General features: G+C 69.7%; 35 protein-coding genes, 2 tRNA genes and 1 pseudogene. 14 read left to right on the top strand and 24 right to left on the bottom strand.

Translation table 11 applies throughout. The features are described from left to right. Positions 1 to 151: 151 nt before the first annotated feature. The 6 genes from AC1DV7_RS12865 to AC1DV7_RS12840 all read right to left on the bottom strand — a co-directional run bounded on the left by AC1DV7_RS12865 (position 152) and on the right by AC1DV7_RS12840 (position 13,192). Positions 152 to 355 (bottom strand): cold-shock protein, encoded by a 204-nt coding sequence (locus AC1DV7_RS12865; protein WP_056915917.1) that lies wholly within the window; start codon positions 353 to 355, stop codon positions 152 to 154. A 340-nt stretch (positions 356 to 695) separates the two neighbouring features. Then, positions 696 to 7,505: an OmpL47-type beta-barrel domain-containing protein gene (locus tag AC1DV7_RS12860; protein ID WP_477597526.1), complete on the bottom strand. Its 6,810-nt coding sequence runs from the start codon at positions 7,503 to 7,505 to the stop codon at positions 696 to 698. Between the two features lie 364 nt (positions 7,506 to 7,869). Beyond that, positions 7,870 to 8,787, bottom strand: coding sequence for a dihydropteroate synthase (folP, locus tag AC1DV7_RS12855; protein WP_477597525.1), 918 nt, complete (start codon positions 8,785 to 8,787; stop codon positions 7,870 to 7,872). A 73-nt stretch (positions 8,788 to 8,860) separates the two neighbouring features. After that, positions 8,861 to 10,231: an NAD(P)/FAD-dependent oxidoreductase gene (locus AC1DV7_RS12850; RefSeq protein WP_477597524.1), complete on the bottom strand. Its 1,371-nt coding sequence runs from the start codon at positions 10,229 to 10,231 to the stop codon at positions 8,861 to 8,863. A gap of 4 nt (positions 10,232 to 10,235) precedes the next feature. Further along, on the bottom strand, positions 10,236 to 11,609 hold the full coding sequence (locus AC1DV7_RS12845; RefSeq protein ID WP_477597523.1) for an aminotransferase class III-fold pyridoxal phosphate-dependent enzyme: 1,374 nt from the start codon (positions 11,607 to 11,609) through the stop codon (positions 10,236 to 10,238). Positions 11,610 to 11,701: 92 nt separating this feature from the next. Continuing rightward, positions 11,702 to 13,192: a CoA-acylating methylmalonate-semialdehyde dehydrogenase gene (locus AC1DV7_RS12840; RefSeq protein WP_477597522.1), complete on the bottom strand. Its 1,491-nt coding sequence runs from the start codon at positions 13,190 to 13,192 to the stop codon at positions 11,702 to 11,704. 60 nt (positions 13,193 to 13,252) lie between these two features. Between AC1DV7_RS12840 and AC1DV7_RS12835 the strand changes: the two genes are divergently transcribed. Continuing rightward, a complete protein-coding gene (locus AC1DV7_RS12835; RefSeq protein ID WP_477597521.1) occupies positions 13,253 to 14,605 on the top strand; it encodes an aminotransferase-like domain-containing protein in 1,353 nt (450 codons plus the stop codon). A gap of 415 nt (positions 14,606 to 15,020) precedes the next feature. Here the strand turns inward: AC1DV7_RS12835 and AC1DV7_RS12830 are convergent. Continuing rightward, positions 15,021 to 15,116, bottom strand: a tRNA-Ser gene (locus tag AC1DV7_RS12830). 719 nt (positions 15,117 to 15,835) lie between these two features. Between AC1DV7_RS12830 and AC1DV7_RS12825 the strand changes: the two genes are divergently transcribed. Then, entirely contained in the window at positions 15,836 to 16,975 is a 1,140-nt protein-coding gene (locus AC1DV7_RS12825; protein WP_477597520.1) for a GTPase family protein, read from the top strand. Positions 16,976 to 16,993: 18 nt separating this feature from the next. On the opposite strand, the gene AC1DV7_RS12820 is transcribed toward AC1DV7_RS12825, so the two are convergent. From AC1DV7_RS12820 to AC1DV7_RS12800, 5 genes are all read right to left on the bottom strand, one after another. Then, on the bottom strand, positions 16,994 to 17,671 hold the full coding sequence (locus tag AC1DV7_RS12820) for a hypothetical protein (RefSeq protein WP_477597519.1): 678 nt from the start codon (positions 17,669 to 17,671) through the stop codon (positions 16,994 to 16,996). A 162-nt stretch (positions 17,672 to 17,833) separates the two neighbouring features. Further along, the gene (locus AC1DV7_RS12815; RefSeq protein WP_477597518.1) at positions 17,834 to 20,878 is read right to left on the bottom strand and encodes a type I restriction endonuclease subunit R; all 3,045 of its coding nucleotides are present in this window, start codon (positions 20,876 to 20,878) and stop codon (positions 17,834 to 17,836) included. After that, complete coding sequence (locus tag AC1DV7_RS12810) at positions 20,875 to 22,053, bottom strand: restriction endonuclease subunit S (RefSeq protein ID WP_477597517.1); 1,179 nt, start codon at positions 22,051 to 22,053, stop codon at positions 20,875 to 20,877. Before AC1DV7_RS12810 ends, AC1DV7_RS12815 begins: the two co-directional genes overlap by 4 nt. Beyond that, entirely contained in the window at positions 22,046 to 23,560 is a 1,515-nt protein-coding gene (locus AC1DV7_RS12805; RefSeq protein WP_477597516.1) for a type I restriction-modification system subunit M, read from the bottom strand. The genes AC1DV7_RS12810 and AC1DV7_RS12805 overlap by 8 nt, the downstream gene beginning before the upstream one ends. Before the next feature lie 133 nt (positions 23,561 to 23,693). Further along, on the bottom strand, positions 23,694 to 24,164 hold the full coding sequence (locus AC1DV7_RS12800; RefSeq protein WP_477597515.1) for a helix-turn-helix domain-containing protein: 471 nt from the start codon (positions 24,162 to 24,164) through the stop codon (positions 23,694 to 23,696). Positions 24,165 to 24,503: 339 nt separating this feature from the next. On the opposite strand from AC1DV7_RS12800, the pseudogene AC1DV7_RS12795 reads away from it, so the two are divergent. Further along, positions 24,504 to 24,911: pseudogene (locus AC1DV7_RS12795) on the top strand (DNA N-6-adenine-methyltransferase); the annotation flags it as partial. 326 nt (positions 24,912 to 25,237) lie between these two features. Here the strand turns inward: AC1DV7_RS12795 and AC1DV7_RS12790 are convergent. After that, positions 25,238 to 25,320 (bottom strand) — tRNA-Ser (locus AC1DV7_RS12790). Between the two features lie 122 nt (positions 25,321 to 25,442). On the opposite strand from AC1DV7_RS12790, the gene AC1DV7_RS12785 reads away from it, so the two are divergent. From AC1DV7_RS12785 to AC1DV7_RS12775, 3 genes are all read left to right on the top strand, one after another. Then, entirely contained in the window at positions 25,443 to 25,634 is a 192-nt protein-coding gene (locus AC1DV7_RS12785) for a helix-turn-helix transcriptional regulator (protein WP_477597514.1), read from the top strand. After that, complete coding sequence (locus AC1DV7_RS12780; RefSeq protein ID WP_477597513.1) at positions 25,634 to 27,049, top strand: tyrosine-type recombinase/integrase; 1,416 nt, start codon at positions 25,634 to 25,636, stop codon at positions 27,047 to 27,049. Before AC1DV7_RS12785 ends, AC1DV7_RS12780 begins: the two co-directional genes overlap by 1 nt. A 1,362-nt stretch (positions 27,050 to 28,411) precedes the next feature. Next, positions 28,412 to 28,762 (top strand): matrixin family metalloprotease, encoded by a 351-nt coding sequence (locus tag AC1DV7_RS12775; RefSeq protein ID WP_477597512.1) that lies wholly within the window; start codon positions 28,412 to 28,414, stop codon positions 28,760 to 28,762. Positions 28,763 to 28,814: 52 nt separating this feature from the next. Here the strand turns inward: AC1DV7_RS12775 and AC1DV7_RS12770 are convergent, their stop codons facing one another. Beyond that, positions 28,815 to 29,933: an AAA family ATPase gene (locus tag AC1DV7_RS12770; protein WP_477597511.1), complete on the bottom strand. Its 1,119-nt coding sequence runs from the start codon at positions 29,931 to 29,933 to the stop codon at positions 28,815 to 28,817. A 41-nt stretch (positions 29,934 to 29,974) separates the two neighbouring features. After that, positions 29,975 to 30,289: a helix-turn-helix domain-containing protein gene (locus AC1DV7_RS12765; protein WP_477597510.1), complete on the bottom strand. Its 315-nt coding sequence runs from the start codon at positions 30,287 to 30,289 to the stop codon at positions 29,975 to 29,977. A 753-nt stretch (positions 30,290 to 31,042) separates the two neighbouring features. Here AC1DV7_RS12765 and AC1DV7_RS12760 point away from each other — a divergent pair. The 6 genes from AC1DV7_RS12760 (at position 31,043) to AC1DV7_RS12735 (ending at position 38,721) form a co-directional block, all read left to right on the top strand. Continuing rightward, positions 31,043 to 32,170 carry a restriction endonuclease gene (locus AC1DV7_RS12760; RefSeq protein ID WP_477597509.1) on the top strand — a complete coding sequence of 376 codons (1,128 nt, stop codon included), beginning with the start codon at positions 31,043 to 31,045 and terminating at the stop codon, positions 32,168 to 32,170. Positions 32,171 to 32,552: 382 nt separating this feature from the next. Then, a complete protein-coding gene (locus AC1DV7_RS12755; protein ID WP_477597508.1) occupies positions 32,553 to 32,897 on the top strand; it encodes a hypothetical protein in 345 nt (114 codons plus the stop codon). Between the two features lie 564 nt (positions 32,898 to 33,461). Beyond that, positions 33,462 to 35,045 carry a S8 family serine peptidase gene (locus AC1DV7_RS12750; RefSeq protein ID WP_477597507.1) on the top strand — a complete coding sequence of 528 codons (1,584 nt, stop codon included), beginning with the start codon at positions 33,462 to 33,464 and terminating at the stop codon, positions 35,043 to 35,045. Then, positions 35,045 to 35,641, top strand: a complete 597-nt coding sequence (locus AC1DV7_RS12745; protein ID WP_477597527.1) for an RNA polymerase sigma factor — start codon at positions 35,045 to 35,047, stop codon at positions 35,639 to 35,641. The genes AC1DV7_RS12750 and AC1DV7_RS12745 overlap by 1 nt, the downstream gene beginning before the upstream one ends. Further along, complete coding sequence (locus tag AC1DV7_RS12740; protein ID WP_477597506.1) at positions 35,638 to 36,153, top strand: hypothetical protein; 516 nt, start codon at positions 35,638 to 35,640, stop codon at positions 36,151 to 36,153. The genes AC1DV7_RS12745 and AC1DV7_RS12740 overlap by 4 nt, the downstream gene beginning before the upstream one ends. Before the next feature lie 225 nt (positions 36,154 to 36,378). Next, positions 36,379 to 38,721, top strand: a complete 2,343-nt coding sequence (locus tag AC1DV7_RS12735; RefSeq protein ID WP_477597505.1) for a CHAT domain-containing protein — start codon at positions 36,379 to 36,381, stop codon at positions 38,719 to 38,721. Here AC1DV7_RS12735 and cysE read toward each other — a convergent pair. Both cysE and cysK read right to left on the bottom strand, forming a co-directional pair. Continuing rightward, complete coding sequence (gene cysE / locus AC1DV7_RS12730) at positions 38,682 to 39,281, bottom strand: serine O-acetyltransferase (RefSeq protein WP_477597504.1); 600 nt, start codon at positions 39,279 to 39,281, stop codon at positions 38,682 to 38,684. The genes AC1DV7_RS12735 and cysE overlap by 40 nt on opposite strands. Positions 39,282 to 39,345: 64 nt before the next feature. Then, the gene (gene cysK, locus AC1DV7_RS12725; RefSeq protein WP_477597503.1) at positions 39,346 to 40,272 is read right to left on the bottom strand and encodes a cysteine synthase A; all 927 of its coding nucleotides are present in this window, start codon (positions 40,270 to 40,272) and stop codon (positions 39,346 to 39,348) included. 235 nt (positions 40,273 to 40,507) lie between these two features. Here cysK and AC1DV7_RS12720 point away from each other — a divergent pair, with 235 nt between their 5' ends. Then, positions 40,508 to 42,883 carry a (Fe-S)-binding protein gene (locus AC1DV7_RS12720; RefSeq protein WP_477597502.1) on the top strand — a complete coding sequence of 792 codons (2,376 nt, stop codon included), beginning with the start codon at positions 40,508 to 40,510 and terminating at the stop codon, positions 42,881 to 42,883. Positions 42,884 to 43,006: 123 nt separating this feature from the next. Here the strand turns inward: AC1DV7_RS12720 and AC1DV7_RS12715 are convergent, their stop codons facing one another. The 6 genes from AC1DV7_RS12715 to AC1DV7_RS12690 form a co-directional block, all read right to left on the bottom strand. Then, entirely contained in the window at positions 43,007 to 43,807 is an 801-nt protein-coding gene (locus AC1DV7_RS12715) for a lysophospholipid acyltransferase family protein (RefSeq protein WP_477597501.1), read from the bottom strand. A 15-nt stretch (positions 43,808 to 43,822) separates the two neighbouring features. Continuing rightward, complete coding sequence (locus AC1DV7_RS12710) at positions 43,823 to 46,246, bottom strand: helix-turn-helix transcriptional regulator (RefSeq protein ID WP_477597500.1); 2,424 nt, start codon at positions 46,244 to 46,246, stop codon at positions 43,823 to 43,825. Positions 46,247 to 46,560: 314 nt separating this feature from the next. Beyond that, the gene (locus tag AC1DV7_RS12705; protein ID WP_477597499.1) at positions 46,561 to 47,493 is read right to left on the bottom strand and encodes an ABC transporter substrate-binding protein; all 933 of its coding nucleotides are present in this window, start codon (positions 47,491 to 47,493) and stop codon (positions 46,561 to 46,563) included. A gap of 32 nt (positions 47,494 to 47,525) precedes the next feature. Next, positions 47,526 to 48,281 carry an ABC transporter permease gene (locus AC1DV7_RS12700; RefSeq protein ID WP_477597498.1) on the bottom strand — a complete coding sequence of 252 codons (756 nt, stop codon included), beginning with the start codon at positions 48,279 to 48,281 and terminating at the stop codon, positions 47,526 to 47,528. Next, positions 48,278 to 48,925 (bottom strand): ABC transporter permease, encoded by a 648-nt coding sequence (locus AC1DV7_RS12695; RefSeq protein WP_477597497.1) that lies wholly within the window; start codon positions 48,923 to 48,925, stop codon positions 48,278 to 48,280. Before AC1DV7_RS12695 ends, AC1DV7_RS12700 begins: the two co-directional genes overlap by 4 nt. Next, on the bottom strand, positions 48,922 to 50,040 hold the full coding sequence (locus AC1DV7_RS12690; RefSeq protein WP_477597496.1) for an ABC transporter ATP-binding protein: 1,119 nt from the start codon (positions 50,038 to 50,040) through the stop codon (positions 48,922 to 48,924). The genes AC1DV7_RS12695 and AC1DV7_RS12690 overlap by 4 nt, the downstream gene beginning before the upstream one ends. A 71-nt stretch (positions 50,041 to 50,111) precedes the next feature. Between AC1DV7_RS12690 and AC1DV7_RS12685 the strand changes: the two genes are divergently transcribed. Further along, entirely contained in the window at positions 50,112 to 51,569 is a 1,458-nt protein-coding gene (locus AC1DV7_RS12685) for an aromatic amino acid ammonia-lyase (RefSeq protein WP_477597495.1), read from the top strand. A gap of 52 nt (positions 51,570 to 51,621) precedes the next feature. On the opposite strand, the gene AC1DV7_RS12680 is transcribed toward AC1DV7_RS12685, so the two are convergent. Next, the gene (locus AC1DV7_RS12680) at positions 51,622 to 52,248 is read right to left on the bottom strand and encodes an alpha/beta hydrolase family protein (protein WP_477597494.1); all 627 of its coding nucleotides are present in this window, start codon (positions 52,246 to 52,248) and stop codon (positions 51,622 to 51,624) included. Positions 52,249 to 52,369 lie beyond the last annotated feature (121 nt).

Raw genomic sequence — 52,369 nt, 5'->3', positions numbered from 1 at the left:
GGCTCACCCGGCGCGCGGGCCGGCTCACCCGGCGCGCGGGCCGGCTCACCCGGCGCGCGGGCCCGATCACCCGGCATACCGGACAAACGCGTTGGCCCCCACCATGCGGTGGGGGCCAACGAGTGAAGACTGTGGTTGGGCAGTCCTCGGATCAGATGGGGCGAACGGCGTCAGCCTGGGGGCCCTTGGGACCCTGGGTGACCTCGAACTCCACGCGCTGCGCCTCGTCCAGCGAGCGGTAGCCCGAGGAGTCGATCGCCGAGTAGTGGACGAACACGTCCGGGCCGCCGCCGTCCTGGGCGATGAAGCCGAAGCCCTTCTCAGCGTTGAACCACTTAACGGTTCCCTGTGCCATGGGGTAACTCTTTCCTTTGTAGCCATTGGTGTTACGCACTTTGCGAAACACCCGGCTGCCGTTCACAACCCCACCGACGAGCCAGGCCCGCCCTCAGATGAGAAAGGCCCGCTCTGATGGTGCTAGGGCGGGCACTTCGTCGACCTTGCGAGGAACTGCTTGTTGCAACCGTGCAGAACGCTAGCACGCAGTTCGGCAATCGTGCGGGTCGAGATCCTCAATTTTCCGGTATGGCGCCGGGCCCCGAAACGCACCGCGTTTCGGCACTGGTGGGCTCAGGGCCGGGGCGGTCCCCCTGCGACCGCCCCGAGCCCTCCAGCCCCCGATCACCGGTCAGGAGTCAGCTCAGCTTGATGAGCGTMGTGTAGACGTCACCGCTGTCGAGCTGCACCCCCACCCGGTAGTAGTGGCCTGCGCCCGACTTGGGCGTCTGCCAGGTGTAGACGTACTGGCCGCCGTCGCCCTTGTAGGAGCCGCCGACCGTGCCGGCCTCGCCCGTCGCCAGTCCGGTGCCTGCTGCCGTCGTGCCCAGGTCCACCGGCGCCAGCCACAGCGGGGCGTACGAGGCCTGTCGCACCGCGCCGCTCGCGTCCTTGAGCAGGAACTTCATCGGCACGGTGCTGCCGGCCTTGAAGGTGCTCGCCGACCCGAGGTCGTGCGCGGTGTTGGTGACCGGCTGCAGGAAGCCCGACCAGCCGTAGCCGACGTGCAGGGTGATGACCTGGGTCGCCGTGTTGCCGGCCTTGTCGGTCGCCGTGAAGGTGTAGACGCGGTCGCCGACACCGTTCGGGTTGGTCGTCGCCGAGCCCGTCCGTGAGGTGAGCACGCAGCTCACCACGCCGGACAGGGCGTCGCTGGCCCGGGAGCCGCACGTCGGCTCCACGACGGCCTGACCCACCGTGAACGTGGTCGCGCCCTGGTAGGCGGCGAACACCGGCTTGGTCTGGTCGATGTTGATCGACCCGACGGTCGCGCTCGCGGAGTTGTTCGCCTTGTCCTTCACGGTCCCGACGACGGACTGGTTCGCCCCGTCCCCGGTCAGGGTCTTGTCAGGCCCGCAGGTACCGGCGACCGCGGTCTGCGCGTCGGCACAGACGAAGTGGACGGCGACGGGTCCGGCGTACCAGCCGTTCGCGTTGGCGGCCGTGGTGGCAGCCCCGCTGATGCTGGGGGCGACGTCATCGACCTTGACCGTCAAGGTGTGCCCGTCGGCCGTGGCCTCGACGTTGCCGGCCTTGTCGGTGCTCCACCAGGTGACGGTGTGGATGCCGCCGCCCACGGTGAACGGGTCGGTGTAGGTCCTCGCCGTTCCGCTGTCGACGGTGTACCGGGTCGTCCCGACCCCGGAGCCGTCGTCGGTCGCGGTCAGCGTCACCGTGACGGGGGCGTCGTACCAGCCCGTGGTGTACGGGGAGGCGGGGACGGAGCCCTGCGTCACCGGGTCGGTGCGGTCGATCTTGAGCCCCGAGACGGTGGTGGTGGTCGAGTTGCCGGCCAGGTCGCTCACCGAGGCACTGGCCGACAAGTCGTCGCCCTCGCCCGTGACCGTGCTGTCCGCCGGGCAGGAGCCCTGGATGCCGGACAGGGCGTCGGAGCAGGTCCAGTGGACGACGACGTCACCGCGGTACCAGCCCCCTCCGCTCGGCGCGGTGGTGGCCTCACCCGTGAGCACCGGCTTGGTCTTGTCGACCTTGATGCCCGAGACCGTGGTGGAGCGCGTGTTCCCGGCCTTGTCGGCCACCGAGCCCGTCACGGACTGGCCAGCACCCTCGGAGAGGGTCGAGGAACCCTGGCACGAGGCCACGCCAGAGCGGTCGTCGCCACAGATGAAGGACACGGTGACGTCGGCGTCGTACCAGCCACTCGCGTGGGGAGACCGGTCGGTCGAACCAGCGATCGTCGGCTTGGTCTTGTCGAGGTTGACCGTGGCGGTGTCGCTGCCCTCGTTGCCTGCGTTGTCCACGGCAGTCCCGACGACCGTGATGCCGGTCCCCTCGGCACTGACCACCCGGTCGGCGGTGCAGCTGGCGACCAAGGAGGTCTCGTCGTCGCAGAGGAAGCTGACCGTGGCGTCCGAGTTGTTCCACAGGTCACCGTTGGGCTCCGGCGTGATGGTGTGCCGGATGCTCGGGGCGGTCTGGTCGACCCGCACCGTCGCGGTGCCGTGGACACCCTCGTTGCCGGCTCCGTCGACGCTCCAGAACGCGAGCTCGTAGGTGCCGTCGTGTCCGAGTGCGATGGACGTGCCCGACTGCGGCTCGCCCCCGGCGATCGTGTAGTAGGTGGCGGCCACGCCGGAGAGGTTGTCGGACGCGTGGACCGACAAGGTGACGCCAGCGCGCTGCCACTCGGACGGCGCCGTCACCGAGGTGACCGGCTTGGTCCGGTCGATCTTGAGCCCGGCCACGGTGGCGGAGGTGTCGTTGCCTGCCCTGTCGGAGACCGTCGCGTGGGCCGACTCGTTCGCGCTCTCGCCCGTGACCGTGCTGTCAGCCGGGCAGGACCCGGCGATGCCGGAGAGCGTGTCGGAGCAGGTCCAGTGGACCACCACGTTGCTGCGGTACCAGCCCGCAGCGTTCGGGCCCGTCGTCGCCGCACCGGTCAGCGAAGGGTTGGTGAGGTCGATGTCGATGTCACCGACGGTCACCGATGCGGCGTTGCCGACGGCGTCGGTCGCATGGCCGGTCACCGACTGGTTCTCGCCCTGGCCGGTCACGGTCGTCGGGGTGCTGCACGAGCCGACGCCGGATCCGCTGTCGGTGCACTCGAACGAGACGGTCACGGGGCTGTTGTTCCAGCCGTTCGTGTTCGCGGTCGGCGTCCGGGAGCCCGTGATGCCCGGCGCGGTCGTGTCGACCCGCACGGTGATGGTGTTGGCGTCCTGGTCCTGGTCCTCGACGTTGCCTGCCACGTCGACGCTCCACGACGTGATCGTGTGGACGCCCTCGAGGGACAGGGGGAACGGGTCCGTGTAGGCCTGCGGTGCGCCGCCGTCGACGCGGTACCAGGTCTCGGCCACGGTCGAGAGGCCGTCGGTCGCGGCGAGCGTCACCGTCGGGCCCGAGGCGTACCAGCCGTTGGCGCTGTCCGCCTCGCGGACCGACGAGCTCGTCGTCGGCGCCGTGCGGTCGATCCTGAGGCCGGTCACGCTGGCGGTGGTGTCGTTGCCGGCCAGGTCGAGCACGGTCGCGGTCGCGGACAGGTCGGTGCCCTCGTCCGTCACGGTGCTCGTGGTCGGGCACGCGCCGTCGATGCCCGAGAGGGCGTCGGAGCAGGTCCACGCGACGTCGACGTCCCCGCGGTACCAGCCGGCGGCGTTCGGCCCGGCGGTCACGTGTCCGGACAGCTGCGGCGCGGTGGTGTCGATGTCGATGCCGTCGACCGTCGCACTGTCCGAGTTGTCAGCCGCGTCGACGGCGGTGCGGGTCACGGACTGGTGTGCGCCCTGGGCCAACGTCACGGGGGCAGGGCAACTCGCGACGCCGGACAGCAGTGCCTGGTCGGCGCAGGTGAACTTCACGGTGACCGGGGCGCGGTACCAGTGCTTGGCGTTCGGCGCACGGTCGGGGGCGCCACTGATCGTGGGCGCGGTCTTGTCGATGCTGACGGTGGCGGGGTCGGAGGTCGAGTTGCCGGCGTGGTCGACCGCCGTGCCCGGCACGGGCATCTGCTTGCCCTCGGCTGTGACGTCGACGGGCGCGGTGCAGGACGCCAGCCCCGAGCCACCCGTGTCGTCGCACGTGAAGGTGACGCGCACGGTCGTGTTGTTCCAGCCGTTGCCGTTCGCTGCCGGCGACTGGTCGTGCCCGATGGTCGGGGCGGTCCGGTCGATGCGCACCGTGGCGCTGTTGGCCGTCTCGCGGTTGCCCGCGCGGTCGACGCTCCAGACCTCGAGGTCGTACTCACCCTCGTCGGTGAACGTCACGCCCTCGCCCTCGAGCGCGGTGCCGCCGTTGACGGTGTAGTAGGTCGCCGCGACGCCAGACAGGTTGTCCGTCGCCTCGAAGGTCATCGTGACGGCCTGGTTGGTCCATGCCGACGGGGCCGAGACGTCCGTGGTCGGGGCGTGCCGGTCGATCTTGAGGCCGGCCACGGTGGCCGACTGGCCGTTGTCGGCGCGGTCGCTCACCGAGGCGGTCGCAGACAGGCTCGACCCCTCGCCGTCGACGGTGCTCGTCGCGGGGCAGGCGCCGGGCTCGATGCCGGACAGCGCGTCGGAGCAGGTCCAGTCGACGGCGACGTCCGCGCGGTACCAGCCCGCGGTGTTCGGGATCGTGGTCGCGGCACCGGAGATCATCGGCTTGGTGCGGTCGACCTTGATGCCGGCGAGCGTCTGGGAGCGCGTGTTGCCCGCGAGGTCGGAGACCTGCACGGGGCCGGCGACGAGGCTGGCGCCCTCACCGGTGACGACCGAGTCGGCCGGGGTCGTCGCCGGGTCGACACCAGACGTGTCGTCTGCGGCGGTCCAGTGGACCGTGACGTCGCCGTTGTACCAGAGGTTCGCGTTCGGCGGCGTGGTGGCGACGCCCGTGAGGGTGGGCTTCGTCTTGTCGACGTTGATCGGGCCCACCGTGGCGCTCTCGGTGTTGCCACCGTGGTCGGTCGCGGTGCCCGTGACGGACTGGCCCGCGCCGTCGTGCGACAGGACGGAGTCCTCCGGGCAGCTGGCGATCCCACTCTCCGCATCCGCGCAGCTGAAGGCGACGGTGACGTCGGTGTTGTTCCATCGCGCGGTGTTCGGCGCCGGCGACGCCGACCCGGTGATCGTCGGCTTGATGCCGTCAATCTTCACGGTGAGCGAGTGACCCGGTGCGGCGGCGTCCTCGACGTTGCCCGCCCCGTCCTTGCTCCAGAAGGTGATGGTGTGGGTCCCCGGGGTCGCGTAGTCGAACGCGCCGTCGTACTCGGTGGCAGAGCCGCCGTCCACGGCATACCAGGTCTTGGCCACACCCGAGAGGTTGTCGGTGCCGGTCAGGGTGACCCGCACCGTGTCGGCGTACCAGCCGGTGGCGAGCGGGGCGGAGACCGAGCCCGTCGTGACGGGCGGGGTGCTGTCGATGTGCAGGCCGGAGACCGCGGCGGTCTTGGTGTTGCCCGCCTTGTCGGACACCGAGGCCGTGGCACCGAGGTTGTTGCCCTCACCCGAGACCGTGGTGTCGGAGGGGCACGCCCCGTCGAGGCCCGAGAGCGCGTCCGAGCAGGTCCAGTGGATGGTGACGCTGTTGTCGTACCAGCCGGCCGCGTTGGGACCCGTGGTCGGCGCCCCGGACAGGACCGGCGCGGTCTTGTCCACGTCGAGGTGGTCGAGGGTGGCGCTGGCCGAGTTGCCGGCCACGTCGACCGCGCTGCCGGTGACCGACTGGTTGGCCCCCTGGCCGAGGGTGCGGCTGGCCGAGCAGGTCTGCACGCCGGAGAGCGCCGCCTGGTCGGAGCAGGTGAAGCTGACGGTCACGTCGTCGGAGTACCAGTGGTTGCCGTTGGGCGACCGGTCTGCGGCCGCGACGACCGTCGGTGGGGTCCGGTCGATGCTCACGGACGCCGTGTCGGTGGCGGTGTTGCCCGCGTTGTCCCTCGCGGTGCCGGTCCTGGTCTGCGCGGCGCCCTCGGCCGTCACGCCGACCGGCGGCGTGCACGAGGCGACGCCGGAGCCCGCGTCAGTGCAGGTGAAGGTCACGACCACGGTGTCGGCGTTGGTCCACGAGCCGTCCGTGTAGCCGCTGGGCGTGAAGGAGTGCCCGATCGACGGAGCCGTGCGGTCGATCTTCACGTGGGCGGTGCGGGTGGCCTCGACGTTGTCGGCCTTGTCGGTGCTGCTGAAGGTGATCGTGTGGTCGCCCTCGGTGGCGAGGGTGAAGGTCGTGCCCGTCTGCGGGGCCCCGCCGTCCACGGAGAACGTCGTCGAGGCGACCTGCGACAGCGTGTCGGCGGGGGTCAGGGTGACGGCGACCAGTCCAGCGTTCGTCCAGTCGTTGGAGATGCCGCTGATGCCGGTCACCGGCGCGGTGCGGTCGATCTTGACCGGCGCGCTCACGGCCGTCCTGGTGTTGCCGGCCTTGTCGGAGGCCGAGGCGCTCACGGTCAGGGCGCTGCCCTCACCGCTCAGGACGGCGTCGCCGGGAACGGTCGCGGGGTCCAGCCCCGAACGGGCATCCGCTGCGGTCCAGTGCACCGTGACGTCGTCGCGGTACCAGCCATTGGCGTTGGGAGCGCTGGTGGCGGCGCCCGACAGGGTGGGTGCCACGGTGTCGACGTTGATGGTGCCGACGGTCGCGGACGAGCTGTTGCCGGCGACATCGCTCACCGTGCCGGTCACCGAGCCGTTCGTCTCGTCCTTGGAGGGGTCGCTCGCGCTGCCGACGACGGTGCCGGCCGGGCACCCGGGCGCCGCCAGGCCTGACGCGTCGGTGGCCGGGAGGTCCTGGCACGTGAAGCCGACGGTCACCGGCGAGCTGTTCCACCCGAAGGCGTTGGGCGCCGGGGTGCGGGAGCCGACGATGGAGGGCGCGGCCTTGTCGAGCCGGAGCGTGCCGTTGCCGGTGCCGAGGTTCCCCACCCGGTCGCTGAAGGCCGGAGCCGTGAGCGCGTACACGCCACTGGTCGCGTAGGTCGTCGAGGTGGTCGGCGGCGTCGGGAAGCCAGAGCCGGCGGTGCCGACTGCCACCTGCGGGTCCGTCGCCGTCCAGGTGACCGTCGTGTCCTTGTTGGTCCACGCGCCGGTCAGGGCCGGAGAGAACACCGGCGTGAGCTGCGGGCCCGTGTTGTCGACCGCGAACGTCACGGACGTGGTGGTCTCGCCCGCGTTCGCGGTGCAGTTGCCCTGGCCGTTGAGGTTGCGCCACGCCACGAAGGTGTACGTCACGAGCTTGTCGCCGGCAGGGACGAGGCTCGGGAAGGCTCCGGACGTGAAGGACCACGCCGTCTTACCGGTGGGCCCCGTCATCCGAGCCACCAGCGTGCCTGCGTTCATGACGTCGACGCACTGGGTGGTGTTGTCGGACGTCACCGCGATGGTGAGGCTCGCCCCCTGCTTGGCGTAGAGCAGCCCGCCCACGGTGGCGGTGCCCGCGCCTCCGGAGACGGAGGCGTTGGTGACCTGCGCGGCCGACGCGACCGGCGCGATGCCGGCAACGACGAGCGCCGACACCGCCATGACGGCCCCTACACGACCACGGCGGCCAGCCGCACGACAAAGCACAGAGAATTGACCGAGCATCATCCACACCCCTGAGAAAGCAGAACAGTGCTGCCAGTGAAGAACCCGCAGGTCAGGGACGGTATGGGTGAAGAGGTCCGGCAACCGAACGATTGGGCCAAATGCACGGATGCCTGACCCACAGCCTGACCGTTCGGCTGATGCACAAAACGGACACGTGACGGCAGTGGTGGGCCTCGACTGCGTTCACGCGGCGTGGATACCGCTGGTCGTCACCTCAGGCTGGGGGAACCGCGAGCCGGGTCGGCTTGCGTGCGGTCTCGTCCACCCTCGTCCCGATGCAGGGCGCAGGCCGCGCTTGCTACAGCCCGCGGACGGCTCGCACGGGGCTGCGGTCACCCCGGATCACGGCGACCATGTCGACGACGCGGCGGGTGGCCCGGACGTCGTGGGCGCGGAACACCGTGGCCCCGAGCCAGGCGGCGACCGCGGTTGCCGCGAGGGTTCCCTCGAGACGGTCGTCAGCCTCCAGCCCGAGGGACTCACCGACGAAGTCCTTGCGGGACAGGGCCTGCAGGATGGGGAAGCCCAGCTGGGCCACCTCCCCGGTGTGCCGCAGCACCTCGAGCGAGTGGGCCGTGGTCTTGCCGAAGTCCAGTGTGGGGTCCACGAGGATCCGGTCGTCGGGTATGCCGGCCGCCTGGGCCTGCGCGGCACCGGCGGCAAGGGTTCGCAGCACGTCTCGGACGACGTCGAGCGGGTCGGGGCCGTACGTCACCTTCACCGGGTCGGTGCGGGGCGGTAGCCCCCCGGTGTGCGAGCAGACCACGCCGGCGCCGATCCGGGCAGCCACGCCGACGAGCTCGGGGTCGTGCCCCGCCCAGGTGTCGTTGACGAGGTCGAGCCCGAAGCGGCCGGCCTCGGCCGCGACCTCCGAGCGCCAGGTGTCCAGCGAGAGGACGAGGTCGGGATGGGTGGAGCGGGCGTGCTCGAGGAACGGCAGGACGCGGTCCATCTCCTGATCGGCGCCGACCTGCTCGCCCTCCTGGCCCGCGCGGACCCCACCCACGTCGACGATGTCGGCGCCTGCCATCACCGCGTGGTCGAGTGCCCGCTTGGCCGAGTCCACGTCGGCGTGCCGGTTGCCGGCGAAGAACGAGTCGCTGGTGCGGTTGATGATCCCCATGACTGCGGGAGCGGCGGCGTCGAAGGTGCGTCCCCGGAGCCGCAGGGCGGGCGTGCGGGGCAGGTCGAGGGGTTGCGGCTCGGGCAGGCTCACGCCGTCATCCTCGCACCCGCGCCCGAGAGGGCCGAGCAGGGCGGCCGGAGTCAGTACTGCCGCGGGGACGTGGCTAGGAGTCGAAGCCGAGGCCTGCCCGGTCGAGCGCCCGCAGCCACAGGTTGCGGTGACCGGCCCGCTCGTCGGCCCGGGCCAGCGACCACCGGGTCAGCTGGATCCCGGTGTAGGCCAACGGTTCCGGTGGGAAGGGCAGGGGCTTCTCGCGCACCATGCGCAGCCTGGTCCGCTCGGTGTCGCGTCCGTCCAGCAGGTCGAGCACCACCTGGGCGCCGAAGCGCGTGGCACCGACCCCCAGTCCCGTGTAGCCGACGGCGTAGGCGACCCGTCCCCGGTGTGCGGTGCCGTAGAAGGCGCAGAACCGCGTGCAGGTGTCGATCGCACCGCCCCAGCGGTGGCTGAACCGCAGTCCCTCGAGCTGGGGGAACGTCTCGAAGAAGTGACCAGCCAGACGGTCGAAGGTCTCGGGCCGCTGCTCGAGGCCGGGCTCGAGCCGGCGACCGTAGTGGTAGATCGCGTCGTAGCCGCCCCACAGGATCCGGTTGTCGGCGGACAGCCGGTAGTAGTGGAACTGGTTGGCCATGTCGCCGACCCCAGCCCGGCTGGCCCAGCCCAGGGAGTCGAGCTGCGCCGGGGTCAGCGGTTCGGTCATCAGCGCGTAGTCATAGACGGGCACCGTGTGCAGCCTGGTGCGACGCAGAAGGGACGGAAAAGCGTTGGTGCCCAAAGCGACTCTGTTGGCGGCGACGACAGGGCCGTCAGCGGTGGCGACGTCGACGCCGGACGCTGTCGTCGAGAGGCCCGTGACCCGGACGCCCTCGGCGATCCGGACGCCGAGCGACTCTGCGGCGCGGGCCAGACCCCACGCCAGCCGCGCCGGGTCGAGCATCGCGGTCTCGTCGGGCTGGTACCGCCCGGCCAGGTAGGTCGGCGAGCTCAGGTGGGCACGCACGGCCTCGCGGTCCAGCAGCTCACCCTCCGACTCCCCGACCAGCCACGCGACCTCGTGGGGCTGCGTCGCCACGGTGAGCTCCCCGGACCGGCGGAAGTCGCACTCGATCCCGTAGCGCCGGACGGTGTCCTCGATGGCATCGAGGTTCTCGCGACCGAGGCGGTGCAGCGCGGCATACTCCTGCGGCCACCGGGCCACCCCGTTGGGCTCTCCGTGCGTGAGGCTGGCGGAGCAGAACCCGCCGTTGCGGCCGGAGGCCGCCCACCCCACGGAGCCGGCCTCGAGGACGAGCACGTCGCGGGCTGGGTCGGCCTCCTTGGCGAGCAGAGCCGTCCACAGCCCGGAGTAGCCGGCCCCCACCACGACCAGGTCGGCGGCACGCACGGCGCCGAGTCCCGGTCGGGGCGCCGGGCGGTCGGACTGGTCCAGCCAGAAGACCGCCGGCGCGGCGTCGGCGAGCGCGGGATGACCCACGAGGTCAGGCGTCGGTGCCGGTGTAGAAGCCGTCCGCGACGGTCAGCGCCTCGTCGAGGATCGCGAGGCCCTCGCGCACCTCGTCGGCGGTCGTGGTGCACGGCGGCACGACGTGGGTGCGGTTGAAGTGGATGAACGGCCAGAGACCGCGCTCCTTGCAGGCCGCCCCGAAGTGGTTCATGGGCGTGGCATCGACACCGGCCGCGTTGAACGGCACCAGCGGCTCGCGCGTCGACCGGTCGCGGACCAGCTCGAGTGCCCAGAACACCCCGAGCCCACGGACCTCGCCGACGCTGGGGTGGCGCTGCGCCAGGTCGCGCAGGCCGGGACCGATGACGTCGGCACCCAGCGAGCGGGCGTGCTCGACGATGCCCTCCTCCTTGAAGATGCCGATGGACGCGACGGCCGAGGCACACGCCAGCGGGTGGCCGGAGTAGGTCAGGCCGCCGGGGAACGGCCGCTGGTCGAACGTCTGCGCGATCCGCTCGGAGATGATGACGCCGCCCAGCGGGACGTACCCGCTGTTGACGCCCTTGGCGAAGGTGATGAGGTCGGGCGCGACGCCCCAGTGGTCGACGGCGAACCACTCGCCGCAGCGCGCGAAGCCGGCCATGACCTCGTCGGCGATCATGACGATCCCGAACTCGTCGCACAGGTCGCGGACGCCCTGGAGGTAGCCGGGTGGCGGGACGAGGATGCCGTTCGTGCCGACCACGGTCTCGAGGATGATCGCCGCGACGGTGTGGGGCCCCTCGACCATGAGCAGGTCGCGCAGGTGCTGCAGGGCGCGGACGCCCTCCTCCTGCTCGTCCTGCGCGTGGAAGGCCGAGCGGTAGGGGTACGGACCCCAGTAGCGCACGATGCCCGGCATGCCCGGCTCGGACGGCCACCGACGCGGGTCGCCGGTCAGGGCGATGGCTCCCGCCGTCGCACCGTGGTAGCTGCGGTAGGCGGCCATGACCTTGTGGCGCCCGGTGTGGAGACGGGCCATCCGCAGCGCGTTCTCGGTGGCCTCGGCGCCGCCGTTGGTGAAGAAGACGCGGTTGAGGTCACCGGGGGCGAGCTCGCTGATGAGCCGGGCCGCCTCGGAGCGGGCGTCGTTGGCGAAGGCCGGGCTGATCGTCGTCAGGCGGCCGGCCTGCTCCTGGATCGCCGCCACGAGCTTGGGGTGCTGGTAGCCGATGTTGACGTTGACCAGCTGGCTGGAGAAGTCGAGGTACTGCTTGCCCGCGTAGTCGGTGAAGTACGACCCGCTGGCGTCCGCGATCGGCAGGGGGTCGATGAGCCCCTGGGCCGACCAGGAGTGGAACACGTGGGCGCGGTCGTCGCGACGCACCTGCTCCTCGGTCGCGAGCGTGGTGGCGAGCGTGTCGGTCATCGAGACTCCTTGGTATGCCGTGGTGTCAGGGCGGGGCGCCGGGGCGGGTCAGGGCGGGCGCCGGGGCGGGTCAGGGCGGCCGCCGGGGCGGGTCAGCGCGTGCGCGGGAAGCCGAGGTCGACGCTGGACGTCGCGGGGTCGGGCCAGCGCTGGGTGACGACCTTGCCACGGGTGTAGAAGCTGATGCCCTCGGGCCCGTACATGTGGGTGTCGCCGAACAGCGAGTCCTTCCAGCCACCGAAGGAGTAGTAGGCGACGGGGACGGGGATCGGCACGTTGATGCCGACCATGCCGACCTCGACGTCGTACTGGAACTGACGGGCCACCCCGCCGTCGCGGGTGAAGATCGCCGTGCCGTTGGCGTACTGGTTGGCGTTGATGAGCGCGATGCCCTCGTCGTAGGTGTCGACCCGGACGACCGACAGCACGGGACCGAAGATCTCGTCGGTGTAGACGGTCATCTCGGGGGTGACGTGGTCGAGCAGCGTGGTGCCGAGGAAGAAGCCCTCCTGCGGGTGGTCGCCGGTGCGTCCGTCGACGACGACCGCCGCCCCCGCCGACTCGCCCGCGTCGACGTAGCCGGCGACCTTGTCACGGTGCTCTGCAGTGATGAGCGGGCCCATGTCGGTGTCGGGGTCGGCGCCGTCCCCGACGGTGAGCTTGGGCAGCCGGGCGGCGATGGCGTCGACCAGCGGCTGGGCGACGTCGCCGACGGCGACGGCCACGGACAGGGCCATGCAGCGCTCGCCCGCGGCGCCGTAGGCGGCCGAGACCACCGCGTCGGCGGCCATGTCGATGTCGGCGTCCGGCAGGACCAGGGCGTGGTTCTTGGCGCCGCCGAGTGCCTGGACCCGCTTGCCGTTGGCCGTGCCGCGCTCGTAGATGTAGCGGGCGATGGGGGTGGAGCCCACGAAGCTCACCGCGGCGATGTCCGGGTGGTCGAGGATGGCGTCGACGGCGACCTTGTCGCCGTGCACGACGGTGAAGACGCCGTCGGGCAGGCCCGCGTCCTTCCACATCTGGGCGAGGAACAGCGCCGCGGACGGGTCCTTCTCGGACGGCTTGAGGATGAAGGCGTTGCCGCAGGCGATGGCGTTGGCGCACATCCACAGCGGCACCATCGCGGGGAAGTTGAACGGCGTGATGCCGGCGACGACGCCGAGCGGCTGGCGGATGTTGTAGACGTCGACGCCCGTGGAGGCCTGCTCGCTGAACCCGCCCTTGAGCAGGTTGGGCACCCCGGTCGCGAACTCGACGTTCTCGAGCCCGCGGGCGATCTCGCCGGCTGCGTCGGAGAGCACCTTGCCGTGCTCGGCCGTGATGATCGCGGCGAGCTGGGGCGTGCGGGTGTGCAGGAGCTCGCGGAAGGCGAACAGGACGGCGGCCCGCTGGGACAGCGACGAGTGCCGCCACTCGTTCGCGGCCGACCGCGCGCTCCGGACCGCCGCATCCAGCTCCTCGGCAGAGGCCAGGTCGACCTCGGCGGTGACCTTGCCGGTGGCCGGGTTGTGCACGGGCGCCGAGCGCCCGGAGGTCCCCTCGCGGGTGCGGCCGTCGATCCAGTGGGAGATGCGCGTCGTCATGACACTACGGTACGACTCATGCACTAGTCACACAATATGACTATTGCTATGGTACAAATCGTGAAAACGTTGCTGTCCGCCCTGGAGGAGCGGCTCGACCAGCCCAGCGCCAAGGGTCTCGCCCACGCGGTGTCCGCCGCCGTCCGCGACGGCGTGCTCCAGCCGGGCGACCGGCTCCCGCCGATCCGGACGGTGGCGACCGAGCTGACCTTGTCCCCGACGACGGTCAGCTCGGCCTGGGCCCTGCTGGCCAGGGCGGGCACCGTCGCGACCGACGGACGGCGTGGCACCACCGTGCTGGACCCGCGCCCGGCGGTGGCAGGCCGCTACCAGCAGGCCCTCGAGCACCAGGCCGGGTTCGCCCTCGACCTGTCGACCGGGGTGCCCGACCCCGCCCTGCTGCCCAGCCTGACCGACGCGCTGGCCTCGCTCACCTCGACGCCCACGACCGGCAGCTACCTCGACGACCCCGTCGTGCCCGAGCTCGCCGAGGCGCTCAGGGCCGACTGGCCGTATGCCGTGGACGACGTCCTCGTCGTCGACGGCGCCATGGACGCCCTCGACCTCGTCGTGCGGACGAGCCTTCGCTTCGGGGACCGCGTCGTCGTCGAGGACCCCTGCTTCCCCCCTCTGGTCGACCTCCTCGAGTCGGTCGGGGTCCAGCTGGTCGCCGTCCCGGTCGACGACGAGGGCCTGTCGCTGGACGGGCTCGCCGACGCGCTGCGCGAGCCCATCGCGGCGGTCTTCGTCCAGCCGCGCGCCCAGAACCCCACCGGGGTCACCATGACCTCCCAGCGCGCCGAGGACATCGCGCGCCTCCTCAGTGACACCGAAACCCTTGTGGTGGAAGACGATTCGGCTGCGTGCTTGTCACCGGCGCCCCTCGCGAGCCAGGGCCGCTGGCGGCCGGAGCACACGGCATACGTGCGGTCGTTCTCCAAGTCCCACGGACCCGACCTGCGCCTCGCCGCGCTGTCGGGGCCTGCCGAGCTCGTGCGGGCCGTGGCCGCCCGCCGGCAGCTGGGACAGGGCTGGTCGAGCCGGCTGCTGCAGCAGGTGCTGCTCGGGCTGCTGACCGACGAGGGCGCCAGGTCCGCCGTCGCCCGGGCAGCGCAGACGTATGCGGTGCGCCGCGCCACCGTGGTCGACGAGCTGGCGGCGCGGGGCATCGCAGTCGGCGGCACCGAGGGCATCAACATCTGGGTGCCCGTCCACGACGAGACGGCTGCCGTGGTCCGGCTGGCGAGCCAGGGCATCGGGGTGGCACCGGGTGCGCCGTTCCGGGTGGGGACGGCCGACGGGCACGGACACATCCGGGTGACGGTCGGGCTGGCCACCGACGGGCTCGACGACCTGGCCGAGGCCATCGCCGTCGCCGCCCGGACGACGGGCTGGAGCACGCGCGCCCGCTGAGCCCGGCCCAGCGGCTGCCTGGCGGACCCACCACGCTGCCGCTCCCACACCACGTTGCCACCGGCACGCCCGCGGCAACGACCGGTCCGCGCGGCAACGACGACCGATCCGGACGGCACGAAGGCCGGGCTGCAGGGTTGCCCGGCCTCCGGCCCGCCGCCCTAAGGCGGACGCTATTGGTTGCTCCCTCGCTGCCGAGAGTACTGGTGCCTGATCCCAGCAGGATCGGTCAATTTCCGTACCGGTGCAATTGGTTCCGTCCGTTCACCCCTGACCGAACCGGACGCGCCGGGCATTTCGCCCGACTCGCGGAGACCCACCCCTCGAATCGTCGGCGTGTCGTTGGCGGGCTCGTTCCTCGGCCCTTCCGACCTTCGAGAATCGGTCGTCTCCCGATTCCCGCGTGCGTCATGTGCGGAGGGCGTGGGATTCGAACCCACGATGACGTTGCCGCCATAGCGGTTTTCAAGACCGCGAGGTAGACCACCTCTGACCTGCTCAGCCGGCCTACCCAGCAGATCTTGCCCGCTCAATGCCCGCTACGTGGTGAGACAACGTGCGACAGTCGGACCATTCGACAACTCAGCACCGAGTGAGCGACGGCACGACAACCGGCGCAAGTTTTGCGGACGCATGCCCGCGCGCAGCCTCCAAACAAAAGGCTCCGGTGATTCGGGACGGGTCAGCGCCTCTTGCCCAACGAGGGCAGCCCGCCGGGCACCCGGCGCGGGCGGGGCAAGTCTGTGAGGTTCGGTGCGGTGCCCTGCATGGTGGACCGCTTTCGATCCGGCCGAACCTTCTTGAACTTCTTCGTCAATGCCTTGAGCTCGTCCATCTCCGCTGTACTTGGGCGCTCCTTGTGCATCAACTCGACCCAGCGCCCGTATGCCTGCTCCCGATCCGCTCGGGACTCGCCAGACGGGTGCGGACCCCCTTGGGGCCTCGGGGGCACGACCCTCTTCCGACGAGCCTTCCGCGCATTCGTGGAGAGATTCTTCACTACGCGGGCGGCCTTGCGTCCTGGCATCGGAAAGCCCCTCGTCATCCTCGACACTGTGGTTCCCCAGCATACGTTCTCGAGCGCGACCTCCGAGTGGAGTGCTTTCCGTTGTTTCGCGGGCTCCTGACTCGATTTGTGACGGGCTTTCGCGACATCGCGGAAAAGGCACATAACGATCGGGAACCGTGCCAAGATGCACGCCAAACGAGGACATCGCAGGGGAGACATTGATGGACAACTTCGGAGAGGCGTTTCGCGACGTCTTGGAGCAGCACCAGGCAGAAGTTGGTCGCTTCAACCTTGCCATCTTCGGCAAGACGGGTGTGGGGAAGTCGACGCTCATCAACGCAGTCTTCGGTAAGGAGGTCGCTAAGACCGGTATCGGCAGACCGGTTACCAAGGCCAACCACCTCCACGTTCACCAGAGCGGCACGCTGGGAATCTTCGACACGGTGGGTCTGGAGGTAGGCAAGGACTCCCAGAGCATCCTTTCCGATGTTCGCGAGTACGTGGAGACGACCCGCAAGAAGCAGCTTTCTGAGCAGATCCACGTCGCCTGGTACTGCGTTCGCTTCGGCGACCGTCGCTTCGAAGACGTCGAAGCCGAGTTCATCCGTGAGATTCGCTCGCTCGGGATTCCCGTTGTTCTTGTGATGACGCAGGCTCCGATGATCGACGGGGCACCCCACCCCGACATTGCAACATTTGTCGACGAGATCAGCGCCCACAAGCTGCCAGTGGCCGACGGGCGCGTTTTCCCCACTATGGCCAAGGCCGACTCGTTCTACGGGATGGCGCAACACGGGGTCTTGGAGGTTCTGGATGCCACCTTTCGTGTTGCGCCTGAGGGCGTTGCTGCTGCGCTACTTGCGGCTCAGCGCCTCGACCTGAAGAGAAAGGATGGCGCAGCCCTTACCGCCATCCGGACAGCGACGGTCGCTGCCACCGCGGCCGGTGCCAGCCCCATACCAGTGAGCGACGCCGCACTCCTGGTACCCATACAACTCGGAATGATGGCCGCCATAGCCATGGCCTACGGCGTTGACGTCGACAAAGCAACGACAGCCGCAATGGCCGCCACGACAGCTGCCAGCAGTGGTGGACGCATCCTCGCCGGGAGCCTGCTGAAGCTCGTTCCCGTCGTCGGCACCGTCGTGGGTGGAGCGATCAACGCTGCGGTCGCCGGGACCGTCACTTTTGCGATGGGAGCCGCTTGGGCTGCTGTCTGCCATCAGATGGCCGAAGGGAAGCTCCGAACCGTGAACGGGCTCCTTGACACAGACGCCATCAGGGACCTGTTCACGAGTGAGTTCAAGTCTCGATTCACCGCCCGCCACAAGAATGAGGGGTCAAGCGAACTGCTCGACTGAGGGCATGTCGGGCCCCAGTCACGCTGGACAAAGGTGCTTCGCCGCCAACAGGGTCATGTCTCTAAGCAAAGCACGGTCGTCGCCGACCATCGAGCGTGCTGACTGCGTCGCCGCATCGGACACTGAGGTCCCCATACGGATGATCGAGCAGGTGGTTTGACCGTCTTGAAGGATGAAGTCATCATCCATCGAGGCAAGCAGCGCGCTGTCCGGGTGGGCCCTCCGAACCGCCTTCACATACGCAGCGTTCGCCCTGTTCTGCTTGGCGTCGCTCGCAGCCTGCTGCATCTCCTGCAGAGTGTGTGTGGTCGGACTCGCAGTGGGAGGCGTCGTCGACGACGGTGACCTCGTCGCGGAAGCGACCTCAGCCAGCGCCCGCGAGGCAGCGTCGAACTCGGCTGCCTGCTGGCGCCCGCGGTCCACTGCCACGGCTGTTATGGCTCCTGTTCCAACCAGGCCGAGTACTCCGATGATGAGGGCCGCCACCGCCAAGGAAACGCCCCGCTGACCAGCACGAGCCGCGCTGCGCATTGCAAGACCCCCCAGAACCGCCCCAATCAGCGAGCCGAGCCCGCCCAGCCACAGCAAGGAAAGGATGAACGCTACGACCGCGGTCACACTGAAAGACGCACCGAGTGATCCTGGCTGCACTTCGGTTGAAGCTTCCACCTCAGGTACTGCTGAACCGCGTGACACGTCGTTGCTCCTCCGATTCCAAGCCGCTTCCGCCTTCGGCAGAGTGGCATGTCCGCCAAAGCGCGATGGGCGAATAGTCGCGAATAAGACGTTCGGCCCTCGATGGGGCAAGCCGTTCGGACTACGCACGCACCCCTGCACAGCGGGCGGAGTCGCGCGACCTCAGTAGTGCTGCTCGATGTAGGCGTAGGCGCGGTCGAACAGGTCACCGTCGTGCTCGAGACCGTTCTGCTTGAGCGTTTTGCGCAGTGCGATGCGCACGTCCCTGATGGACGCCGGCTTGGACACCCATCCGGGGTGGCAGACCTGCCTGGCGATGGCGTCGACCTGTTCGACTATGCGCCCGATGAGGACGGGGGTGTCCTGTGGGGCGTACTCGACGAAGATTTGGGTCAGGGCGCCAACGTGCGGATCTGTCAGGGGCGGTAGGGCGTCCAACCCGGGGCGTCCACGCTCGTCCTCGACCCTCTCAGCCAGAGCCAGGTCGCGGGCCGCGACAAGCAGCTCACGCAACCAGTCCAGGGCTACCTGGGCTTGGCCGATGGCACGCTCGCGCAGGTTGTCAAGACGTTCGGCCAGGGACTTCCACACGTCGTGGTCGCCGGTCTTGCCGTCGATGCGGGCTTGGAGGCGCTTGGTGATGGAGTCGAGCACCTGCTGGGCGGTCTTGTCCTCGACATCGCGCTTGATGAGAGCGAACTCTGGGTCGTCCAACAACTTCGCGATGGTGCCGGCGTCAGCGACGACCGCCTCCTTCGTCGAGCCGGTAACGGTGACCGGCCCGATGTGGGAGTGCACCATCGCCAAGGTCTTGGCCCCGAGCCGGTGCCAGAGCAGGTCCAGCTCGGCCACCGGCGGCTTGATGTTCTCGTAGACCTTGGCCAGGAACTCGTAGTCGTTGCGGTGCACTCCGAGGCGGTCATGTGGCCAAGCGGTCTCCCAGATGCCCTCGAGCAGACCGAAGCGAACGGCGAACCGGTCACGGGCAGCTGCGTTGGGGAGGCGCTCGTTCGCAGCCTGAAGGACCTCGTAGCCGGGCTTGGTCCGGTCGATGCCGTTGAACAGGTCCAGCACCGGCGGCAGCTCAGCCTCGAACGTGTCGATGAGCCCGTCGAGCTCGATGTGTCGGCGCTGCGCCTCCGGGTCGGCTGGGACCATCGCCCTTGCGTACCCGTCGCCGAGACCGACGTAGTCCACGACGAGCCCGTGCGTCTTGGCCTGCCCGGTCTGCGGGTTGTTCCACGTGCGATTCGTGCGGGTGATGGTCTGGAACAGGGTGTGCAACTTCAGCGGCTTGTCCAGGTACATGACGCCTTCAATGGGGGCGTCGAAGCCGGTGCCGAGCTTGCTCGTCACCACGAGGAACTTCAGAGGGTCGCTGTGTGCGCGGAACCGGTCGAGGAGCCGATTCTCCTCGTCGTCGGTCATCTTGTACGGCAGGAACTCCTCCGGATCCTTCGGAGCGACGCTCATCACGACGGCGACCTCGTCCGGCTCCTCCCCCATCTCCCCTGCCCGCTTCTTCAGCAGAGTACGAAGATGGTCGGCGTACTTCACGCACAGGGCTCGGTCGGCAACGACGACCTGCGCCTTCATGCCCAGGGGGTCCACGGTGGCGTAGAAGTGGTTCACCAAGTCGGTGCACACCTTCGCGATGCGTTCGGGGTTCGCGAAGAACGTTGACACGCGGCCGAGCTTGCGCGTGAGGTACTCCCGCTCCAAGGTCGACAGGTCCTCCTCGTCCAGCATCGCGTCGAACGCCTCGTCGAGAGCTTCCTTGTCGAGCTGGAACTCCACCAGACGGGCGGCCACGTGGATGGGCACTGTCATCCCGTCCGCAATGGACCGGTCGGAGGTGTACGAGTGCAGGGTGTGGTTCGGGTCGTCCGGGTGCCCGAACAGGTCGTACGTGTTCTTGTCCAGCGTCGCGATGGGGGTGCCGGTGAGACCGAAGAACTTCGCGTTCGGCAGCGCGGTCCGCATCGCTTGGCCGAGGCCACCTTCTTGGGTGCGGTGCGCCTCGTCGACCAGGACGATGATGTTGTCTCGGTCCGATAGGAGGCCGGCGCCTGCGAACTTGTGCACCGTGGTGAAGATGATGCCGCGGCGGTCGTTGGTCAGCAGGGCGCGCAACCCGGCTGCGCTGGACGGCGTGGACAACCGGGGCATGCCGGTGGAGCGGAACTGGGCGTAGGTCTGGTCGACCAGCTGGACCCGGTCTGCCACCAGGATGACAGTGGGGTTCTTCAGGTCCTCCTCGCGCATCAGCTGCGCGGCGGCGAACGTCATCGCCAGGGTCTTGCCCGAGCCCTGGGTGTGGTGGATCAGGCCACGGTTGCGCTCCCCAGATCGGACCCGGTCCAGGATGAGGTTGACGGCCTCGTATTGCGGGTAGCGGGCGAGAACCTTGGTGAGCACAGGAGCGCCGGAGGCGGTCTGAGTGGTCTCGAACGCACTGAATCCCGACAGCATCTCCAGCAGCGTGCCCTTGGACAGCAGGGTGTCGATGCTGCGCCCGACTCGGTCCCAGCCGTACTGACCGGGGTCGGCGGCGGAGACGTCCCAGGACTGCCAGTGCTGCAGCGGGGTCCGGACGCCGGCGTAGCGCAGCTCTTTACCCTCGGTCGCGAACGACAGGATGTTCGGGGCGAAGAACGGCTTGTGCGCGACCTCGTACGTGTCGTGGATGTCCTTGGCTGCGTGGAACCAGGAGACCCCTTGTGTGGACGCGTCCTTCGTCTCGCCGACCGCGACGGGGATGCCGTTGACCCACAGGACGATGTCGAAGCGGGACTTGTGGGTTCCCGCGCCGAACGTGACCTCGTCGGAGACGATGTAGGTGTTGCGGGTCAGGTCGTGAAAGTCGATCAGGTGGACAGGTTCGCTGCGGTTGTGACCGGTGAAGTCGTGGGTGTGCAGGCCACGGAGCCAAGTGGTGAACCGCTGGTTCGTCTCCACCAGCCCGTCTTCGACGGCGGACAGGGCCAGGGTGCGCAAGTGGATGAGGACCTGCTGGGCCCGATCGGGGTCTTCCTGGACCGACGTGTTCAGCGCCTTCAGCGCTTCCATGAGGTGCGTCTCGAGGAAGACGTCTTCGTGGGCGCGTTCAAGTTGGGAGCCAGGGACGTGCTGCCAGCCTTGAGCCTTGAGGTGGTCAAGGACAAACGCCTGGGTGGTCGTCGTCTCGTTCAGCTTGGGGGCAGTCACGCGGCCGACCCTGCCAGCAGTTCGTCGTAGTTGTCCGGGATTTGATGCATACCCGACAACAGGGCAGTGAGAAGGTTCGACCGCAGTGCGGCCAGAGCATCCAGGTGGCGCTCCCCCGCTCCCACTGCTGTATCGAGGGCTTCCAACTTGGCGGCGAGGCCAATCCTTTGGCCCTCCGAAGGCCATGGAACCCTTAGAGCTGCCCAAGCACTCTTGGGTACGAGCGGCATGGTGCTGCTGCCGGCGGCGGTCCTCAGCATCCGTTGGAACTCCTCAGACGAAAGGATGGCTGCCAACACGCGTGCATCAACGGCCGCAAGTCCTGTTACCGCGTTGATCTGCTGATTGAACAGGGCCGGACCCTCTGCCACAGCGGTCTTGCCGGTCGTAGCTCCAACGCAGACCTGCAGGACAGCGTGACCCGCCAGCTTCCTCTTGGACACGTCGTAGGCCATGCGACTGGCGCGGCGCGCAACTGCGGTTGGCACCGTCCGCCGCCCCGCCCAACCGAGATCTGCTGGGGTGATGAACGGCAGATCACTCTCATTCCAGAAGGTCGGCTCCTTCGTTGACGGTGTTGCTCCCGTCATGAGTGTGCCAATGCGGCCCAAAGGAACGACCGCTTGCCACTCCGGTGAGCGCCATAGGTCGGACGCGAACACCGCGGCGCGCCGTCGTGCTGTCTGAAGATGAGTCTCGGCAGTGGCGAGGACACCGTCCAATGATCCAATCAGGTCCGCGATGCGTAGCTGCTCGTGCAGGGAGGGAAGGACGACGGCAACGCCCGAGAGGGCCCCCAAGGACAGCGAAACGTTGGCGGTCCCCTTCATGCGCGTCACGATGAGCTCGTTACGCCAGTGGTGCAGGTACAGCCAGAGCCAGCGCATGTCGACGTCGGCGCCTTCTTTGCGAATGCACGCTGCCACGATATTCGCGACCGCGAAGCGCCCTGCTGCGTAGTGCACTCGCTTCAGCGACGCGTGTCCGTGCCCTGTCGACGAGACCAGCGGGATGCACACGGCCTCGCCATCGAACTGGTACGTGTCCGCGGAAAGTGGCTCCGCGCCGGTGACTACGAGAGGGTAGGGGCCCGGCGGCGTCTTTAGCGTCGGCGAGTTTCCCTTAGTGAGGTCACAGATTTCGCCCAGGGTCACCTTGCGCCAGCCATCACGCATCGAAGCCCGCCGCCTTCAGTTTGCGGTCGAGGTCCGCCTCTGCGGCACGCAGTGCAGCACGCGAGTCGAGGTAGGCCGCCAAGGCCGCTTCGACGTCCACCTCGGCGGCCTGTTCGGTCTCGATGTACTTGCCGATGTTCAGGTCGAAGCCATTCGACTCGACTTCCGCGAAGTCAACCAGGCGCAGTTGTAGCCCGCCGTTGCCATCACGGTCTTCACCGTTCTTATAGGCGACATCAATGACCTGCACGTCGTCCTCCGACATGACGTTCTGGTTCTTGCCGGGCTTGTACCGGGCGGAAGCGTCGATGAACAGGACCTTGCCGGCCCGCTCGGGGGACTTCTTCGCCCGGAAGATGAGCAGGCACACCGGGATGCTCGTTGAGTAGAACAGGTTGTTCGGCAGCCCGATGACCGCCTCGAGGAGGTCCTTCTCCACCAGGCACTGCCGGATGGCGCCCTCCTTGCCGCCGCGGAACAACACGCCATGTGGCATGACCACGCCAACGCGTCCCACGACGGGGTCCATCGTGGCGATCATGTGCTGAATCCAGGCGTAGTCACCGTTCTTGGCCGGCGGCACGCCGCAGATGACCCGCTTGTAAGGGTCGTTGTTCCAGTCGGCCGCGCCCCAGTTCTGCAGCGAGAAGGGCGGGTTTGCGATAGTGCAGGACACCTTGCGCAGCGCAGCGCCATCGAGCAGCTTCGGCTCCCGGAACGTGTCGCCGCGCACGATGGTGAAGTCCTCAAGGCCGTGCAGGTACAAGTTCATCTTGGCGATGGCCGCAGTGGTGAGGTTGACCTCCTGCCCGTACAGGGTCAGGGTGCGTGGGTCTCCCCCGGCGGCCCGGACGGCATTCACGGTCTCCACGAGCATCCCGGCGCTGCCACACGCCGGGTCTCCAACCGACTCGCCCGGCCGCGGGTCCAGGATGCGCACGAGCAGATGCACGACGTGCCGCGGTGTGAAGAACTCGCCGGCCTTCTTCCCAGACGCCTCGGCGAACTCCCGTAGGAGGTACTCGTAGGCGGCGCCGAGCATGTCACCGCGGACGTGGTCGGGGTCCAGCTGCACCTCGTGGAACGTGTCCAGAAGGGCGACGAGGGCAGACTCCGGCAGGCGGTCCTTGTTAGCCCAGTTCACATCACCGAAGACCCCGACCAGGTCCGGGTTCGCCTGCTGGAGCCGGTGCAGCGCGTTGGCGAGCTTCGCACCGACGTTCACGGCCGTGTTCCGCACGTCGGACCATGCACCCCCGGCCGGCACGACGAACGGCTGGTAGTCAGCCTCGATCTCCTCAGTCAGGTCGTCACCGAAGTCCTCGACTGCACGGGCGTGATGGTAGGCGTGCGTGTCGCAGATCCACTTGTAGAACATGACCGGGAAGACGTACGCCTTGAAGTCGCCTGGGTCAACCGGCCCGCGCAGCGAGTTCGCGGCTCGCCAGAGGGTGCCCTCGAGCTGCTGCTGTGACATCTGCGTTGTCGTCTTGGCCTCGATCGTCACAGTTTCTCCCCTGCTTGGCACACCGGCATCAGTTCCCAACGAGGAGCCCGTCCCCTCTTGGTGGTCACCGTAGTGGCGACTTCGGACCCGCGGTCGCGACCCCCAACTGCCGGTGGTTCCGGCCGGTACGCCTTCATCGCTGTGCGACCCGAGGCACGGCTGTAGGCATGAGGACGACCTTCACGTTGAGTTGACGGGTCAAGGACAGCAGCGTCCGCACGGACCCGCCGGCCACCGTCCGCGGCAGCTCGTACATGGTGTTCGGGCGCACACCGGCGTACTCGGCGACTTGGCGTGGCGTGAGGCCCTCCGGGTCGCGTCGTTGCCGCCGAATCTGACGCATCACGCCTTCCACAACATGGTGTCCCGGCTCGCCTTCGACTTCGAGGACGAACCCGAGCGCGCCCGCGATCGCCTCGACCGTGCCCAGCCGAGGCCACGTGCTGCCCTGCTCAACCTCGTTGACCACGGACAACGACACCCCAGCCTCGGTCGCGAGCCGTCGTAGCCCCCAACCGCGCAGATACCGCTCATCGGCCAGAACGTCGACCAGCGCCCGCCACGCTCCGACGACCTCCTCCTCGGCATCGTCGATGTAGGACAACGACGACTTGGGGCGTGCGGACCAGGCCCACCGCCACCGCCCGGTGCGTAGGTCCCGGGGTCCGCGGGGCGGCGGCCACGTCGCCGGTGTCGGGTCCTGCGGTTCCCGTGCCACGTCCGTCCCTTCTGACCGCTCGAGTGATTCCGTCCCGGATCGTACTGGGAAGTCGATCCCGGCGTGCCGGTTTCCCGATCTATCTGGCCACACGCACCGGCACCGTTCCCTCCGCACCCCCTCACCGGTGTGCCGCGATTGACCGCCCCACCAGGGGTCAGGGCCAGCCGCCATGAGTGCCCGCACCAGCGGGCCCTTGACGACTACGCCCCTGGAGTTTCAAAGATGTCCTCTCGCGCCCACCTGTCATCGGCCACCGACCAGTGGCCGACCCCGGCCGACTTCTACGACCGTCTGCACACCGAGTTCGGGTTCGTCCTGGACGTGTGCGCTGACGCCGACAACGCCAAGACGCCCGCCTACTACGCCTTGGACCACGCCGACCCGACCCGGCGGGACGGACTATCCCAGGACTGGGCCGCCGAGGCCGCCTACCTCGGCGGCCGAGCCTGGATGAACCCGCCCTACGGACGTCCGATTGGTGCCTGGATGGCCAAGGCGCGGCAGTCCGCCGCTGCCGGCGCGACCGTGGTGACCTTGGTGCCGGTCCGGGCTGACACTGCGTGGTGGCACGAACACGTCCTGGGCTCCGGTGCCGAGGTCCGGTACGTGCGTGGCCGGCTCACCTTCGGTGCCGCGACGAACACTGCCGCGTTCGCCTCGGCCGTCGTCATCTACCGCCCCACCGATGTCCCCGGCAGGGCCGGGCCGGTTGGCACGCTGGCTGCAAAGTCGCACACCCTGGACACCAGCGACACCCGGCACTCCAGCCCTGGCAGTACCACATCGGAGGCATCGCCGTCGGGCGCCGGAAGGGTGACTGTCGCGAGCGCCGCAAAGGACTCGTCCGAGGCCGAGCTTCGGTCGAGCGTGCGCCCGAACGAGGTGTCACTGGGTGTTGTAACAGCCAGTCCTCGGCCGGCAGTCAGAGACCTCGAGACCCGGCAGGATGACTTCAGCGGAGGGTGTGGGATTCGAACCCACGGAGGTTTCCCTCAGGCGCTTTCAAGGCGCCCGCACTCGGCCACTATGCGAACCCTCCCGTGCGTGGACCAGTCTTCCAGACACGGCTCTACCTTCAGCACCGAGTCCCGATTCGTCGCAGGTCACGCGCCAAAGGTGGTGCCGATTGCGCACCCGCGCGAACGAGCACCGTGGAGGGACATGTCCACCACAACGAAGGTCTGGCTCACCGTCAACGAAGCAGCTGCCCACGCTGGGGTCTCCCGCGCCTCCATGTACCGCTACTGGGAGGCCGGCACCGGCCCCCGCTTCACCACCACCCCCGGCGGCGCCCGGCGCGTCAAGACCGAGTGGGTTGACGAGTGGCTGTTCGAGAACGAGGCGGCAGCCTGATGGCCACGACGTACAAGGTCTCAGTTCACCAGCTCCGTATGCGAAACCGCGCTGACCGGAAGAACCCCTCCTACGAGCTCACGTGGGTGGTCGAAGGCGCGTTGAAGCCGTTCCGTCAGACGTTCAAGGTCAAGAAGCAGGGTGAGTCCGCTTGGTCGAAGCTGAACGCCGCCGCGAAGGACGGGGTTGCGTTCGACACCATGACCGGCCGCCCCGTTTCCGAGGGTGCCGGCGTGACGCCTACGGCGCTCGACATGGCGCGGACGATCTACCGGAAGGAGTGGAGCAACGCCGGAGGTAAGACGCGCAAGTCCACCGCGGAGAACCTCGCTCACGCCGTCGCGCTTCTCGTCGACCCCAGGCACGAAATCGACGACACCCGCCGCACGCTGCTGTATCAGGCTCTCTACCAGGGCGGCCTGTCCCCTGAAGGTCTGCGCAAGCCTGACCCTGAGAGCTCGCTCCGCAGGGACGGTCGCCTCAGGGACGGGCGAGTCCGCATCACCCGAGCGCACCACGAAGCCCTGAAGTGGTTGGAGCGGAACTCCATTCGGGTAGGGGACATCGACATGGATATCTGCGAGACGGTGCTGGACCGACTGTCAACGAACGTCGACGGCAGCCTCGCTGGGCCCAACACGCGCACACGGCGACGCAACGGCCTATCGAAGCTCCTTGAGCGTTCCGTGGTTGACCGCCACATCAGCTCCTCGCCACTGCGGTCTATCAAGACGAAGGCGGCCCAGACGGAGACGGAGACCATCTCGGAAACCTCCGTGGCTTCGGTTGCGTTGGTCCCCGCCGCGTTGCGCGCCATAGCAGCGAAGGGCGCCAGAGGGTTCGTCTTCGCAGCCGCGCTGGCCGTGGTGTTCTACGCGGGCGCACGTCCGGCGGAGGCGGTCGCTCTGCGGCTCGAGCACTGCGATCTACCGGAGACCGGTTGGGGCGCTCTGCGGCTCCGCAAGTCCGCTCCCTCCGCTGGCGGTGCGTGGACCGACTCCGGCGACACTCGCGACGACCGCGGGCTCAAGAGGCGCCAGTCGGGAACAGTCCGACGAGTGCCGATTCCTCCCGTGCTCGTCGCCATCTTGCGCGCCCTCGTCACTCGCCAGGAACTGACGTCCGGACTGCTGTTCACCACAACTACCGGCGCGATGCTCTCGGAGTCCGAACTGGGAGAGTTCTGGCGGTACGGCCGCTCGGTCAGCATGCCCGGTGCCGCCGTAGAGGACTTGGCGCGGGTGTACGACCTGCGGCACGCATGCGCGTCGCTGTGGCTGTTGAGCGTGCCGGTCGTAAAGGTAGCGGCGTGGTTGGGCCACTCCGCGGCAGTGTGCTCGTCCACGTACTTCCACGTCATCCCCTCCGATGAGGACCGGTGGTACCCGGCCATGGAAGCGTCGCTGCCGGTGTGACCGTTAGGTGGTCATCGAGCAACCCGGGCCTACTGCCTCGTAGTGTGACCCGGCACGGTGGTCGGAATGAGCGTTCACGGGTACGTCCCGACTCCGGACCTTGGCGCGTACTGCTGGGTGCTCACGCGGCCGCATAGCGAGGCAGAGGCAGCGAACAGCATCCAGGCCACTCGGTTGAGAACGTCATTCGCCGAATACCGCGCTTGGCATCTGACCAAGTTCGGCCGCTACCCCCTGTTCGATGCCCATGACGGAGTCCTCAGGCACCCGAGGGCGCACATGATCGAGTGGATGGAGGTCGAACCAGAGGATCTGCCTCGGATCGTTGCGCACCAGGTGGTCCTCGCTCAGGTTTTGCGTGCATGTGCAGTCCCGTACCTGTTCTGGAGCCGCCCGGATGCCTGGGATGTGGCGTCGTCCTGCCTCATCAACGGGTGGGCGGGGACAGACCGCCACCTGTACCTCTCCGTGACCGCCGCAACCGGCCAGCCCCACGGACCGGGCATCTGACGAGCCATTACCTTGAGGCCCGGGGCAGAGAGGCCAGGCAGGGGATTCCGGCGCCGGTGCACCAAGCGCGCCTGCTGTTCCTTTGGGAGGCGCGCCCGCAGACGCACCTTGTCCTAAGGTCCGCTTACTTCGGCGTCCGTCACCGATGCTAAGGACAAGGTGGATGCCTGCAGAAAGCAGGCTTGACCTGCGCGAATAGCGACAAGCTGTCCTCCAAAGCGACGTAGCGTCAAGCGCGCAACAACATAGGGACAGGAACGGGCCATCCCATGCGCGCCGAGACGCTGTACCGGCGGATGGACTGCCTGCCGCATCAGTTTCTACATGCCGACTGTGGGAACGATGAGCGGCGTCACGATGTGACGAGTGACCAGCATGCGTGCCCGTTTTGGCCTTGCAGTACTCCTGATGCTCTCAGGCTGGGTGTCACTGCCAGGCGAGGCTGGCCAGCCTCCGATCGCGGAGGTGGGGTCGGCTACACCTACCGCTCGCTCCACCGGCACCGGCACCGGTGCGCCTGCACTACGCCGCAAGCGCGAGGACCCCGCCCCGGCTGCGGGGGCGCTACAGCGGCGTCGTGGAGCAGGCCGGGTGGTGAAAGGCGCCACCTCGTACGCGTTCACCCAGCTGGACGGCCACGGTCGCCCGGCGCGGTGGGACCCGTGCTCTGAGGTCCCCATCGTCGTGAACTGGTCCGGCGCCCCGCAGGGTGCGAAGCATGACCTCATTGAGGCCCTCGCAGTGCTGCGGAGAAACTCCGGCCTCCGCCTGACACTGAAAGGCGTCACGCACCAGAAGCCGACTGGTGACTGGGGTACAAGGGCGTTGGCCGGCCGGACAGGATGGCCCCCCGTGCTGGTGGCATGGAGCCGACCTAATGGACGGTCACTCTCGGAGGGCGCCTCTGCCTCGACGACCACGGTCGTGATGCCTTCGCCTGCCGGGGGTCTGGTGTACGTCAGCGGCCAGGTAATCCTGAACCTCGAGCAGACCAGCCTCTACGAACCGGGTTTCGGCTCGGGGATGAGCTTGGGAGCGCTCTTGGAGCACGAACTCGGCCACCTCGTCGGGTTGGCGCACGTATCGGATAGGAGCCAGATCATGTTCGACACGATGGGCGGGGCTCCCACGCTCGGCACTGGCGACCGCGCGGGATTGCGCCGGCTCGGTCAGGGTTCCTGCCTTTCCAAGCCGGCGCCGTAGGCCCGCGGACGGGCCAGACCGCGGGAACAACGCCATCGTCAAGAGCCGACAATCATTGAGGTGATGAGGCCAACGGGACGTCGGGGTGGCGCTCTGCCAAGCGGTAGTGGATAGCCCCGCGCAGCCCTGGGGCACTGGCTGAGACAAGACCCTCTGCGACCAACGACTTCAGGACCCGGGCCGCGGGTATGGCAGACCGGCCGGGAAGCCCCTTGACCCTCGTGGCCAGTTGGTTGCCGGTCAGCGGGTCGTGGTGGTGCTCAAGAAGGAGATCGGTGACCAGCTTGCGGTATTCGGCGTCGCTGTCCACCTGCGGCGCACGTGCCGCCTCGGACTCTTGGCCATCTGGCGCAGTCAGTCGGATGGTGACGCTCTCGCCGCCATCAGCGACCTCGACGTGCATCACCGCAACAACCTTGCCGTCTTCGCGGTACCCCTCGCGGTCCTTGGCGCAGACGAGCTCAGCCCTACCCGACGAGTCCCTCGTGAACTGCTTCACCGACCGGAAGAAGAGGGCCATGCCGGACACCTGGTCCTTCTTCGACGAGGCACCTCGTGGCGCCGCCAAACGCTGCGACCCTTGATGACCCACGTGGTCGATGAGGAGGGAAGTGATGCGGCGGGTCGTCCACGGCTCCACGACGTGCTGCTGCCAGCGGACGTACTCGCCGGGGTCATTTTCGCCCAGCCCTGCCGCCGCAAGGTCCTTCGAGACGCTGTCAAGGATGACCAGCTCGACGTCATAGCGGGCCAGCCAGGTATCGAGCTGAGACCGTGCAGGCTGATCGGGCATCAGGGAGCCCGAGGGCTTCCAGTAGGCGATGCGCCCAGCCTGAGCCCGGTTGACCCCCAGGGCCTTCAGCCGGTCTCGCACCGTACGCCGGTTGCTCTCGCGGTCGATAAGAACGACGATGCCACCCGCGGCGGCGACCTGCGCTGCGGCGAAGTAGGCAAGGAACGACTTCCCTTTGCCGCTCTCGCCGTACAAGAGGTGGCTCTCGCCGGCGTAGAGCAGCGGGAGCCCACCTTCCACGGCCACCAGGGTCGGCTTCACCGGCGGCGTGTTGTCGTCCCATCCATCGCTCAGAAACTCAGGAAAGGTATCGCCCGTGGGCCGGGGAGCAGTCTCGAGTAGGGAGGCTCTTGGCGCGATGAACTCAGGGGCGCTCACTTCTCCCGTCTCCCCCTCGATGAGGACCCCGAGGGATGCCCTCATCGATTCGCTCCGAGGCCGCGCCCCGGCACAGCCAGCCACACCCAGGACGCGTGAAGAAGCTGGATGGACCGCTCCCGACTGCCGCGCCAAAGTCGGGGCCTGGTGAAGTCGAGTGCCCCGAACCCATGCAGCTCCTTCAGTGCGCGGTACACGCTGTCGGGCTGAAGTCCAAGGGCATCCGCCAGGTCCCTGTCGGACAGGCTGAGCACAAGCTGTGGCGTGGCGCCGTTGGCTGAGCCCGAGCTCCGGCTGAGATCGTCGAGAAGGGACGCAAGGGCGTCCGCCTTCGGGGTGAGGGGTTTGAGAGCCACTGTGGTCCTCCTTGATTAGGCAGACCCGGGTGGTCTGCCTGCCAGACCGTCCGCAACTCACTCCGGCACGCCAGCATCCGGAAGGTGTCCCGGACGCCTGGTCCAAGATCGAGGGTCGGCATGCCAAGACCCCCGTCCCCCGGACCCCTTAAAGGGGGTCCGGGGGACGGGGGTCTTGGTGAGGATGCTGGCGCGTACTGGCGCACTCGGGACAGTCAGACGAGTGGCCAGGGACAGTGACTGTGAGACACGCCTTGACCACACAGATGTCGTCGAGCGCGTGCCCGGCACCGTTTCGGGGGTGACTACGTCTGGGGAGAGACACGAGCCAGTGCTTGGGCCGCCCGGTTTCGAGGCCGATTCAACATTCTGGTCGTTGCTGGCAGCGGCCCTGAGATGTAAGGACCGACCACTGCCCCCGTGGTGGGACGAACGAACCGCTGAAATCGAGGCGCAGCAGTGCGATTGGCGGGCCAAGCAGGTTGCTCGCGCTTGGGCAGACGCTGACGCTTGGTCTGCCGTGGCTCAAGCCCGGGCTGATGGCTTCCCGCTGGACGTCGCATTGATGATGGCGCTACCCGACTGCCAGTGACAGGCGCCACCCATCCCGTAAAGACTGCACTTGGCCGCTCCCGGCTTCCCTCGCGAATGGTCCGTTCGGGGTGCCACCACGCAACAGCGCGTCGAGCCCAATCGGGAGGTCGCCCCAACAATCCGCGACGCAACGGCTCGCGCGCAGGCAGAATGCCCTTCATGGGGGCACTGAACCGGGACCCGCGTACGCGAGACGCAGCCAAAGTTCGTCCGTGGACGTCTTTCAGCCCCGCTGCGCATGACGCAGCTTTGCTTTCTGCGCTGGGTCCCACAGAGACCGTCGAGCACTTCATCCAGAACACCGCCCTGTTCGGCGGTGCAGTGCACACGGCACTCACGGACCGACGGCTCCTCATGGTTGCCGGCCTGGCATCCGCGAACATCCGTACTTTCGCGAGGCCACTGACGCTGCATTGGGGAGAAGCCGCCGGAGGCGGGCACGTGGTGCGCGTTGGCGGGCCGCAAGGACTGCAGGCCAAGATCGTTACCAGCAGGCAAGAGGACGCTAACGCCCTGCGGACAGCATCCAGCAACCCGCAGGCTCGCACGGCGTCGGCGAGCTCGACGGTCCCACCTTTCGCCACCGGCGGCCGGCCTCCTCGCGCGGCAACAACAGCCGAGTCAGGACGCCACCTCAGCTGGCAGGACGCCGAGGAGGTAGCCGTCCAGCACATGCTGCACTTGGGGTTCACGGACGCACGGCAGACCGCGCGCGGCGCCGATGGCGGCTTGGACGCTGTGAGCTCCAGAGCGGCCGCCCAGGTCAAGCACCACTCCGCTCCGATCGGGCGGCCACCGCTCCAGAACTTGGTCGGCGCCGCCACAAGGCATGAGTTCCGGCTGTTCTACGCCACCTCTGGCTACACCTCGTCGGCCATGGCCTACGCCGATGCCGAGAACGTGCACCTGTTTCGCATCAGCGACGTCGACACGGTTACGCCGCAGAACGCTGCGGCGCGCGCCCTGTCGGCCACGGCCCAGGCACGCCTGAGCAACCGCGGCGAACAGCGTCGTTTGGCGAATGAGCGCCGGGTCGAAGGAGACTACGACAGGGCCGCCCGCGACGCCGCTGCCCAAGCAGACGTGCTGCGACGTGCGATCACCCTCCGACTGCGACACCGATCGCACAGGGAGCGGCAGAAGGCTGAGAGGGGGCTGCTCGAGCTGGCCACCATCGTCGATGACATGCAGACCAGTCGCACCGGCGGCTCCAACCTCAGGGACCGAAGCGCCGCCCTAACGAAGGCGGTCAAGCAGCTCAGACGGCTCGCTCGCACCTACAGCTAAGGTCTCTACGCGGACGCGGCTGCGGACCGGACCGCCCAGCGACTGCCCGCTCACAGTCGACTCATGAAGCGACATGGAGAGACGGGTTGACCGAACCGGGCGCGGTCGAGACCGGGGGGTTTGAGCAGTCCCGAGCACAAGAACAGTGGTGGAGGCGGTGGGTGTCTCAGGCTGTCTCAACATGGGATCGCGGTTTTCAAGACCGCCGCACTAGGCCACTATGCGAGCCCTCCTGGGCACCCGGCACACGCCGAGATGACCGGGGAACACGGTAGCGCCACCGCGTGGCCACCCCGTCAGCGGAGCGGTCGATATGCCCCTGATCAGGCATTTCGTGGGGGACCGGGTTAGGGTCGAAGGAACCAAGCGAAGGATGAGAACCATGGGCAAGCTGTCATTCGTCGCCGGGCTCGCGGCCGGGTACGTCCTGGGCGCCAAGGCCGGCCAGAAGCGTTACGAGCAGATCCGGTCGCAGGCCGACAAGGTGTGGTCCAGTGACCCGGTCCAGGCCCGGGTGGGCACCGTCAAGGAGACCGTCGTGCAGACCGTCCGGGAGCAGGCACCCCTCGTGGCGGCCAAGATCGGCGACGTCGCACGGACCGCCGGGGCCAGCGCCAAGGAGCGCCTCACGGGCGAGGACCTCCCCGAGAGCCTCCACCGCGGCACCGACGGCAGGCTGCACGCCGACACGAACGGCTACGGCCCGGGAGCCGACAAGCTCCCCTGAGCCACACGCACGCACAGACGGCGCGGCACACCCCTCCGGTGTGTCGCGCCGCCTGCTCTCCCCGGGCGCCCCCGACGCCGGGAGCCAGGGCGACAGCGTCACCGGATGGGCCGCGGCCGGCGCGTGGTGACCCCCCTGACCACCACCTTCCGAACACCGGACCCATCCGGCAACCTGCCTCGAGGAACGGCCGGCGACGTTGCCCCCAGCGCCGCCGGCCCGAACTGGCAAACCCCTGAGCCAGCTCGGTGTTCCTCTGTGTCCGTCCCGCTCCCCCGACCAGGTCTGACGGTGGGAAGGAGCGGCCACCTGCCGTCCTGATACATCGCCGCCGAAAAAATCTCGAGACAGCCTGACCGGCCAGATTTCGGTGCCCGTCCGGTATCACCCGGCCCGTCTGGATCTCCTGTCAGATGACGCTTTCCCTCACTACGCTGAGCACCGCACTGCGTGGTCGGCACGACCTCAGGAGAACCCATGGCAGCATCAGCCCCTCCGCCGCCCCCGGGCCCGGGACCCACACCCTGGGTTGCCATCCCCCGTTCGGCGGCGCGGCGACTCGACGTGCGGGTCCTGGACCCCACGCGAGCGGTGCGGCTCGACGGTGACGATGCCCTGGCCCCGACGCTGTATGCCGGCAACCGCCTGATCGTGCGCGGGCTCGCCACCCGCTCCGCCGAGGGCCCGATCTCCGCACTCGCCGAGATCGCCGAGCGGATGGGGTACTCCGTCGAGGCCCACCGCGACGCCCGCTTCGAGGATCTCGTCGAGTCGAACGGCCTCGGCGAGCAGGTCGACGCGGCCACCGCCACGACGGTGGAGTTCCGGCCTCTGCCCAAGCGCCCTGTCGCGGCCCCGGACGCCTGGCTCATCCTCCAGACGCTGCGCGCCCAGGACCCCGAGTCCGCGAAGTCCGTCAGCCTGAGCCACATCGTCACCGCGACGGGGTACGGCTCGGGGGTCGGCTACGGGTCGGGCGTGGGTTACGGCTCGGGCGTCGGCTACGGGTCAGGCGTGGGCTATGGCTCGGGCGTCGGCTACGGGTCAGGCGTGGGCTATGGCTCCGGCGTGGGCGACGACGACGTCCAGATGCCCGGTGGCGGCCCCTCTCCCCGGTGCCCGGTCGTGTGGGCCGGCCCGGCGCCGCAGCCACAGGCCGACGCCAAGGGCCCCGTGGTCGCCCTGCTCGACACCGGCCTCGGCCAGCACCCCTGGTTCACCGACAACGTGCTCCGGGACATCACCGTCGACGGCCTGCCCATCGGCCTGCCGTCCGGTGGGCCCGACGACCCGGAGCTGGACGGATGCACCATCGACCGCGTCAACGGGCTGCTCGACCCCCTCGCGGGTCATGGCACCTTCATCGCCGGCATCGTGCGGCAGCACTGCCCCGAGGCCACGTTGATGATCGTGCCCGTGATGCGAGGCGACGGTGTGACCGACGAGGCGTTCCTCGTCAAGACACTCACGCTGCTCTACGTCCGGCAGCTGCTCGTCCAGTCGGGCAAGTCCTCGGACGAAGGGCCCGCGGTCGACGTCCTCAACCTCTCTCTCGGCTACTACCACGAGACGCCCGGCGCCTTCGACGACGAGCCGGCGTTCAGCGCCGTGCTGCGGGGGCTCGCGAGCACCGGCGTCGCCGTGGTCGCGGCAGCAGGCAACGGTGGCACCAACCACGAGTTCTATCCGGCGGCCTTCGCCGTCGCGGGTGACTTCGACGTGTCCATCGTCAGCGTCGGGTCCGTCAACCCCGACGGCAGGACCGTGTCGGTCTACTCCAACACGGGTCACTGGGTGCGCAGGTACCGCCGCGGGACGGCGGTCGTGAGCACGATGCCGCCGAGCTTCAACGGTAGCCTCCAGCCGGCCCTGCACCACGCCGGAGCCGGCTACCCGGTGCGCGGGTCCTGCGACCCCGACGACTACTCGAGCGGGTTCGGGCTGTGGAGCGGCACCTCCTTCGCCGCACCCGCGTATGCCGGCGGCCTCGCGGCCGCCCTGGTGCGCCACGGCTGTGGGGACGACGACGACCCGTGGAGCCGGGTCGAGGCACTCGCGCGAGCGGACTCGGCGCTGGAGGAAGACTCGACCGTCGAGGACGGTTCGACCCACGAGGACGGTTCGACCCACCAGGACGGGGCGCGGTGATGGTGGCCGAGGGCAACACACGCAGCCTCGCCGAGCTCGCCGCCGGCGCCTTCGCCGACTACCGCGACGGGCGGTCTGAGGCCATGTCGGAGCTGGTGGACAGCACGTCGACCTTGCTGTGGCACACCGCTCGGGCCCAAGGACTGAGCGGTCCGCAGGCCGAGGACGTCGTCCAGAACACCTGGCTGTCACTGGTCCAGCACGCGTCGGGGATCACCGACCCCGCCGGTGTCCTCAAGTGGCTCCTGACCACGACCCGGCGCGAGGCCTGGGCGGTGTCCAAGCGGGCCCGGCGCGAGGACTTCCGCGAGGACCTGGGCGATGCGATGCCTGATGCCGCCACCGCGACGAGGGACGAGCCCGCCGAGGTCGTCGTGCGCAGCCAGGAGCAGGGCGTGCTGTGGCAGCACTTCAAGGACCTGCCGGAGCGCTGCCAACAGCTGCTGCGCGTCATCGCCCTGGCCGAGCGACCCGACTACGCGCAGGTGGCCGAAGCGCTCGGCATGCCGATCGGCAGCATCGGCCCCACGCGGGGACGATGCCTCGCCAAGCTCCGAGCGGCCCTGCTCGGCGACTCAGGATGGGTGACGACATGACCCTCGACGACATGACACCCGACGACGAGTGGGGCTCCGCGGCGGACGGCGAGATCGACGAGCAGGACGTCCGGGCACTGTCGACGTTGCGCACCATCCTCCAGGCGAGCGACCCCGTGCCGACGGGGCTCGCCGAGCGGGCGAAGTTCGCGATGTCCGTGGCCGCCCTCGAGGCCGAGATCGCCGAGATCACCTCGACGACCGCGGAGCTCGCGGGGGTGCGCTCCACGCAGTACGACCGGGCCGGCACCATCACGTTCTCGAGCGACCACCTCACGGCGATGATCACGCTCGAGGCGGTCGTGGGCGGCAGTGTCCGGCTGAGCGGCTGGGTCACGACGGGGCCCACCCACGTCGAGCTGCGCGAGCGGTCGGGCACCCAGGAGACCACGACGGACGACGCCGGCAGGTTCACCTTCGCGTCGGTCGAGCGGGGGCTCGTCCACCTGGTGATGCGGCGCCTCGACGACCCACAGAGCCGGCCGGTCATCACCCCAGCGATCGAGATCTGAGGAGACGCCATCGAGGTTGCGGATCATCGGGTCGCCGATCTCCTGGCCCGGGGCAGGAAGTTCAACGAGGTCGGCAGGTTCCGTGACGCCGAGCGCACCCTCCGCCGAGCCCTGGCCCTGTCCGAGTCGCTGGACCACGACGAGAGCGTCGCCGCGCGTGCTCGGCTCCTGATCACGCTGGCCTGGCCGACGCTGGCGCTGCACGGTCTCGACCAGGCCCTCGCCATGCTCGAGGACTCGAGGGCCCAGAGCGACTCGGCGCGCTTCCACGCGCTGAGCTGGGTGCAGGAGGCCGTCGTCCAGGTGTCCTGCCAGGACTGGCGCGCTGCCCTCGCCGCCCTCGACCAGGTCGGTGAGTCCCGCTCCCTGCTCACCCCCGGCGAGCAGGTCGCCGCGCTCATCAACGGGGGCTTGGCGCACCTGTCGCTGCTCGAGCTGGGCCCGGCGCGCGCCGACCTCGAGACCGCCCTGCGCCTGAGCATGCAGCACGGGCTCGCGGCGCAGGAGTTCAAGGCTCGGCACAACCTGGGCTGTCTCGAGTACTACGCGGGGCGGCTCCCCGAGGCGATCCGGCTGATGCGCGAGGCCGACGAGATGTCGGTGTCGGTGGGGCGCGTGCGGGCCCAGCACGACCTCGCCCTCGTGCTCCTCGAGGCCGGCCTCGTCGACCAGGCCCGCGAAACGCTGACCCGCGCCCTCGACGAGGCGCGCCGCGACGGGCACCGCCTCGAGGAGGCGGACCTGCGGCTCGACCTCGCGACCACGGCCCTGCTGCGTGACGACCCGGCGACCGCCCGCGACCACCTCGACGCGGCCGTCGCGGCGTTCCGGGCCAGGGGTGCCCGCGAGCGCCAGCGCAGCGCCGCCCTGCTCCGCGCCTCGGTGTCGGTCACGGGCGGCGTCGTACCGCGTTCGCTCGAACGCACCCTTACACCGTGGCTGGACGTCGAACGGCCGGTCACCCCCGACGAGCGCCTCGCGGCGCGGGTGCAGGTCGAGGCACACCTCCTGCGGGGTCGGGTCCCCGAGGCCGCGTATGCCGTGCAGCAGCTCCGGGGGCGGGTTCGCCAAGGCTTCGCCGCCGACATGCACGACCGCCTACTCGTCGCGAAAGTCGCTGCAGCACAAGGCGACGCGACACGCTCACGCAAAACGATCCGCTCGGCGATGCACCGCCTGACCGAGCGCCAGGCACCGAGCCAGAGCCTCGAGATCCGGTCGGCACTGGCCCTGCACGGCAGGCGGATCGCAGACTTCGACGTCAACGACGCGCTCGCGAGCGGCTCGGTGCCCCGGGTCTTCGACGCCGTGGAGCGATGGCGCGCCGTCTCGCACCGCCTGCCCCTGCTCACCGCTCCCGAGGACGAGCGCTCGGCAGAGCTGGTCGCCGAGCTGCGGCAGGCCCGTCGCGCGGCGGCGGAGCCCGGCAAGGCGGGCGACCGTCATCGCGCCCGTGCTGCCGAGCTCGAGTGGGAGGTCAGCCACCTCGACTGGGCACGCGCGGAGCAGAACGGTGCCGGGACCGCAGTCGCCCCGGTCCGACACGCTGCGACCCGTGCACTGCTGGAGGCACGGGGTGAGCAGGCCCTCGTCTGGGTCGCGCAGGAGGGGCAGGAGTACGTCCTCGTCGTGACACCACGCGGGAGCCGGATGCACCACCTCGGCCCGGCCGCGCAGGTGGGGGCCCTCGCCGACCGGCTGACCCGCGACCTGCACGCCCATGCGTTCGCGGTCACCAACCCGGCCCTCGAGGCGGCTGTCGAGCGGGCGGTGGCCGAGTCGGTCGAGGCGCTGGACCGTCGGCTGTTCTCCGAGCTCGAGCTCGACGACGGCCCTGTCGTGGTCGTCCCCGGGCGCACCCTGATGGCCGTGCCGTGGGGCATGCTGCCCACCCTCGCGGGACGCCCCGTGACCGTGGCCCCTTCGCTGACCCGTTGGGCCACACCACTCCTGGGCACGGAGGACGCCGGCGCAGCACGCCTTTCCGTCGCCACGCTCGCGGGCCCGAGGCTGGGACGGGCGGTCGCCGAGGCGGGGGCCGTCAGCGAGATCTGGCGGGCCGCGGGGGTGAGGTCCACGGCATACGAGGGGGCCACGACCGGGGCCGTGCGCGAGGCGCTGGTCGGCGGCGGAGTGGTCCACGTGGCTGCCCACGGCACCCACGAGCGGCAGAACCCGTGGTTCTCGTCGCTGTCCATGGCCGACGGCCCCGTCTTCGCCCACGAGCTGCCGCGCCCTGCGAACGCCCGACACGTCGTCCTGTCCGCGTGCGACGTGGGTCGCACCGACCCGCTGCCGGGCGACGAGCCCCTCGGCCTCACAGCGGCCCTGATGGCGCTGGGCGTACGCAGCGTGGTCGCACCCGTCGCACCGGTCTCGGACGCCGCAGCCGCGGCGGCGATGGTGACCTACCACCACCAGCTGGCCGGTGGCCGGTCAGCGTCGGAGGCGCTGGCCCGGACCCTGGAGGCACACCCCCTCGCGGGGGCCTTCTGCCTGTACGGCACCGACTGGCGCCCGGACCCGGCTCAGATCCAGAGTGCGGGGTCCTTGAACATCGCCTCGTAGGGGTCCTCGTGGCCCTGCGGGAACCTGATCGTCGCCGGGATGCCCGTCGCGATCGCCCCAGCGGGGACGTCCTTCACGACCACGGAGTTGGCGCCGACCTGCACGTCGTCCCCGATGTACACGGGGCCGAGCACGCGGGCTCCTGCACCGATCGTCACCCGGCTGCCGACGGTGGGGTGGCGCTTCGTCTTGGCCATCGAGCGGCCCCCGAGCGTCACCCCGTGGTAGAGCATGACGTCGTCGCCGACCTCGGCCGTCTCGCCGATCACGACCCCCATGCCGTGGTCGATGAAGAAGCGGTGGCCGATGACCGCACCGGGGTGGATCTCCACCCCCGTCACCGACCGCGTGACCGTCATGATGACCCGGGCCACCGGCTTGAGCAGACCGCCGCGCAGCCACAGCCGGTGGGCGAACCGGTAGACCCAGATCGCATGCAGGCCGGGCGAGTTCAGGGCGACATCGACCCGCGACGCGGCCGCAGGGTCACGCGCCAGGGCCGCGTCGAGGTCATCGACGATGCGACTACGCGCCCGCCGTGCATACAGGGCCAGGGTCACTGGGGAAGCGCCGCCTCGGGTCGGGATCGGTGGGGTCGGGGGTCGGATGCGTGTGTTCCAGCGGTCAGTCGAGCAGGTCGGAGAAGAGGATCGTCGACAGGTAGCGCTCACCGAACGACGGGATGATCACGACGATGGTCTTGCCGGCGTTCTCTGGACGGGTGGCGACCTGGTTGGCGGCCGCGAGCGCGGCGCCGGACGAGATGCCGACGAGCAGTCCCTCCTCCTTCGCGGCGCGCTTGGCCCACTCGACCGCGGTCTCGGCGTTGATGTCGATGACCTCGTCGTAGACGTCGCGGTCGAGGATCTCGGGAACGAAGTTGGCGCCGATGCCCTGGATCTTGTGCGGTCCGGGCTGGCCGCCGTTGAGGATCGGCGACTCCTCGGGCTCCACGGCGATGATCTGGACCCCGGGCTTGCGGGACTTGAGCACCTGCCCGACGCCGGTGATGGTGCCGCCGGTGCCGATGCCGGCGATGACGATGTCGACCTGGCCGTCGGTGTCCTTCCAGATCTCCTCCGCGGTGGTCTTGCGGTGGATCTCGGGGTTGGCCTCGTTGGCGAACTGCTTGGCGAGGATCCCGCCACGCTCCGCCGCGACCTCCTCGGACTTGGCCACGGCGCCCTTCATGCCCAGGGCGCCCTCGGTGAGGATCAGCTCGGCGCCATACGCGCGCAGGAGGGCACGCCGCTCCTTGCTCATCGTCTCGGGCATGGTGAGCACGACGTTGTAGCCCCGGGCCGCACCGACCATGGCGAGGGCGATGCCGGTGTTGCCCGACGTCGCCTCGACGATGGTGCCACCGGGCTTGAGCGCCCCCGCGGCCTCGGCGGCGTCGATGATCGAGACCCCGATGCGGTCCTTGACCGACGACGCGGGGTTGTAGAACTCGAGCTTGCCCGCGACGATCGCCTCGCTGTCGATCAGTCGGTTGATCCGCACCAGGGGCGTGTTGCCGATGAGCTTGGTCACGTCGTCATAGATGGGCATGCGTGGTCCTCGTTCGGGTATGCCGCGCGCTGTGCCGCGCGCGGACGTGGGCGTTCGCTCTGATCAGCGAACGAGACGTTATGCATATTCCAACAGATTGTTATGCAGTCACGCAACGCCCGTCCAGAATCGGCCTGTGGCCGGGGCCTGCCGGGAATGACGACTGCGGCGACACCTCTTTGACCCTGCTCACACACCGCTAAGCAGGCGCTTACCCATGGGTAGGCTGGCCGCCATGTCTGCACTCCAGATCGTCGCGCTCGTCTTCTGCGGGGCCGTCGCACTCACCGGGATCGCGCTGTTCGTCAGGGTCATCCGGCAGTTCCTGGCCGTGTTCCGCCTCGGGCAGCCCGACACCACGCGCACGGGCGACAAGGGCCAGCGCACGATGACGCTGCTGCGCGAGTTCCTCGGTCACACGCGGATGTCGCGGCTGCCGGTCGTGGCGGTGGCGCACTGGTTCACGATGATCAGCTTCGGGGTGCTGTTCTTCACGCTGCTGAACGCCTTCGGGCAGCTAGTCAAGGCCGACTTCGCGCTCCCGCTCATCGGGCACTTCTTCCTCTACGAGTGGGTGACGGAGTTCTTTGCCTGGACCGGGCTCGTCGGCATCGTCGCGCTGATGGTCATCCGGCAGAGGAACCACCCGCGCAGCGCGGCGGGCGAGGGCGGGCGACGCAGCCGGTTCTTCGGGTCCACGTTCTGGCAGGCCTACTACGTCGAGCTCACGATCCTCGGCGTCACGATCTGCATCATCACGCTGCGGGCGCTCGAGTACGCCCTCGACTTCAACGGCGGCACCCAGGGCTTCTCCGGCGTCGGTCACGCCGACGCCCTGCACTACCCGCTGACCGGGTGGCTCGGCGCGATGTTCAAGGGCTGGTCGGTGTCGCGCCTCGAGGACGTCATCGTCGTCGTCGCGGCGGCGAAGATCCTCATCTCGTTCGCCTGGATGATCACCATCTCGCTGCAGCCGACCATGGGGGTCGCGTGGCACCGGTTCCTGGCGTTCTTCAACATCTTCCTCAAGCGCCACGCCGACGGTCGCACCTCGCTCGGCGAGCTCCAGCCGATCACGGTCGGTGGCGAGCCACTGGACTTCGAGAACGTCGAGGACCTCGACGAGGACGCCGCGCTCGGCGTCGGCAAGGTCGAGGACTTCACCTGGAAGGGCCTGCTGGACTTCAGCACCTGCACCGAGTGCGGCCGCTGCCAGTCCCAGTGCCCCGCGTGGAACACCGACAAGCCCCTGTCGCCCAAGCTGCTCGTGATGGCGCTGCGCGACCACGCCCACGCCAAGGCGCCGTGGCTGCTCGCCACCGAGTCCGAGCGCGAGGCGCTCGGCGAGGACGCCGCCCAGCTCGCCGAGGTGCCCCTCATCGGTGACACCGGGTATGCCGCCACCAGCCTTGCGGCCGGGGACGGCACCCACGGGGTCGGTTCCGGCGCAGGCGCGCTCGCGGCATACAACCCGCACGGACCGGACGCGGTCATCGACCAGGACGTCCTGTGGTCCTGCACCACGTGCGGCGCCTGCGTCGAGCAGTGCCCCGTCGACATCGAGCACGTCGACGCGATCGTCGACATGCGGCGCTACCAGAACCTCATCGAGTCCGCGTTCCCGAATGAGCTCGGCGGGCTGTTCAAGAACCTCGAGAACAAGGGCAACCCGTGGGGCATGGCCGCTCGGGCACGGCTCGACTGGGCCAAGGACCTGCCGTTCGAGGTCAAGATCCTCGGCCAGGACGTCGAGTCCGCCGACGACGTGGACTACCTGTTCTGGGTCGGCTGCGCCGGTGCCTACGAAGACCGCGCCAAGAAGACCACCCGCGCGGTCGCGGAGCTGCTCGACCAGGCCGGGGTCACGTTCGCCATCCTCGGCGACGGTGAGTCCTGCACCGGTGACTCCGCGCGTCGGGCGGGCAACGAGTTCCTGTTCCAGATGCTCGCGCAGCAGAACGTCGAGACGCTCAACGAGGTGGGCGCCACCAAGATCGTCGTCACCTGCGCGCACTGCTTCAACACCATCAAGAACGAGTACCCGCAGCTCGGCGGCAAGTACGAGGTGGTCCACCACACCCAGCTGCTCAACCGCCTCGTCCGCGAGAAGAAGCTCGTCCCGGTGGCCCGGCCGACCGACGTGCCCGGCAAGTCCACCAACAAGGACGTCGCCTCGACCGCCGAGACCGTGACCTACCACGACCCCTGCTACCTCGGCCGCCACAACGGCGTCTACGCCCCGCCGCGCGAGCTCATCGGCGCCCTGCCCGGCGTCGAGCTCAAGGAGATGGAGCGCACCAGGGAGAAGTCGTTCTGCTGCGGCGCCGGTGGTGCCCGCATGTGGATGGAGGAGAAGCTCGGCACGCGGATCAACACCAACCGCACCGAGGAGGCCATCGGCACCGGCGCCGAGCGGATCGCGATCGGCTGCCCGTTCTGCCGCGTGATGATCTCCGACGGCCTAACCGCCGCCCAGTCCGAGGGCCGCGGCGAGGACGTCGAGGTCGTCGACGTCGCCCAGATGCTGCTCGCGGCCGTCAAGCGCGGCGGCGACGAGCGACCTGCCGACGCGGCCGAGCCCGAGCCGGAGCCCCAGCCCACCCTCGCCTGATCCTCTCCTGACCCTCTCGCCAACCCTCTCGCCAACCCTCTCCCTAACCCCTGCTAGCAAGTCCTGGCTGAATCCGGACAGGGTGCAAGCTGTCCGGATTCAGCTAACCCCTGCTAGCAGGCTTTAGTGAGGTCCGCGGCGCGGGGTCCGCGCGTCGACCCGGGCGACGGCAGCGACGTCGAGCGCCCGGGCCTCCTCGAGCGGGGGCGCCGCTCCGCCCCGGGACGCCGGCCACCACCAGGTGCGCCCGGGCTCGAGCGGAGCCTGCGGATAGCTGCCGACGAGGCCGGCGACCATCGACTCGAGACGGTCGTGCAGCCGGACGGTGAGCGCTGCGGCGTCCTCGCCCGGTTGCGGCACGAGGGGTTCGCCGACCACAACGACGACGGCGGTGCCGCGGCGCAGTGACCGACGGCCGTCCACCGTCATGACCCGGTGCAGACCCCAGTGCGCGACCGGCACGAGCGGCGCCCCGGTCGCGAGCGCCAGGTAGGCGGCGCCGCGCCGGAAGTCGTCAGTGGCCTTGACCTCGAACGCCCGGCCGATCGTCGCCTCGGGATAGATCCCCACGGCCTCTCCGGACTGCAGCGCCCGCAGCGCCGACCGCGCAGCCACCTCACCGTGGGCCCGGTCCACAGGGATGTGCCGCATGGCGCGCATGAGTCCCCGCGAGCCCGCCCACTCGAACGCCGCCTGCTTGGCGAGGAACCGGACCAACCGCCCCCGCATGGTCCCGACGAGTCCCACGAGCATGAAGTCGAGGAACGAGTTGTGGTTGGCGGCGACGACGACCGGCCCGGTCGCCGGCAGCCGAACGGCACCCCTGACCTCGAGCCGCAGGCCGAGCACCCGGAACAGCAGCCGGCAGGCCGCGATCACGAGGCGATAGGTCCGGTCCGGCATGCCCGTGGTTCGTCGCCGCACGGCCACGGGGATGGGTCAGGCGATCTCGGCCATGAGAGCGGCCAGCTTGGCGCGCGAGGCGATCTCGAGCTTGCGGAAGATGTGCGACAGGTGCGCGTCGACCGTACGCGGCGAGACGAACAGCTTCTCGGCGATCTGGCGGCTGGTCAGACCCTCCGCCACGAGCTGTGAGACCGCGAGCTCGGCCTTGGTGAGTGACCCGAGCGGGGTTGTCGGCTGGTCGGCCGGCTCCTGCGGCGCGAGGAGGTCCGCGACGGCTGCCACCCCGGCCGGGCTGAAGTGCCCACCCACGAGCCACCCTGCGGGGCAGTCGCGGACGGCGCCCTTGGGGGGCGGCGACCCGGCGACGGGGCGGCCGACGGCTCGCCGGCTCACCCGCAGCGCCGCCGCGGCTCCCGTGAGCTGCCGGTATGCCGCGCTGCCGGGTTCGCCCTGGAGGACCGCAAGCCCGTCGAGGGCGTCCGCCGCCCGCAGGGGCATCGGGATCTCGCTGGCCCGGCGCAGGGCCGAGAGGAAGGACGCGCGGGCCTGCGAGGGTTCGCCCATCGCCACCAGGCACTCGGCCACGAACAGCCGGGCCTCGACCCCGTCACGCCCGAGCTTGCTGGTGTCGGCGAGCACGACGACGTCGGCGGCCAGCCCGGCGGCCTGCGCGACCTCACCCCGGGCGAGCAGGTCGCGGGCCTGCTGCAGCTGCACGCCGAGTCGGACGGCCCAGGGCAGAGTCTCGGTGTCGACCTCGATCGTCCCGGTGCCCGTCACCAGCCGGTGCACGGTGTCGGCCAGGAGCGCGATGCGGTCCTCATGGGTCGCTTGACCGCGGTCCCGGGCGAACGCGGCCAGCGAGGCCGCCTCCACCAGGCGGCCCTGCTCCCAGGCGATCCGGGCCTGCAGCGTGTGCGCGGACAGCGCCATCCACTGCTCGTCCGGCGGCGGCGCATCGAGGATGAGCGGAGCCAGCCGTTCGGCCTCGGCGAGGTCGCCGCGGGAGACGCAGACATCCATGAGGGTGCGCCGGGCCTGGCGCGTGACGTTCGCGTCGGACTGTCGGTGCGACAGGGTCACCTCCGCGTCGGCCCGGGCCGCGTCGAGGTTGCCGGCGTCGAGGTGCATCTCGGCTCGGATCGCCGCGTTGCGCGCCAGCTCGAGGTCACGCGAGGCGGGGTCCAGGGCCGCAGCGTGCTCCTCGGCCCGGTCGAGAAACCGCAGGCCCTCGTAGGTGCCCCGGACCTCGGAGGCGCAGATGCCCGCCCGTCGGGCGAGCTGTGACCCGATGGCCGGCGGGCCGTCGCCGCTGTCGAGGACGGCCTCGAGCAGGTCCACGGCCTCGCGGGCCCGCATCGCGGTGTAGAGCGAGGAGAAGGCGCGGTTGGCCAGGGCGTAGCCCTCGGGTCGGCCCTCGTCGGTGGCACAGGCCCTCGTGATGGCCGCCGTGACGAGCTCGATCTCCGCGAGCCAGGGCTCGTCGGCCGCTCCGCTGTTGAGGTCCTGCGGTATGACGCGTTGAACCCAGCGCAGCAGGCCCGCCTCTGCGGCGGGCTGGTCCCCGCTGGCTGCCGCCATGTGCCGGCCGAACTCGCGCAGCGGGGCGAGCATGTCGAAGCGCCCGTCGGGCTGGACCTCGACGAGGCTGCGCCGGGCCAGAGCGGACGCCTGCTGGACCGCCTCGGTGCGCGAGAGGTCCCACAGGTCGGCCAGCGCGTCGAGGCCCACGGGGTGTCCGATGACGGCAAGCCGTCGCAGGCACCGCTGCTGGTCCTCGTCGAGCAGGTCGTAGGACCCGCGGACCGCCTCGGCGAGGGTGCCGGCGGGCACGACGTCGCTCACCCCGATGAGCGCGATCTGCACGGCCAGCTGCTCGATCACGGACGGCAGTCCGCCGCTCTCGGCCAGCAGCTTGCGCACGGTGGGACCGTTCGCGTCGAGGTCGATGGGCAGCCCGCCTGCGGCCGCGACGCGGGCCAGCAGCAGCTCGACCGCGGGGCCCTCCAACGGGCTCGCGGTATCGGGGACCGGCAACGGCGACAGCCGCAGGACCGCCTCGTTCGGCCGGCCCGCGACGGTGGTGGCGGTGCACAGAAGGTGGAAGCCGTCAGCGTCGTCGACCAGCGTGTCGAGGAGTGCGCCGAGGCCGTCGATGGAGTCGACACCGTCGAGCACCAGCAGCAGCGGCTGGTCGTCCAGGGCCCGCTTGAGCGCCAGCCCGGGTGCCTCACCCGGCGCGAGGTCCGCCCCCAGTGCGTCGAGGCAGGCCGTGACGAGGGTGTCGGTGTTCGGGTGCCGGTTCGCCGACACCCAGACGGTGGGGGCGCCGACCCTGGATGCAGCGAGGTGCCGCGCCAAGAGGGTCTTGCCGCAGCCCGGTGCCCCGGTCAGCGTCACCCAGCGGTTGGCCTCGACAAGTCTGCTGAGTCGCTCCAGGGTGTCGTCACGCCCCACGCATGGAGTCAACACGTCCACAGGCTATCGACCCCCCTGGGTGAATATCGGTGGTTTCACCGATGCCGGCACGGTGCCCCCGCCGCCACTCTAGAGAACGTTCGGACCGGTCCGGGTCTCAGGCGACGCGGAGGGGCGCTTCCTGAGTTCCGGAAAGGACCCGCGGATCGGGGGGTCTGCGAAAGAAGGGCCGGGTGGCTTCCAGTGAAGCCACCCGGCCCTTCTGCTTGGCCTGTGCAGGTGCGGTTCGGCGCCGGCACCACGGGCACTTCGGCCTCAGACGGCCAGGGTGCCGGCGCGAGCCGGCGCCGCGCTCAGCTGAGGGAGTTCTTGCTGAGGAACTCCTTGGCGACCACCGACGCGTCCTTCTTGTCGGTGACGACCTGGGTCAGCAGTGCAGCGAGCGTCGTGGTGTCGAGCTTGGCCGACACCGCGTTGAGCGCGCCCTCGATGGTGGCGTTGCTCTTGCTCTTGGTGATGAGCGGGACGACGTTCTGGGCCGCGAAGAAGCTCTTCGGGTCGTCGAGGATCACGAAGTTGTTGGCCGCGATGTTGGGGTCGGTCGTGAACAGGTCGGCCGCGTCGACCTGACCGTTCTTGAGCGCCTGCACCGTGAGCGGGCCGCCGGCGTCCAGCGGGCGGAAGGCCTTGAACTCGAGGCCGTAGACCTTCTTCAGGCCCGGGAGGCCGGAGGCGCGGGTCTTCCATTCGGGCGGGCCGCCGAACGTGAGCTTGTCGCTCTTGCCCTTGAGGTCCTCGATCGACTTCACGCCGAGCTCGTCGGCCTTGGCCTTGGTGAGGACGACGGAGTCCTTGTCCTCGGCGGCGGACTTGTCGAGCACGGTCAGCGTGGCCGGCAGCGACGCCTTGAGCTCGGTGTAGACGCCATCGGAGTCGGTGGCCTTGGCGTCCTTGTTGAAGTACTGGGTCAGGACGCCGGTGTACTCGGGGATCAGGTCGATGGACCCGTCCTGGAGGGCCGGGATGTAGGCCTCGCGGGCGCCGATGTTGAGGCGCTTGGTGACCTTGACACCCTTGGCCTCGAGGGCGCCGGCGTAGATCTCGGCCAGCAGCGCGCTCTCGGGGAAGTCGGCCGAGCCGACGGTGATGCCGCCGCCGCCCGCACCGCTGGACGAGCTGCTGCCGCCACCGGTGGCCAACGGGTCCCCACCCGAGTCGCCGCAGGCTGCGGTGGTCATCAGGGCCGCTGCTGAGGCGAGTGCCAGAGCGATCTTGGGCAACTTCACGGTTGTCTCCCTACTGTCTGCCGAGCGGGCGCTCAGCTGGCTTGCGCCTTCACCGTACGTGTTTCGAGTTCAATCTCTACATCCTTGGGGGTATTCCCGCCTCGGGCAATCCGGCCCGTGAGACCGGGCGACACGGCATACCGCTGGACCAGGGCGAGCAGGCCGTCGGTGCCCAGCGCCAGCACGGCCACGAGCACGGCCCCACCGGACATCTGTGCGTAGTCGAGGACCTTCTGGCCGTCGATGAGGAACCGGCCGAGCCCTCCGGCGCCGATGACGGCGGCAAGGGTGGCCGTGGCGATGACCTGCAGGGTGGCGGAGCGGAAGCCCGAGAAGATCAGGGGCAGGGCGTTGGGCACCTCGACCTTCGACAGCACCTGGCCCCCGGTCATGCCCATGCCCTTGGCGGCGTCGCGGGCGGCCGGGTCGACGCCCTCGACCCCGGCATAGGCGCCCGACATGATCGGCGGGATCGCCAGCACGGTGAGCACGATGATCGTCGGCACGATGAAGGCCGACTCACCGCTCACCCGGGAGAAGAAGTAGAGCACCATGAGGTAGATCAGGCCCAGGCTCGGGATGGCCCGTGCGGCGCCCGCGAGGTTGACCACCAGGAACCGCCCGCGCCCGGTGTGCCCGATGGCCAGGCCGAGGGGGATCGCGATGAGCGCGGCGATCGCGAGGGAGAGCGCGGAGTACCAGACGTGCTCGAACAGCCTCAGCGGGATGCCGTCGGCGCCGGACCAGTGCGACGCGTCGGACAGCCAGTCGATGATGCCGGCGATCATGCCCCGCCTCCCGTCGCCCGTAGCCAGGGAGTCATCAGGCGGGTGGCCCCGACGATGACGACGTCGAAGAGCAGCGCCAGCACGATGCACGCGACGATGCCGATGACGAGCGGGGTGTAGTAGAAGCGGTTGAACCCGTCGCTGAAGAACAGCCCCAGCTGGGGGACGCCGAGGATGGTGGCGACGCTCACGATGCTGACGTTGCTGACCGCGGCCACCCGCAGGCCGGCCGAGATGACGGGGACCGCGAGCGGCAGCTCGACCGCGAAGAACCGCTTGCCGCCGCCGAAGCCCATCGCCGTGGCGGCCTGCTTCGTGGAGTCGGGCACCGCGCCGAGGCCGTCGGCGACGGTGCGCACGAGCAGGGCGACTGTGTAGAGCGTGAGCGCGACGACGACGTTGACCGAGGACAGGATCTTGGTGCCGAGGATGCCCGGGAGCAGCACGAACAGCGCGAGGCTGGGGATCGTGTAGAGCAGCCCGAAGCCTGCGGTGAAGGGGGCGTAGAGGGCGGGGAAGCGCCGAGCGAGCCACCCGAGCGGCAGCGCGAGCAGCAGCCCGACGACCAGTGGCACCCCGGCGAGGTAGATGTGCTGCCCCGTGCGGCTCAGCACCTCACTGAGGTGGTCGAGGAAGTAGGTCATGACGGGGTCGCGCCGGGCCGGTCGGGGTCCTGGAGCTCGGGGCGGCCGGCCTCCTCGATGGCGGTGAGCACCTCGTGCGCCTTGACGGTGCCGACGAGGGCGCCGGAGTCGTCGACGATCACGCCACGGCGGCTCGGGCTGGACAGGGCGGCGTCGAGGGCGGCGCGCAGCGGGCCGCTCCCCCGGGCGGTGGTGCCGCCGCGGTGGAGCATCTCGGTGCGGACCTCACCCTTGACCCGGCTCGGCTCGATCCAGCCCAGCGGGTGGTTGTCGCCGTCGACGACGAGCACCCAGTCACTGTCGAGCCCGGCGGCCGACTCGCCCAGGGCGATGGTGCGCTCGGGGGCGAGCGGGAGGCGCGGGGTCGGCTGGAAGGACAGGGCGCGATAGCCGCGGTCGCGTCCGACGAAGTCGGCCACGAAGTCGTCGACCGGGTGCGCGAGCAGGTATGCCGGGTCGGCCAGCTGGGCGAGCACCCCACCGACGCGGAGCACCGCAACCTGGTCGCCGAGCTTGATCGCCTCGTCGATGTCGTGGGTGACGAAGACGATCGTCTTGCCGAGCTCGCCCTGCAGGCGCAGGAACTCGTCCTGGAGCTGCTCGCGCACCACCGGGTCGACGGCGCTGAAGGGCTCGTCCATGAGCATCACGGGCGGGTCGGCGGCGAGCGCCCGCGCGACCCCGACGCGCTGCTGCTGGCCACCGGAGAGCTGGGCCGGGTAGCGCTTGGCGAACGCCGGGTCGAGGCCCACGCGCTCGAGCAGCTCCAGCGAGCGCCTGTCGACCGCCTTGCGGTCCTGGCCGAGCAGCCGCGGGACGGTGCCGACGTTGTCGAGCACCGTGCGGTGCGGGAAGAGCCCCGCGTGCTGGATGACGTAGCCGATGCCGCGTCGCAGCTCGGACTCCTTCATGCGGGAGGTGTCACGACCGTCGAGGCTGATGGTGCCGCTCGTCGGGGTGATCATCCGGTTGATCATCCGCAGGCTGGTCGTCTTGCCACACCCGGAGGGACCCACCAGCACGGTGATCTTGCCGCTGGGGGCCTCGAGGGACAGGTCGTCGACGGCGACCGTGCCGTCCGGGTACCGCTTCGTCACGCGGTCGAAGGCGATCATGCGGATCAACCTAACCCAGCGCGCCGACGGTCCGCGCCCCTCGGCGAGCACAGGTCCCGGATACTGGTCCCGTGCCTGCGACCCTGCGCCTCGACGGCGCCACCCTCGACCTCGACGGACTGGCTGCGGCTGCATGGGGATCCGCGACCTCGGTGGAGCCCGGAGCCCTTGCCCGGGCCGCCGAGTCACACCGGATCGCCGCGGACCTCTCGGCGGGGCAGCAGGTCTATGGCCGCACGACCGGCGTCGGCGCGGCGCGCGACGAGACCACCTCGTCGGCGGTCGACCACGGGGTCCGGCTGCTGCGCTCGCACGCAGCGGGATGGGGTGAGGTGGTGCCGACCCGGGTCGTGCGAGCCGCGCTCGCTGTCCGGGCCAACCAGCTCCTGGCCGGTGGGTCGGGTGCGAACCCGCGGGTGGCCGAGGTGCTGGCCGCGCTCGTGGGTGCTCCGGAGGACGACCTCCCGGTCGTCCACCGGTACGGGTCCCTGGGCACCGGCGACCTGACGGCCCTCGCCGAGGTGGGGCTGACGCTCCTGGGCGAGCGGGAGCGGGTCGGGGGCGCGCGGCGTGCGGACCTGCAGCTCACGACGGCCGACGCGCTGCCACTCATGTCCTCGAACGCCTTCGCCATCGCGGAGACGGGTCTGCACGCGGCGTCACTGCACGCCCTCGCCCGTGCCGCAGACACGGTGTGCGCGCTGAGTTTCGTTGCGCTGCAAGGCAATCCCGAGGCCATCAGCGAGCGAGCCGCAGCGGCGACGCCGTTCCGTGGCGCCCAGGAGGTCGCCCGGGTGCTGCGGGAGCTGCTGGCTGGGCAGTCCGGCGAACCGGCCCACATCCAGGACTTCTTCGGCCTGCGCACCTGGCCCCAGGTGCACGGGCCGGTGCTCGACACGGTCACCGACCTCAAGACCGTCGTGGAGACGGCGGCCAACACCGCGTCCGAGAACCCGCTGTTCTCGGCGAGCCCCTCGGGTGGCGAGGTGACGCACCACGGCGGCTTCCACGCGGCATACCTCGTCCTGGCGGTGGACTCCGCGCTGCTGGCGCTGACCCGGTCGGCCCAGGCAGTGCAGTCGCGGATCAGCCACACCCTCACCGACAGCGGCCTCGGTCTGCCCCTGTTCCTGTCCGACCGGACGCCGGGGTCGTCGGGCGTGCTGATCGCGGAGTACGTTGCGGCGTCAGCCCTTTCGATGATCCGGGGGGTCGCGTCGACACCGTCGAGCGTGCAGACCGCTGGGGTGTCGGCAGGGATCGAGGACGACGCCTCGTTCGCTGGGCAGGCGGCGCTGCGGCTCGGCGACGCGACCGCCGCGTACCGGCGGATGCTGGCGGTCGAGCTCGTGTGCACGGTGCGCGCCCTGCGGATGCGCGGTGTGACCCCCGCCGGCGAGCTCGGTGCGGCGCTGGCCCGCTGCGCGGACCTGCCCGCCGACATGGAGGACCGGGACCTGTCCCCCGAGCTCGAGGTGGCCGAGCACATCGTCGAGGCGTATGCCGTTTCGACACCAGAAGAGCGCTAGGCGCCCTCCGCGCGGCGAGACGTGCTGGGCGGCGTTGGCGCCGTCGGGGCCCTTACGCGCCGTCCGCCAGGAGGTGCTCGACGAGGAAGCCGGCGGACTCCGTGTGCCACCGGTCGGCCTGGCGCAGCATCGCGTGGCTGTCGCCCTTGACCGCCTCGTAGGTGACGTCGGCTCCCTGGGCCCGCATCGACCCGGCCATGGCCAGCGAGCTCTTGGGCGAGGTCATCATGTCGCGGGTGCCGTGCATGACGAGGACGTGGAGGCCGGGGTGGCTGCGGGCAGTGTCCCGGGGCTCCACCCACGGCGCGAGGGCCGCGATCGCGCGGACCCGCTCGTCATCGGCGAGGTGCAGGGCGACCCGGCCGCCCATGGAGTGGCCGAGCAGCCCGATGGGGACGCCGGGGTGGCGGGCCGCGATCTGCCCCAGGGCCAGTCGGGCGTCAGCGACGGGGCTGGCGTCCTTGCCGTTCCAGCCACGCACGGCATACCGGATCTCGGCGACGGCGACCTGGCCGTGACCAGCGCCGGCCACGGCCCTGGCGAACGGGCCCATGCGCCACACGGCGGACTGCCACGGGCGTACGGCACGTCGGCTCCTGGCCTTGCCTCCGTGCAGGATCAGCACGACGGCGCGAGGGGACTCCAGCTCGGTGGGCCAGAGCAGGCGGGCGGCGGTCATCGGGCTCCTGGGGTCGGACGGTCGCAGTGTTTCGGAGCGGAGGGGTGGCTCGGATGGGCGGGTCGGGTGGCCCGGGCGGCCGGCCGCGGGCCTGGGCCGGGTCGGCGGGCCTGGGCCGGGC

Source organism: Pedococcus sp. P2_E4 (genome assembly GCF_056403935.1).
This window is presented reverse-complemented; position numbering and strand designations above follow the sequence as displayed.

Coding starts and splice junctions, on each gene's coding strand:
- AC1DV7_RS12865 (WP_056915917.1), bottom strand. CDS start 355: ATGGCACAGGGAACCGTTAAGTGGTTCAACGCTGAGAAGGGCTTCGGC.
- AC1DV7_RS12845 (WP_477597523.1), bottom strand. CDS start 11,609: ATGACCGACACGCTCGCCACCACGCTCGCGACCGAGGAGCAGGTGCGT.
- AC1DV7_RS12840 (WP_477597522.1), bottom strand. CDS start 13,192: ATGACGACGCGCATCTCCCACTGGATCGACGGCCGCACCCGCGAGGGG.
- AC1DV7_RS12825 (WP_477597520.1), top strand. CDS start 15,836: ATGGACAACTTCGGAGAGGCGTTTCGCGACGTCTTGGAGCAGCACCAG.
- AC1DV7_RS12810 (WP_477597517.1), bottom strand. CDS start 22,053: ATGCGTGATGGCTGGCGCAAGGTGACCCTGGGCGAAATCTGTGACCTC.
- AC1DV7_RS12785 (WP_477597514.1), top strand. CDS start 25,443: ATGTCCACCACAACGAAGGTCTGGCTCACCGTCAACGAAGCAGCTGCC.
- AC1DV7_RS12780 (WP_477597513.1), top strand. CDS start 25,634: ATGGCCACGACGTACAAGGTCTCAGTTCACCAGCTCCGTATGCGAAAC.
- AC1DV7_RS12760 (WP_477597509.1), top strand. CDS start 31,043: ATGGGGGCACTGAACCGGGACCCGCGTACGCGAGACGCAGCCAAAGTT.
- AC1DV7_RS12755 (WP_477597508.1), top strand. CDS start 32,553: ATGGGCAAGCTGTCATTCGTCGCCGGGCTCGCGGCCGGGTACGTCCTG.
- AC1DV7_RS12745 (WP_477597527.1), top strand. CDS start 35,045: ATGGTGGCCGAGGGCAACACACGCAGCCTCGCCGAGCTCGCCGCCGGC.
- AC1DV7_RS12740 (WP_477597506.1), top strand. CDS start 35,638: ATGACCCTCGACGACATGACACCCGACGACGAGTGGGGCTCCGCGGCG.
- AC1DV7_RS12735 (WP_477597505.1), top strand. CDS start 36,379: ATGCTCGAGGACTCGAGGGCCCAGAGCGACTCGGCGCGCTTCCACGCG.
- cysK (WP_477597503.1), bottom strand. CDS start 40,272: ATGCCCATCTATGACGACGTGACCAAGCTCATCGGCAACACGCCCCTG.
- AC1DV7_RS12720 (WP_477597502.1), top strand. CDS start 40,508: ATGTCTGCACTCCAGATCGTCGCGCTCGTCTTCTGCGGGGCCGTCGCA.
- AC1DV7_RS12700 (WP_477597498.1), bottom strand. CDS start 48,281: ATGATCGCCGGCATCATCGACTGGCTGTCCGACGCGTCGCACTGGTCC.
- AC1DV7_RS12695 (WP_477597497.1), bottom strand. CDS start 48,925: ATGACCTACTTCCTCGACCACCTCAGTGAGGTGCTGAGCCGCACGGGG.
- AC1DV7_RS12690 (WP_477597496.1), bottom strand. CDS start 50,040: ATGATCGCCTTCGACCGCGTGACGAAGCGGTACCCGGACGGCACGGTC.
- AC1DV7_RS12680 (WP_477597494.1), bottom strand. CDS start 52,248: ATGACCGCCGCCCGCCTGCTCTGGCCCACCGAGCTGGAGTCCCCTCGC.